General features: G+C 65.6%; 51 protein-coding genes (2 of these 51 running past the window's edge). 32 read left to right on the top strand and 19 right to left on the bottom strand.

Going from position 1 to position 57,238, the window contains the following annotated elements; all coding sequences use genetic code 11:
- Positions 1 to 1,804, bottom strand: the 5' portion of a protein-coding gene (pdxA, locus tag ACIPY3_RS07720; protein ID WP_400332135.1) for a 4-hydroxythreonine-4-phosphate dehydrogenase PdxA. The gene continues 527 nt to the left of window position 1, outside the view; the window shows 1,804 of its 2,331 coding nt (coding positions 1-1,804); the start codon lies at positions 1,802 to 1,804; its stop codon lies off the left edge, out of view.
- 217 nt (positions 1,805 to 2,021) lie between these two features.
- On the opposite strand from pdxA, the gene ACIPY3_RS07725 reads away from it, so the two are divergent.
- From ACIPY3_RS07725 to ACIPY3_RS07770, 10 genes are all read left to right on the top strand, one after another.
- Positions 2,022 to 3,596, top strand: coding sequence for an ABC transporter substrate-binding protein (locus ACIPY3_RS07725; RefSeq protein WP_400332137.1), 1,575 nt, complete (start codon positions 2,022 to 2,024; stop codon positions 3,594 to 3,596).
- Positions 3,597 to 3,599: 3 nt separating this feature from the next.
- A complete protein-coding gene (locus ACIPY3_RS07730) occupies positions 3,600 to 4,535 on the top strand; it encodes an ABC transporter permease (protein WP_400332140.1) in 936 nt (311 codons plus the stop codon).
- On the top strand, positions 4,532 to 5,470 hold the full coding sequence (locus tag ACIPY3_RS07735) for an ABC transporter permease (RefSeq protein WP_400332143.1): 939 nt from the start codon (positions 4,532 to 4,534) through the stop codon (positions 5,468 to 5,470). Before ACIPY3_RS07730 ends, ACIPY3_RS07735 begins: the two co-directional genes overlap by 4 nt.
- 1 nt (position 5,471) lies before the next feature.
- Positions 5,472 to 6,419: an ABC transporter ATP-binding protein gene (locus ACIPY3_RS07740; protein ID WP_400332146.1), complete on the top strand. Its 948-nt coding sequence runs from the start codon at positions 5,472 to 5,474 to the stop codon at positions 6,417 to 6,419.
- Positions 6,412 to 7,242 carry an ATP-binding cassette domain-containing protein gene (locus tag ACIPY3_RS07745; RefSeq protein WP_400332149.1) on the top strand — a complete coding sequence of 277 codons (831 nt, stop codon included), beginning with the start codon at positions 6,412 to 6,414 and terminating at the stop codon, positions 7,240 to 7,242. Before ACIPY3_RS07740 ends, ACIPY3_RS07745 begins: the two co-directional genes overlap by 8 nt.
- A 33-nt stretch (positions 7,243 to 7,275) precedes the next feature.
- Entirely contained in the window at positions 7,276 to 8,265 is a 990-nt protein-coding gene (locus ACIPY3_RS07750) for an aldo/keto reductase (RefSeq protein ID WP_400332152.1), read from the top strand.
- A 47-nt stretch (positions 8,266 to 8,312) separates the two neighbouring features.
- The gene (locus ACIPY3_RS07755; protein ID WP_400332154.1) at positions 8,313 to 9,089 is read left to right on the top strand and encodes an HpcH/HpaI aldolase/citrate lyase family protein; all 777 of its coding nucleotides are present in this window, start codon (positions 8,313 to 8,315) and stop codon (positions 9,087 to 9,089) included.
- Positions 9,090 to 9,149: 60 nt separating this feature from the next.
- Positions 9,150 to 10,325, top strand: coding sequence for an exo-alpha-sialidase (locus ACIPY3_RS07760; RefSeq protein WP_400332616.1), 1,176 nt, complete (start codon positions 9,150 to 9,152; stop codon positions 10,323 to 10,325).
- On the top strand, positions 10,322 to 10,999 hold the full coding sequence (locus tag ACIPY3_RS07765) for an SDR family NAD(P)-dependent oxidoreductase (protein WP_400332157.1): 678 nt from the start codon (positions 10,322 to 10,324) through the stop codon (positions 10,997 to 10,999). The genes ACIPY3_RS07760 and ACIPY3_RS07765 overlap by 4 nt, the downstream gene beginning before the upstream one ends.
- An 82-nt stretch (positions 11,000 to 11,081) precedes the next feature.
- On the top strand, positions 11,082 to 11,852 hold the full coding sequence (locus ACIPY3_RS07770; RefSeq protein WP_400332160.1) for a DeoR/GlpR family DNA-binding transcription regulator: 771 nt from the start codon (positions 11,082 to 11,084) through the stop codon (positions 11,850 to 11,852).
- A 15-nt stretch (positions 11,853 to 11,867) separates the two neighbouring features.
- Here ACIPY3_RS07770 and ACIPY3_RS07775 read toward each other — a convergent pair whose 3' ends face one another.
- From ACIPY3_RS07775 to ACIPY3_RS07800, 6 genes are all read right to left on the bottom strand, one after another.
- A complete protein-coding gene (locus tag ACIPY3_RS07775; protein WP_400332163.1) occupies positions 11,868 to 13,244 on the bottom strand; it encodes a DUF3100 domain-containing protein in 1,377 nt (458 codons plus the stop codon).
- Positions 13,241 to 14,467: an amidohydrolase gene (locus ACIPY3_RS07780; RefSeq protein WP_400332166.1), complete on the bottom strand. Its 1,227-nt coding sequence runs from the start codon at positions 14,465 to 14,467 to the stop codon at positions 13,241 to 13,243. The genes ACIPY3_RS07775 and ACIPY3_RS07780 overlap by 4 nt, the downstream gene beginning before the upstream one ends.
- A gap of 27 nt (positions 14,468 to 14,494) precedes the next feature.
- Complete coding sequence (locus ACIPY3_RS07785; RefSeq protein WP_400332169.1) at positions 14,495 to 16,042, bottom strand: aldehyde dehydrogenase family protein; 1,548 nt, start codon at positions 16,040 to 16,042, stop codon at positions 14,495 to 14,497.
- Positions 16,043 to 16,081: 39 nt separating this feature from the next.
- Positions 16,082 to 16,987 carry an NAD(P)-dependent oxidoreductase gene (locus ACIPY3_RS07790; protein ID WP_400332171.1) on the bottom strand — a complete coding sequence of 302 codons (906 nt, stop codon included), beginning with the start codon at positions 16,985 to 16,987 and terminating at the stop codon, positions 16,082 to 16,084.
- Between the two features lie 46 nt (positions 16,988 to 17,033).
- Complete coding sequence (locus ACIPY3_RS07795) at positions 17,034 to 17,909, bottom strand: MurR/RpiR family transcriptional regulator (RefSeq protein WP_400332617.1); 876 nt, start codon at positions 17,907 to 17,909, stop codon at positions 17,034 to 17,036.
- Between the two features lie 212 nt (positions 17,910 to 18,121).
- On the bottom strand, positions 18,122 to 20,035 hold the full coding sequence (locus ACIPY3_RS07800) for an FAD-binding monooxygenase (protein ID WP_400332174.1): 1,914 nt from the start codon (positions 20,033 to 20,035) through the stop codon (positions 18,122 to 18,124).
- A gap of 160 nt (positions 20,036 to 20,195) precedes the next feature.
- On the opposite strand from ACIPY3_RS07800, the gene ACIPY3_RS07805 reads away from it, so the two are divergent.
- The 6 genes from ACIPY3_RS07805 (at position 20,196) to hrpB (ending at position 27,635) form a co-directional block, all read left to right on the top strand.
- Positions 20,196 to 21,152, top strand: coding sequence for a 5'-3' exonuclease H3TH domain-containing protein (locus ACIPY3_RS07805; protein WP_400332177.1), 957 nt, complete (start codon positions 20,196 to 20,198; stop codon positions 21,150 to 21,152).
- 166 nt (positions 21,153 to 21,318) lie between these two features.
- Positions 21,319 to 21,870, top strand: a complete 552-nt coding sequence (locus ACIPY3_RS07810; RefSeq protein ID WP_400332180.1) for a hypothetical protein — start codon at positions 21,319 to 21,321, stop codon at positions 21,868 to 21,870.
- 187 nt (positions 21,871 to 22,057) lie between these two features.
- A complete protein-coding gene (locus ACIPY3_RS07815) occupies positions 22,058 to 22,477 on the top strand; it encodes a YciI family protein (protein ID WP_400332183.1) in 420 nt (139 codons plus the stop codon).
- 33 nt (positions 22,478 to 22,510) lie between these two features.
- Positions 22,511 to 23,761, top strand: a complete 1,251-nt coding sequence (locus tag ACIPY3_RS07820; protein ID WP_400332186.1) for an RNA polymerase sigma factor — start codon at positions 22,511 to 22,513, stop codon at positions 23,759 to 23,761.
- Between the two features lie 112 nt (positions 23,762 to 23,873).
- Positions 23,874 to 24,917, top strand: coding sequence for an NAD(P)-dependent alcohol dehydrogenase (locus tag ACIPY3_RS07825; RefSeq protein WP_400332189.1), 1,044 nt, complete (start codon positions 23,874 to 23,876; stop codon positions 24,915 to 24,917).
- Positions 24,918 to 24,980: 63 nt separating this feature from the next.
- Positions 24,981 to 27,635, top strand: a complete 2,655-nt coding sequence (hrpB, locus tag ACIPY3_RS07830; RefSeq protein WP_400332192.1) for an ATP-dependent helicase HrpB — start codon at positions 24,981 to 24,983, stop codon at positions 27,633 to 27,635.
- Positions 27,636 to 27,638: 3 nt separating this feature from the next.
- Here hrpB and ACIPY3_RS07835 read toward each other — a convergent pair whose 3' ends face one another.
- Together ACIPY3_RS07835 and ACIPY3_RS07840 are read right to left on the bottom strand one after the other, a co-directional pair.
- Entirely contained in the window at positions 27,639 to 29,276 is a 1,638-nt protein-coding gene (locus ACIPY3_RS07835; protein WP_400332195.1) for an amidohydrolase, read from the bottom strand.
- Positions 29,266 to 30,723 (bottom strand): APC family permease, encoded by a 1,458-nt coding sequence (locus ACIPY3_RS07840; RefSeq protein ID WP_400332198.1) that lies wholly within the window; start codon positions 30,721 to 30,723, stop codon positions 29,266 to 29,268. The genes ACIPY3_RS07835 and ACIPY3_RS07840 overlap by 11 nt, the downstream gene beginning before the upstream one ends.
- Before the next feature lie 162 nt (positions 30,724 to 30,885).
- Between ACIPY3_RS07840 and ACIPY3_RS07845 the strand changes: the two genes are divergently transcribed.
- From ACIPY3_RS07845 to ACIPY3_RS07855, 3 genes are all read left to right on the top strand, one after another.
- A complete protein-coding gene (locus tag ACIPY3_RS07845; protein ID WP_400332201.1) occupies positions 30,886 to 31,503 on the top strand; it encodes a TetR/AcrR family transcriptional regulator C-terminal domain-containing protein in 618 nt (205 codons plus the stop codon).
- Positions 31,504 to 31,532: 29 nt separating this feature from the next.
- Positions 31,533 to 32,300: a M50 family metallopeptidase gene (locus tag ACIPY3_RS07850; protein WP_400332204.1), complete on the top strand. Its 768-nt coding sequence runs from the start codon at positions 31,533 to 31,535 to the stop codon at positions 32,298 to 32,300.
- A 124-nt stretch (positions 32,301 to 32,424) separates the two neighbouring features.
- On the top strand, positions 32,425 to 34,515 hold the full coding sequence (locus tag ACIPY3_RS07855; RefSeq protein WP_400332618.1) for an elongation factor G-like protein EF-G2: 2,091 nt from the start codon (positions 32,425 to 32,427) through the stop codon (positions 34,513 to 34,515).
- Here ACIPY3_RS07855 and ACIPY3_RS07860 read toward each other — a convergent pair.
- The gene (locus tag ACIPY3_RS07860) at positions 34,454 to 35,188 is read right to left on the bottom strand and encodes an alpha/beta family hydrolase (RefSeq protein WP_400332206.1); all 735 of its coding nucleotides are present in this window, start codon (positions 35,186 to 35,188) and stop codon (positions 34,454 to 34,456) included. The two genes, ACIPY3_RS07855 and ACIPY3_RS07860, sit on opposite strands and share 62 nt — an antisense overlap.
- Positions 35,189 to 35,290: 102 nt before the next feature.
- Here ACIPY3_RS07860 and ligD point away from each other — a divergent pair, with 102 nt between their 5' ends.
- Positions 35,291 to 36,328: a non-homologous end-joining DNA ligase gene (gene ligD / locus ACIPY3_RS07865; RefSeq protein WP_400332208.1), complete on the top strand. Its 1,038-nt coding sequence runs from the start codon at positions 35,291 to 35,293 to the stop codon at positions 36,326 to 36,328.
- Position 36,329: 1 nt separating this feature from the next.
- The gene (locus ACIPY3_RS07870; protein WP_400332210.1) at positions 36,330 to 37,514 is read left to right on the top strand and encodes a serine hydrolase domain-containing protein; all 1,185 of its coding nucleotides are present in this window, start codon (positions 36,330 to 36,332) and stop codon (positions 37,512 to 37,514) included.
- 13 nt (positions 37,515 to 37,527) lie between these two features.
- Here the strand turns inward: ACIPY3_RS07870 and ACIPY3_RS07875 are convergent, their stop codons facing one another.
- From ACIPY3_RS07875 to ACIPY3_RS07895, 5 genes are all read right to left on the bottom strand, one after another.
- Complete coding sequence (locus ACIPY3_RS07875; protein WP_397321741.1) at positions 37,528 to 38,148, bottom strand: L-threonylcarbamoyladenylate synthase; 621 nt, start codon at positions 38,146 to 38,148, stop codon at positions 37,528 to 37,530.
- A 20-nt stretch (positions 38,149 to 38,168) separates the two neighbouring features.
- A complete protein-coding gene (locus tag ACIPY3_RS07880; RefSeq protein ID WP_400332214.1) occupies positions 38,169 to 39,032 on the bottom strand; it encodes an ABC transporter permease in 864 nt (287 codons plus the stop codon).
- Positions 39,016 to 39,984, bottom strand: a complete 969-nt coding sequence (locus ACIPY3_RS07885; RefSeq protein WP_400332619.1) for an ABC transporter ATP-binding protein — start codon at positions 39,982 to 39,984, stop codon at positions 39,016 to 39,018. The genes ACIPY3_RS07880 and ACIPY3_RS07885 overlap by 17 nt, the downstream gene beginning before the upstream one ends.
- Positions 39,985 to 39,988: 4 nt before the next feature.
- Positions 39,989 to 41,101 (bottom strand): outer membrane lipoprotein carrier protein LolA, encoded by a 1,113-nt coding sequence (locus ACIPY3_RS07890; protein WP_400332217.1) that lies wholly within the window; start codon positions 41,099 to 41,101, stop codon positions 39,989 to 39,991.
- A gap of 169 nt (positions 41,102 to 41,270) precedes the next feature.
- Entirely contained in the window at positions 41,271 to 42,176 is a 906-nt protein-coding gene (locus ACIPY3_RS07895; protein WP_400332219.1) for an N-acetylglucosamine kinase, read from the bottom strand.
- 151 nt (positions 42,177 to 42,327) lie between these two features.
- Between ACIPY3_RS07895 and ACIPY3_RS07900 the strand changes: the two genes are divergently transcribed.
- Positions 42,328 to 43,059 (top strand): GntR family transcriptional regulator, encoded by a 732-nt coding sequence (locus ACIPY3_RS07900; RefSeq protein ID WP_400332222.1) that lies wholly within the window; start codon positions 42,328 to 42,330, stop codon positions 43,057 to 43,059.
- A gap of 21 nt (positions 43,060 to 43,080) precedes the next feature.
- Here the strand turns inward: ACIPY3_RS07900 and ACIPY3_RS07905 are convergent, their stop codons facing one another.
- The 3 genes from ACIPY3_RS07905 to kynA are packed head-to-tail and all read right to left on the bottom strand — an operon-like array spanning position 43,081 to position 46,086.
- Complete coding sequence (locus ACIPY3_RS07905) at positions 43,081 to 43,932, bottom strand: PaaX family transcriptional regulator C-terminal domain-containing protein (protein WP_400332225.1); 852 nt, start codon at positions 43,930 to 43,932, stop codon at positions 43,081 to 43,083.
- Positions 43,929 to 45,167, bottom strand: coding sequence for a kynureninase (gene kynU / locus ACIPY3_RS07910; RefSeq protein WP_400332228.1), 1,239 nt, complete (start codon positions 45,165 to 45,167; stop codon positions 43,929 to 43,931). Before kynU ends, ACIPY3_RS07905 begins: the two co-directional genes overlap by 4 nt.
- Positions 45,168 to 45,201: 34 nt before the next feature.
- Positions 45,202 to 46,086 carry a tryptophan 2,3-dioxygenase gene (gene kynA / locus ACIPY3_RS07915; RefSeq protein WP_400332231.1) on the bottom strand — a complete coding sequence of 295 codons (885 nt, stop codon included), beginning with the start codon at positions 46,084 to 46,086 and terminating at the stop codon, positions 45,202 to 45,204.
- A gap of 110 nt (positions 46,087 to 46,196) precedes the next feature.
- Here kynA and ACIPY3_RS07920 point away from each other — a divergent pair, with 110 nt between their 5' ends.
- The 6 genes from ACIPY3_RS07920 (at position 46,197) to ACIPY3_RS07945 (ending at position 50,914) form a co-directional block, all read left to right on the top strand.
- Positions 46,197 to 46,706 (top strand): HAD domain-containing protein, encoded by a 510-nt coding sequence (locus ACIPY3_RS07920; RefSeq protein ID WP_400332234.1) that lies wholly within the window; start codon positions 46,197 to 46,199, stop codon positions 46,704 to 46,706.
- 175 nt (positions 46,707 to 46,881) lie between these two features.
- Entirely contained in the window at positions 46,882 to 48,069 is a 1,188-nt protein-coding gene (locus tag ACIPY3_RS07925; RefSeq protein WP_400332237.1) for an anion permease, read from the top strand.
- Positions 48,066 to 48,287 (top strand): hypothetical protein, encoded by a 222-nt coding sequence (locus ACIPY3_RS07930; protein ID WP_397321752.1) that lies wholly within the window; start codon positions 48,066 to 48,068, stop codon positions 48,285 to 48,287. The genes ACIPY3_RS07925 and ACIPY3_RS07930 overlap by 4 nt, the downstream gene beginning before the upstream one ends.
- Before the next feature lie 102 nt (positions 48,288 to 48,389).
- Positions 48,390 to 49,376: a hypothetical protein gene (locus ACIPY3_RS07935; protein WP_400332242.1), complete on the top strand. Its 987-nt coding sequence runs from the start codon at positions 48,390 to 48,392 to the stop codon at positions 49,374 to 49,376.
- Positions 49,373 to 50,314 carry a hypothetical protein gene (locus ACIPY3_RS07940; RefSeq protein WP_400332245.1) on the top strand — a complete coding sequence of 314 codons (942 nt, stop codon included), beginning with the start codon at positions 49,373 to 49,375 and terminating at the stop codon, positions 50,312 to 50,314. Before ACIPY3_RS07935 ends, ACIPY3_RS07940 begins: the two co-directional genes overlap by 4 nt.
- Positions 50,315 to 50,362: 48 nt before the next feature.
- The gene (locus ACIPY3_RS07945; RefSeq protein ID WP_400332248.1) at positions 50,363 to 50,914 is read left to right on the top strand and encodes a dihydrofolate reductase family protein; all 552 of its coding nucleotides are present in this window, start codon (positions 50,363 to 50,365) and stop codon (positions 50,912 to 50,914) included.
- Here the strand turns inward: ACIPY3_RS07945 and ACIPY3_RS07950 are convergent.
- Positions 50,911 to 51,411 (bottom strand): hotdog fold thioesterase, encoded by a 501-nt coding sequence (locus ACIPY3_RS07950; protein WP_400332251.1) that lies wholly within the window; start codon positions 51,409 to 51,411, stop codon positions 50,911 to 50,913. The genes ACIPY3_RS07945 and ACIPY3_RS07950 overlap by 4 nt on opposite strands.
- A gap of 160 nt (positions 51,412 to 51,571) precedes the next feature.
- Between ACIPY3_RS07950 and polA the strand changes: the two genes are divergently transcribed.
- The 4 genes from polA to rpsA all read left to right on the top strand — a co-directional run.
- Entirely contained in the window at positions 51,572 to 54,214 is a 2,643-nt protein-coding gene (gene polA, locus ACIPY3_RS07955) for a DNA polymerase I (RefSeq protein WP_400332620.1), read from the top strand.
- A gap of 76 nt (positions 54,215 to 54,290) precedes the next feature.
- Complete coding sequence (locus ACIPY3_RS07960; RefSeq protein WP_400332254.1) at positions 54,291 to 55,598, top strand: GNAT family N-acetyltransferase; 1,308 nt, start codon at positions 54,291 to 54,293, stop codon at positions 55,596 to 55,598.
- 52 nt (positions 55,599 to 55,650) lie between these two features.
- On the top strand, positions 55,651 to 56,673 hold the full coding sequence (locus ACIPY3_RS07965) for a polysaccharide deacetylase family protein (protein ID WP_400332256.1): 1,023 nt from the start codon (positions 55,651 to 55,653) through the stop codon (positions 56,671 to 56,673).
- 193 nt (positions 56,674 to 56,866) lie between these two features.
- On the top strand, positions 56,867 to 57,238 hold the beginning of the coding sequence (gene rpsA / locus ACIPY3_RS07970) for a 30S ribosomal protein S1 (protein ID WP_397321759.1). 1,104 nt of this gene lie beyond the right edge of the window; only the first 372 of its 1,476 coding nucleotides appear in the window; it begins with the start codon at positions 56,867 to 56,869; its stop codon lies beyond the right edge, outside the window.

The following is a 57,238-nucleotide window of genomic DNA, read 5'->3' on the forward strand; positions in this document are numbered from 1 at the left end:
CCTTGGGGGTGGAGAGCATCATTGACACCTCGTCGATTCCCATGAAGTGCGCAAGAAGTTCCGTATGTCCCGGGTACACATGGCCGGCCATGTGCAATGCGGCCTTATTGAGGGGAGCGGTGCAGATACCCTGCACCTGCCCGTCCATCCCCAGTTCGCATGCGATCCGGATGTAGTGGTAGGCGGCGTTGCCCGCTTCGGCTGATTCCTTGCCCCACTCGAGGTCGGGAGAGAGGAGCTTGGGGTCAATGACATTGATGCGGCCCGGTTCGAAGACGGCGTCCGGAACAGACGTGATTTCCACAATGTCCGCAGCTGCACCCAAGGCTTGTGCCCCGAGGCGGAGCCGGTACGCGTCGCCGATGACAACCGGCCGGCAGTCGTCGTAGGCATTTTCGGCCAGGAGGGCCCCGACGGTGACTTCGGGGCCTACGCCTGCGCCGTCACCCATGGTGACGGCGATAAATGGCCGGTTGTCGTGGTGGGCAGAGGTTGAAGTCATGGTTGCTCCGTCGTTCGAGGGGGAATGGTTGTCTGCGGGCGGCTGGGGAGACGAGCCGCTCCTGAGGTTCCGGATACTGAGGTACAGCTGCGACAGGACATCCTTGGTGCCGAAGCTGCCGGGTTTGGTAGCGACCAGCCGGCCATCGTCGGCCACACTGATGACGGCGCCGTGCTGCACTGAAGCGAGGGGCTGGAGCGAAGCGATATCCAGGGCATCAAGCACCTCCCGCGCCGTCTCGCCCCCGGTCAGGATGAGGTCGGGTGCAGGATCGTCATGGGCGTTGTCCGCGACGACGCCGGCCAGCGCCTCCACGATGTTCCGGGCATCACGGGGATCCACGACGGAAGAGTCCACGGTGACCACCACGTTGGGCGCTTCGGCGGACCCCTCCACCAACGGCTGGGCGGCTCCAGTGTGGAGTTGCCGGGGCTGGAGGCGAACGGTGCGGAATCCGTTGCGTTCCAGGCCGTCCAGTTGCATCCGGGCCGCCGGGGAGGCGCTCCCGACGGCGGCAATCACCCGCCGCCGTCGTGTGTCCACAAGCAGCTCGCGGAGCTCTGGTTGCGCGTTTCGCGCAACTATGGTCTTCATGCTGGCGGCCAATGCCTCGGCCAAGCCGCCGGTGCCCGCCAACGCGATGGTTCCTCCGTTGTCGTCCTGCAGGGCCATGAAGGCGTCTGCGACCGCCGTGAGGTCGGAAGCCGTTTCGCCGTCGGCTATCACGATCCGGGGAGCGTGGCCGGACAGCAAGCCCGCAAGCCGCGCGGGTAAATGGGCGGAGCGGACGGTGTCAAGGGACAAACGTGCGGGCTGGGCTGCGAGCGGCTCCCAGAGTTCCCCTACGGCCGCAGGTGCTGGGCCGGATTCTGCACGCCAGGCGTCAGTGGCGGCAAGGGGAATACCTGCCACGAAGGGTTTTCCGTCCTTGACGGTCCTGTGCAGTTGCGGCAGCGCACCCGCGAGTACCACGTGGTAGCCCAGTGCGTTAAGCGCAGAGATTTCGGCGGCGATGTTGCCCCGCCAAAGCGAATCCGTCTTCTTGAAGACCACTGTCCGGGTGTCGCGGCGGGCCGAATCCAGGGCCTGTGCCACCGCAGCCCGGGCGTCGGTTGGGGAGGCTCCCCGGGTATGCGTGTCGAGTACCAGGACCTCGGGGGAGCCCATGGAAAGGGGCGCTGTCCGGCCAGCTCCGCCCAAGGCGATGCCGGTTGTGAATCCTTGCGCGGCAAATGCTTGTCCCGCCTCTGCTGCGCCCGAGTAGTCGTCCGCCTGGATGATGAGGCGCGGGGGTGTGTCCACGTGTCCTCCTTCCTGACCTTGCTGTGGGAACCGGCCAGCGGGTTCGCTGGCCGGTCGCGTCGCCTGCAGATGAGGCGGTCCGTGGGACCATCATGGCATGATTGCGCGAAATGCGCCATGGCTGTTGCGTATTTCGCGCAGAGGTGGCAGAGTGATCCATGCAACACGGCGCAGCCAATCCGGCCGGCCGTCTCCCCAACCAACCGAGAGGTCAACGATGACCGTTCTTCCTCAAGGAACCGAGATCTCACGGCGCCGCCTCCTGCAGTTCGGCGCAGCCGCCGGATTTCTCCTGGGCACCGGCACCGTCGCAGGGTGCGCAGGCCCCACCGGACTTCCAGGACCAAGCACCCTGACGCTGGCCCTCAACCGTTCACTGGTCAGCCTCGACAACAAGCTCAACCAGTTCGATGCCGCAGTGACGGTGCAGCGTGCAGTACGTCAAGGCCTCACGGCAATCGGTCCCGAGACCAAGCCCGTGCTTGTCCTGGCCGAACGTTTTGAGATGACCTCACCCACTCAATGGACCGTTCGCCTCCGCGAAGGCATCAAGTACTCGGACGGCACCCCCGTTGACATCAACGACGTTGCCACAGCGCTCAAAATGTACCAGCAGGTCCAAGGTTCCTTCGTGGCGGGCTTCTTTCCGGAATTCCCCACGGTTGTGCCCGTGGATGACCGGACCTTCACCATGGAGTCGAAGAATCCGATCCCCATCCTGGACTCCCTGATGAGCATGATCCTGATCAGCCCGGCCGCCAGGAACAAGCCGGAAGAACTGCAGGACGGCGTGGGTACCGGCCCCTACATGGTGACCAAATTCAACCGCGGCGCCGGCACGTACAGCCTCCGGAGGAACGAAAATTACTGGGGTCCGGCTCCCGAGGTGGAAAACGTTGAAGTGCGGTTCCTCCCTGAGGAATCCAGCCGAGTGATCGCCCTGCGCAGCGGCGAGGTGGATATTATCGACTCCATTACCCCGAACTCACGCGAGCAGCTCGCGGGGCTCCCGGGCGTCGTGCTGGCAGAAGCTTCGAGCCTGCGCCTGAACCAGATCTTCTACAACTTCCGCAAGCCCGCGGGCCACCCCCTGGCGGATGTCCGCGTAAGGGAGGCCCTCAGCTGGGCCATTGATGGTGAAGCCCTGGTCAAGGACGTGCTGGTGGACTCTGTGAGCCAAGCCGAAGGCGTTGTCCCGTCCAGCCTCACCGGATACGCCAAAACCGGGACGTACACCTACGATCCCGCCAAGGCGAAGTCCACCCTGGAGCAATTGGGAGTCAGCAACCTCGAGCTGAAGATCATCTGGGAGACCGGCGAGTTCGCCTCCGACACCTCCGTGATGGAGGCCCTTGTGGAGATGTTTGGAGCCATCGGCGTCAAGACCCAATTGCAGCAGTTCGAACCCGGTGGCAACATCCTCGCCTGGCGCCAAGGCAAGCAGGGGGACTGGGACCTGCTCGGGAACGGCTTCAGCAGTCCCACGGGACTGGCCATCACCATGATGCAGGGAATGTACGCAGGTACTGCCGAAAAGGAGAAGACCCGCGATACCTACCAGGGCTATGTTGTCCCGGACGTGCAGAAGAAGATCCAGGCAGCCTCGTCCGAGGTGGATTCCACCCTGCGGCAGGAACGGCTGGCCGCCGCACAACAGGCCATCTGGGATACCTGGCCGTGTGCGTGGGCGTTCGTGCCGAAATCCGTCCTGGCCCACCAGAAGCGCGTAGACGGGCTCTCCTTGGCCCCCACCAACTCCTACCCCCTCGTCGATGTCCGGCTGGAGGCCTAAGCCATGACGAAGTACATCCTCAAACGGGCCGGCCAGGGACTCCTGACCGTGTTCCTGACGGTCTCCACCGTCTTTATCCTGATCCGCATGGCGCCGGGAGATCCCGCCGTGTCCTATGCCGGGCCGCTGGCAACAACCGAGGAGCTGGCGCGGGTCCGCGAGCAGTTCGGCCTGGACCGTCCCCTGCTTGAGCAGTACTGGATCTTCCTGCAGCAGCTGTTCACCGGCAACCTCGGAACGTCCTATTCGTTCCAGGCCCCGGCCATGCAGGTTGTGGCCGAAAGGATGCCCTATACCCTGACCCTGGCGACATCCGCTATTTTGTTGACCGCCGTCGTCGCCATTCCGCTGGGCGTCTGGATGTCCCGCCGCCCGGATACCAACCGCGAGCTCGGCGTCAACGTCCTCACCATCGCCGGGCAGTCGATGCCGGACTTCTGGACAGGCATCATGCTCCTTACGGGATTCGCTGTCCTGGTTCCTCTGTTCCCGGCCTCCGGTTTCGCCACCTGGGGCGGGCTGGTTCTTCCCACGGTGACCATCGCGATCCTCCAGATCGCCTTGATCTCGCGCATGGTCCGCCGCGAAATGACCACCAACTTCGCCGCACCCTACCTGACGGTGGCCCGCTCCCGTGGCGTCCGGAACTCCCTCCTGACGTGGCGCTACGCCATGGGCAACTCGGCCATTCCCGTCTTCACCGCGTTGGGTACCCGCTTCGCGGCGATGCTCAACGGCGTGGTGGTAGTGGAAGTAGTCTTCGCCTGGCCGGGAGTCGGCTCCCTGATTGTCCGGGCCCTTGAAACCCGTGACTACCCCCTCATCCAGGCGACCGTCCTGATCACGGCTTTGCTGGCAGTGGCGGTCCAATTGGTCATCGACCTGGCCTACCCCCTCCTGGATCCCCGTGTTCGTCTTGGAAAGGCGGCAGCAGCATGAGCACCAGTCCTACCGCAACCACCCCGGCCGAAGTCCCGGCCGGACAGCCGGAGCGCAGGCCTTCCCCCAGCGCGGTCACCAAGGCGATGATCGCCAAGGCTGGTGCCACGCGCCGCAGGAACGCCGCCAAATGGAAGATCCGCATCGGTGCCGTGTGCACCTTGATCGTCATCATCCCCATCCTGCTGGCACAGGTACTTCCCCTCCCGGACGCCAACCACCAGGACTTGTCCGCCCGGCGCCTGGCGCCCTTGGTGGATGGCCACCTGTTCGGCACAGACCAACTCGGCCGCGACCTGCTGTCCCGCGTCCTCCACGGTGGCCAGGTCTCGCTGACCATCGGAGTCCTCGCCGTGGTGGTGTCCGGTGCCATCGGCATCATCCTTGGCGCCGCCGCGGGTTACTTTGGCGGCTGGGTGGACACTGTGGTTTCGCGCATCCTGGAAGCACAGATGTCGTTGCCCCTGCTCATGATGCTGCTGCTGGTGGTGGCGCTCTTCGGCCCCTCCATCCCGGTGATCACGTTCGTGATCGCCATCGCCCAATGGCCTGAAGTCGCCAGGCTCACCCGGTCCATGGTGTTGGTGGAACGGGAGAAACCCTACGTTTCCGCAGCCCGCATCCTGGGACTGCACCGCATCCAGATCCTGATCCAGCACATCATTCCCAACGTCATCAAGCAGGCCACGCTGGTTGTCCTGCTGCTCCTGGCCCAGGCGGTATTGCTGGAAAGCGCCCTCAGCTTCCTCGGCGCCGGTCCGCAGCGTCCCTTCGCCACCTGGGGTCGCATCATTTCCGATGGACAGGACTACATCACAACCTCCTGGTGGATGGTCACATTGCCCGGCCTGGTGATCGTATTGATGGTGGTAGGCGTCAACCTCCTTGGTGACGGCCTCCGCGACCGTCCGCGCCGCAAGAAGAAGGGTGCCTGAGATGAACACGCAAACCCGCACCGAACCCGCCCTGCTGGATGTCCGGAACTTCCAGGTTGAATTGATCACCGAAGCCGGGATCATCCGCGCCGTGGACGATGTCAGCTTCAGCATCCACAGGGGCGAGACCGTCACCATCATTGGCGAGTCCGGTTCCGGCAAATCAACGACGGCGATGGGCATCCTCCAGTTGCTGCCCCCTGACCTCGCCGTACTCTCCGGAACGGTAAAGATCGAAGACGTAGACGTGGTGGCCAACCCGAAAGCCATCAACAAGGTCCGGGGAAAGACGCTTGCCCTCATTCCACAAGACCCCATGACTGCCTTGAGTCCGGTCCACTCGATTGGCAGCCAACTCTTCGAAGCCATCCGCATCGCCGGTGCCGCATCGGCCAAGGACAAGGATGCTGTCCGGGCCCGTGCCATCCGCTTGCTGCAGCAGGTCCACATCCCGTTGCCCGAACAGCAACTGAAAAAGTACCCGCACCAACTCTCCGGTGGCATGCTGCAGCGCGTGCTGATCGCCATCGCCCTGGCCAGCGAACCGCAACTCCTGGTTGCCGACGAACCAACCTCAGCCCTGGACGTGACGGTCCAGGCAGGCATCCTGGACCTGCTCCTGGAACTGCAGGAGCAGCGGGGCATCGGCATCCTCATGATCACCCACGACCTTGGAGTGGCCCGCCTCATCTCCGACCGGATCCACGTCATGAAGAACGGGACCTTTGTGGAGTCCGGGGAAGTCCAGCAAATCGTTGACAGCCCGGCCACGGAGTACACCCGCAGCCTGCTGGCCGCTGTTCCGGTACTGGGCGCGTGGGACGAAACCCCGGATGAAACCCCGGATGAAACCCAACCCCGGACGGCCCGCACGGAGGCACCCACGCCAGGTTCCGCCGTCGTGCCTCCACCCACCACGCTCACCCGGACAGGAGTCCGCCATGACTGAACCGTTCCTCTCCGTAGAAAACCTCGTGGTGGATTACCACGTGCCCGGCGGAACGTTCCGGGCCGTGGACGATGTTTCCTTCTCGGTGGACAAGGGCAAGACCATCGCCGTGGTGGGGGAGTCCGGTTGCGGCAAATCCACCATTGCCAAGGCGCTCATGCGGCTGGTAACCCCCACCAGCGGCAGGATCAACCTGGACGGCACGGACCTCGCCTCCCTGAGCGAGTCGAAACTGCGCCCCCTCCGCTCGAAGTTCCAAATGGTCTTCCAGGATCCCTACGGCTCCCTGGACCCGCACCTGACCGCCCAGGAGATCGTGGCGGAACCGCTGAAACTCCAGGGCATCAGGTCCAAAGCCGAACGCCACAAGGCAGCAGCCACACTCATCGACCAAGTGGGGCTGCCCGCCGCATCGCTGCAGAAACACCCGGCAGAATTCTCCGGTGGCCAGCGGCAGCGCATCGGAATCGCCCGTGCCCTGGCCTCCAAGCCGGAACTCCTGGTCTGCGACGAAGCCACCAGCGCGCTCGATGTCTCCGTACAGGCCCAGGTGCTCAGGCTGCTGAAATCCATCCAGGAAGAAACCGGCATCACCTACGTCTTCATCTCCCACAACCTGGGCGTGGTGCAGGAGATCAGCGATACCGTCATGGTGATGCGGCGTGGCCAACTGGTGGAAGCCGGCCCCACCGCATCAGTGCTGACCAGTCCTGCGGAAGACTACACACGGCGGTTGCGCCGCGCCGCCCTGGACCCGTCCGGCATGCACGGACTCAAGCCCCGCCACATCGTGTCCTCCCTGGCCCTCAAAGCCAGCGCCTGAAACCAACCATCCAAACCCGAGGAACCACAGCACATGAGCAACCAGCACACAGGGACAAGCATCGAAGGCCTGGGCCTGCCGATTTCCAAGCTTGTCCTGGGAACCATGACCTTCGGCGACACAGCGGACGAAGCCACCGCAGGGCGCATGGTGGATGAAGCGCTCGCCGCCGGGATCACCACCATCGACACCGCGAACGCCTACGTGGGAGGCGCCACCGAGGAGATGCTCTCCCGACTCCTCAAGGACCGCAGGGAACAAGTGCTCCTCGCGTCCAAGGCCGGCATGCCGCACGCAGACCACGGTGACGCTTCTCCCTTGTCCGCCAAAGGCCTGCGCACCAGCGTCGAAGGCAGCCTGCGCCGGCTCGGCGTGGACAGCATCGACCTGTTCTACCTCCACCAGCCGGACCGCGCGGCGACGCTCCAGGAAACCTTGGGGACCGTGGCCGAACTGGTTGCCGAGGGCAAGATCGGTGCCCTGGGCGTCTCAAACTTCGCGGCCTGGCAGATCGCGGACGTGATCCATGTTGCCCGGGAAGTCGGCGCCCCGCGGCCCGTCGTTGCCCAACAGCTGTACAACCTGGTGGCCCGCCGCCTGGAAGAGGAGTACCTCGAATTCGCGGCCACGCGTGACGTGCACACCATGGTGTACAACCCCCTGGGCGGCGGCCTGCTGACCGGTCGGCACAGCTTCGACTCGAAACCTTCAGAGGGCCGCTTCGGTGACTCCAAGCTCGCGGCCATGTACACCCAGCGCTACTGGGACAAGCAACTGTTCGACGCCGTGGCAGCGCTCGCAGGGATTGCCTCCGACGCCGGCATTGGACTTCCGGAGCTTTCCCTGCGGTGGCTTGCCTACCGTGACCGCGTCGGTTCAATGTTGCTGGGCGGTTCCAAAGTACAGCAGCTGGTATCCAACATCGCCGCAGTGGCCAAGGGGCCGCTCGACGCCGACACGGTGGCCGCGTGCGACACGGTGGGGGCCGGGCTCCGCGGACCCATGCCGGCCTACAACCGCTGACACACACTCCTGACCACGCAACCCACGACGAACCAAAGGTAGAGAACATGACTTCGGAACTGGCCCTCGAATTCGCCCGGAAGATCCGGGCCCGTGAACAGGCCGTTGGATACTGGGCAGTCCTGGACGCCCCGGTGGCCACGGAACGCATCGGCCGGCTCGGCTACGACTACGTTGCGCTGGACGCCCAGCATGGCCTGCTCGGATACTCGGGCGTCCTGAACGGGCTCATGGCCATCGACGCCGGGCACACCGCCGTCGGAATGGTCCGGGTGGAAGACAACAACCTGACGGCGATCGGCAAAGCCCTGGACGCCGGAGCCGTCGGCGTCATTGTTCCGCTGGTCAACACCGAAGCCGACGCAGCCGCAGCCGTGGCTGCAGCCAAGTATCCGCCGATGGGCGGCCGTTCTTACGGCCCCATGCGCTCCGCGTTGCGGATCGGTCCGGTCCCGGCCGACGCCAACGCCGCCACGCTTGTCTTCGCGATGATCGAAACCCCGGACGGGCTGGCGAACGTCAAGGAAATCTGCGCCACTCCCGGCCTAGACGGCATCTACGTTGGCCCATCGGACCTGGCCATCGCCGTGGGTGGCGCCTTCCCGGGCGACCCCGCCGTGGAAGCGGAGTTCAACGCGGCCCTCGAGACCATTGCGGACGCTGCGGCTTCCGCAGGCATCGCGGCGGGCATCCACACGCCTGCCGGAACCGTGGCGGCAGAGCGCCTCAAGCAGGGATACACCTTCACCACGGTGGCCTCCGATTTGACGCACCTGGAACAGATCGCCAAGTCCCACCTCGACGCCGCAAAAGCCAAGGACTGAACCGTGCAGACCACCACCGATTACAGCACCATCACCCCGGACGGACTCGTGAAGGAGGCCATGGATGCGGAGTTTGCCTACCTGCCCGCGCCCACGGTCCAGAGCCACGCCGCCAACCTGCTGACACTGCCCGACGGACGCCTCGCCTGCGTCTGGTTCGGAGGTACCCAGGAAGGTGTCCCGGACATTTCCATCTGGTTCGCCACCCTGGACCCCGGCGGCCGGCAGTGGTCAGCGCCGGAGCAGCTCTCGAACGACTCCAGCCGTTCGGAGCAGAACCCCATCCTCTTCAACGCTCCCAACGGTGAGCTGTGGCTCCTGTACACCGCCCAAAAGGCGGGCAACCAGGACACAGCCGAGGTCCGGCGTCGTACGTCAACGGACAGTGGCCGCACCTGGGGCGCAGTGGAAACCCTCTTCGCCGCCAATCAAACGGGCGGTGTCTTCGTCCGGCAACTGCCGGTGGCCTTGCCGTCCGGGCGCCTCATCATCCCGATTTTCCGCTGCATCACCACACCCGGCGAGAAATGGGTGGGCAACAGCGACGACAGCGCCGTGATGATCTCCGACGACGCCGGAACCACGTGGTCCGAACAGGTGCTGCCCGGAAGCCTCGGCTGCGTCCACATGAACATCCAGGTTCTCCAGGACGGCAGCCTGCTGGCGCTCTTCAGGAGCCGCTGGGCCGACGCCATCCATGAGTCCCGTTCCACCGACGATGGCAGTTCGTGGAGCGAGCCCGTCCCCACGGAGCTGCCCAACAACAACTCCTCCATCCAGTTCACGGCCTTGGCGGATGGTCGCCTGGCGCTGGTCTACAACCACAGCCGCGCCGAAGAGGGCACCGAACGCCGGCTCTCCCTCTATGACGAAATCGACGACGACGGACTGGCCGAGGAACAGGGACAGCTGGCTCCCGTGGAACCCACCACGGAGGCAGGCGACGAGCGGAAGGCCTTCTGGGGAACTCCGCGATCGCCCATGACCCTCGCGATCTCCGAGGACGGCGGACGCAGCTGGCCAATCCGGCGGAACCTGGACGTCGGAGACGGCTATTGCTTGTCCAACAACTCCCGCGACGGCCTGAACCGGGAGTACTCCTATCCTTCCATCCACCAGGGACCGGATGGCGCCGTTAACATCGCGTACACGTATTTCCGCCAGGCCATCAAGTTTGTCCGGGTTGGCCCGGAGTGGGCCTACCAGGGCACGTCCACCCCGGGCGGCCAGGAATGACGCAACAACACGCGTTGGTCACCGGGACGAGTTCCGGCATCGGCAAGGCGATCGCAGCCAAGCTGCTGGCGGATGGCTGGCGGGTGACGGGGCTGAGCCGTGGCGAGTCAGCGCTCGGGGAAGGTTTCAGCTGGGTGCAGGCCGACCTGGCGCAGCCTGAATCGCTCGTTGCGGCCGTCAGCCCGCTTGGACCCTTCGATGCCTTGGTCCATGCCGCAGGGTTCCAGCGGACCGCGCGCCTCGGCGAGCTGGACGCCGCGGCCCTGGCCGGCATGTTCACGGTCCACGTCGCTGCTGCCGAGGTCCTCGCCAACGCGGTGGTGCCGGAGATGCCCGACGGCGGCCGGGTCCTGTTGGTGGGCAGCCGGACCTCCACCGGCGCACCGGGCAAGAGCCAGTACGCCGCGACGAAGGCCGCCCTGATGGGTTTGGGAAGATCGTGGGCGCAGGAACTGGCTCCGCGGGGGATCACCGTCAACGTGCTCTCTCCCGGACCCACCGACACCCCGATGCTGGCCGATCCCGGCAGGTCCGCCACGCCGCCCATCATGCCCGCGCTTGGTTCCTTGGTGGACCCGGAGGACGTCGCGGCACTTGCGGCGTTCCTGTTGGGGCCGCACGGCAAATCCATCACGGGGCAGAACTACGTCATCTGCGGAGGCGCATCGCTGTAGGACCGGTCCCTTCCCGGCGAACGGGACGCCGTGCCCCTACGATGTGACAAGCAGCCATGCACAGGCCAAAGGAGAGCCCACCATGACCACCGCCCGGACCAGGCGCGAGGAGATCTACCACCTCGCCGTTACCACTGGGCTTGCTTCCGTCGAGGAGCTTTCCAAGCATTTCAACGTCACGCCATCCACCATCCGGCGCGATCTTGCGCAGCTGCACACAGAGGGCAAACTGGCCCGCACCTATGGCGGGGCGCTTCCCTTGGGCGCCCACCCCGAGCCGTCACTGCGGCAACGCACGGGCGAAGCGTATGAACAGAAACACGCCATTGCGGCGTGGGCCGCCGGCCAGGTACGGACCGGCGAGAGCGTCCTGCTCGACGGCGGATCCACGGTGGGTGCCTTGGCACACGCACTGCGCGGCTCAGAGGCACTGACCATCACCACCCCCGGCGTGAATACCCTGCAGGAACTGCAGGACGCGCCGGGGGTGGTGGTCAACTGCCTCGGAGGCAGGTTCCGCGAAGTCAGCCAAACGTTTGTGGGTCCCCTTGCCGAGGCAGCACTGGAGCGGATGACTTTCGACAGGGTGTTCCTCGGTGCCGATGCCGTGACCGCAGACGACGGCTTGTGCGAGGCCGACCACGAGCAAACCCGGCTCAAGGAACTGATGGCGCGCCGCGGCGAAGCCGTCTACGTCCTTGCTGATTCGTCCAAGCTTGGCAAGCGTCCGTTCCATTCCTGGGTCCGGTTGCCGCTGCCGTGGACGCTCGTTACGGATGCCGGCGCCTCGGAGGAGCAGCTGGCGCTGTTCCGGACCGCGGGAGTGAAGGTTGAGGTTGCACGCTTGGCGTAAAGTGCTCTCTTCGGGCTAGTGCCAGAGCCCCAGGGCGAATTCGGCGATGACGGCAGACAGCAGGAAAGACGCCGTGATGGCCACGAGGCCCACCGGGATGATCTTCCAACCGATGTTGCGCAGCAGTGGGATGTCCTTGCCGAGGGAAAGGCCGGCCAAGGTCAGCATCACAGTGGCGATGGACAGGAAGTCCACGGTCTTGACGGCCTCATTCAGCACGCCGGCACCGAAGAACCAGGGGCTGGAAATGTAGGCACCGATGGTGGTGATGAACACGATCGCCGAGATCTTGCGCGTGATCTTCGCGAGCAGGAGGCTCACCAGGACCAGAGCCAGCATGATGCCGTAACCGGCGAGGATGGACAGGCTCAGGCCCTTGGCCGCAACAGCCGCGGTTCCGACACCCAGGACGGTCAGGACAGAGAGTGAAAGCCACAGTGGCAGCTGCATGTGTGCCGAGGATTTCGCGACTTCCTCACGGAAGCGACGGTTCTCTTCCGCCTGGGCATCATCGTGGTCACTGACGACGGCGCTTCCCGCCTTGGGTGCGTCCGCCACGCCTGCTGCCACTTTGTGCCCGTCCTTGTTCCGGGTCAGGAACTTGTAGAACTTGTCTGCCAGCGGAAGCGCGATGAAGATTCCCACGTACACGCCGAGGACCGTAGTGATGAGGTTCGAGACGGCGGCCATGCCCAGGATGGCATCCTGGTCCCCGGGGTAGGCGGCCACGATGCTGGCCGCCGAAGCCGCCATCATGGACCCGGAGCCAACGCCGGCACCCATGGCAAGGGCCAGCGGATCGAAGATCTTCCAGTTGGAGACAAGCGAGGTCAGCAGCGTGATGAACACGGCGCCGAACAGAGTGCCGAAGACGTACATCGCCAGAACCCCGCGGTACTGGTCCGAGTCGGGGCCGTACTTTTCGGAGACCATGGCGAAGGAAGGCTCGCGGTCCAGGGAAAAGGTCGCACCTACCGTGGCCTTGCCCATGCGGAGCAGCACGGCAAGGGGGAGTGCCAGGACGATGGTCCCCAGGAGGTGTCCGACTTCCTGCAGCAACAGTGCCGGTCCCGCCTTGATCAGGCTGGGCAGGCTGGGACCGATGTTGAAGGCCAGGCGTGCCACCAGCAGAAGGACGGCCACACCCACCAGGGCAGAGGCGACGCGCTGAAGGTCAAGGCCAAGGGGCTTGAATTTCTGGATGGAGACGAGGAGGCCCAAAATCAGGCCCCACACCATGGGGAAGATGATGATTGCGCCAATGCCGAGATCGATCTTGGCCTGGCCGATGAATTGAACAGCAAGGGCGATGACAAACGCCAGCGCGGCAATGGGGAGGGTCAGCCGCATACCGGCTTTGTCCGTCCGCGCAGTTTCGATGCGGGTGCTCATGATGTTGCTTCCTGAATCAGGGCTCCGCCGCGGTAGGCCGCGTTGGCGAAGCGTTCTCTTTGTTGGGGATGGGTTGCGGCTCCGGCCACGGTCCAGGCAAGTGCCACGGCCGCCTCGAACATGACGTCGTAGGCCTCAGGGGTGTTGGCCAAGGCAGCGAAACCGTGCGAGTGGATGGGTACGTTGGCGCCAGGGATGCTGAGCCACGGGTGGAGCGAGGGGATGACTTGGGAGATGTTGCCCATGTCGGTTGATCCGCCGCCCATTCCGGCGGACGGTGAGGTGTCCTTGCCAAAGGCGTCCATGGCTTCGGTCCAGTAGGCGGCAAGGTCGTCGTCCTGGATCAACGGTTCGTACAGTGGTTCCGCGGCGCTGATCTCCAGGGTTGTCCCGGTGGCGAGGGCTGCCCCTTCGAAGCAATGCTTGACGCGTTCCAGGAGTGCTTCATATTCCGGCAGGGTGAACGCCCTGCATTCGAAGGGAACCACCGCGTGGTCCGGGATGATGTTGGTGACATGGCCGGCCTCAGCCACGTAGCAGGCGATCCGGTGATCCCCGGGGACCTGCTGGCGAAGCAGCCCGATGGCCACTTGGCTGAGCACAGCCGCGTCCCCGGCGTTGACGCCAAGGTGCGGGGCCGCGGCGGCATGCGCTGCCTTGCCGGTGAAGACCGCCTCATACCTTCCTACGGCCTGTGCGGTGGTCCCGGCAGGGTTGTAGGTCACGCCGTCCTGTACAGGGTGCACCATGAGTGCCAGTCCCACTCCGTCAAAGGCGCCCCGCTCCAGCATCAGGGCTTTTCCGCCGCCGTGTTCCTCGGCGGGTGTACCTATGGCCTTCAACGTGATGCCCAGCTCGTCCACGTGGGGGAGGAGGGCGAGTGCTGCGGCTACCGATGCCCCTGCAATGAGGTTGTGCCCGCAGGCGTGTCCTACCGACGGCAGCGCGTCGTATTCCACACACAGGGCTACCGTCAGATCGCCGCTGCCGGCAGTGGCCGTGAAGGCTGTGGGAAGGCCGGCTGTACCGGTTGCCACCTCGAAGCCGGCTTCAGCCAGGACAGCCGTGATGGATGCGGCGGCCCGGACTTCTTCGAAGGAAAGTTCGGGATTGGCGTGCAAGTCCTGCGACAACGACTGGACCTGGGGGCGCCAGGCGTCCACTCCGTCCCTCAGTGCCCTGCGCAGGGCCTCCATCGCCGGTTTCGTTCCGGTCGGTTCCATGGTTCTTCCTTTCCTCAACCGGCCGTTTTAGTACGACAGGGACGGGAACGGGGAGCCCGCGGCCCGCGTGGGCACCCAGATCGCTTTTGTCTGCGTGTATTCGTCCAGGACGCCGGGACCGGACGAGCGGCCATGGCCCGAATCGCCGAAACCACCGAAGGGAACGGCTACGTGGATGGTCTTGTACGCGTTGATCCAGAAGGTTCCCGCCTTCACTTCGCGGGCCACATGGTGCGCCCGGGAAACGTCCGAGGTCCAGACGGCCCCTGCCAGGCCGAAGTTGGTGTTGTTGGCCCTCGCGATCGCCTCCTCCTCAGTGTCGAAGGCGTCCGCGCCGACTACCGGACCGAACACCTCGGTTGTTTCGAGCCGGTTCGACGGCGTCACGCCGTCCAGCAGCGTGGGCATGACCCAGTGGCCGCCTGCCAGGGCAGAGCCAGCCAGGGAATCCGGTAGGTTTCCGCTGGTGACCCGGCGTCCGCCGTCGTTCATTCCTGCTTCGATCAGCGAGGTGACGGTGGCGAACTGCTGGGGAGTGATGATCGGACCAACCTCGGTACTGGCGTCCAGGGGGTCTCCGACACGAAGGCGGGCAGCGCGGTCGGCCACCAACTCGACGAAGCGGGCGTGGACGGTGCGTTCCACCAGGAGCCGCGAACCGGCGACGCACGATTGGCCCGCGCCGGAGAAGATGGCGGAGATGGCACCGTCAGCGGCACGTTCCAGGTCCGCGTCGGCAAAGACGATGTTGGCGTTCTTGCCACCCAGTTCCAGCAACGCGGGGATACCTGCTCCGGCAGCGGCGACGGCGACGCGGCGGCCCGTGGGTACCGAGCCGATAAAGCTGACCTTGCCGACCCGCGGGTCCGTGGTCAGGGCCGATCCCACCGTCTGTCCCAACCCGGTTGCCACGTTGAAGACGCCATCCGGGAGCCCGGCTTGATGGGCCAATTGCGCCAGGCGAACGGTTGAAGCCGGAGTGAATTCGCTGGGCTTGATGATCACGGAGTTACCCGCTGCGAGGGGCGCTGCGGAGTTCCATCCGGCCGTGAAGAGCGGAGCGTTCCACGGAGTGATGGCTACCACGACGCCCCACGGCACGCGTTCGGTGTAGGTGTGCCAGTTGCCGGGAACCGGGATGGTCTGGCCGGTGAGTTTGTCCGCCCAACCCGCGTAGTAGCCGAACATTTCTGCGACTTTGGCGGATTCTGCGCGGGCGTCGCGGATGGGCTTGCCGGTGGTGGCCGACTCGAGGATGGCGAGCTCTTCGGCGTGCTGTTCGACGACACGGCCCACGTTGCGGAGGATGGCTGCCCGTTCGAATCCGTTCAGCTTTCCCCAGGCTGCGGCGCCACGGACGGAACTGGCCAGCAATGCGTCGGCACCTTCCTTTCCGGGGTCGGCGTAGCTGGCGAAGGGCTCGCCGGTTGCGGCGGACGTCAGGGTGATGTCTGCGCCTGAGCCGGTCACGACGGCGCCGTCGACGAAGGCACCGAGGCCGGAGGGGAAGGCGGCGTCGAGGACTGCCCGGGCCGTGGCCGTGGAAGATGCGGAGGGGACTGTGGTGATGCTCAAAATCGTTCCTTCTGGTGCGCGGGGGATGTTCTGGGCTGGCTAGGCGGCGTCACCGGATGCAGGGGCTCCTGCAGGAGTGACTGCCGGGGCTACGGTCCGGGCGATTTCGGTGAAGTCCGCTGCCGGACCCAGGAGCGCCAAGGCCTCCTGCCATTGGCCCGCGGCCGCTGCGAGGAGTTCCGGCTGTTCGCCGATTTCGCGGGCCACGTCAATGGCCAGGGCCGCGTCGCGGGCCATCAGGCCAAGGGAGAAACCGGAGTCATGGGTGCCGCTCAGGACCCAGTTGGGGTACATGTTTGCCGAGACCTTGCTGCCGCCCGAAGCGTTGCTGATGCTCTCAGCTGCCACTGCGGGGTCGATGCCGTACGCCTTGGCCACTCCCAAGGCCTCACCCACGGAGACCAGGTTGGCCGCGGCGAGGACATTGTTGAGGAGCTTGACCACGTTGCCGCTGCCGGGTCCGCCGATGTGGGCAAAGTTCCCTCCGGTCAGCGCCTGGAGGACCGGTTCGGCACTGGCGAGGGCAGCTTCCGTTCCACCTGCAAAGGCGCTCAAGGTCCCTGTGGCTGCGCCGGCCCGACCGCCGGACACGGGGGCGTCCACGAAAGCGGCATCCTTGGATGCGGCCAGTTCCGCCATTGCCTTGCTGGTGCCGGGTTCGGAGGTGGTGGTGTCCACGATGGCCACCACTCCGGGCGTCGCCAGCAGCGTCGGCACGGTGGCCTCGACGATCGTGGCCGAGGGGAGGGACAGGACCGCATACGGGGTCCCGGCCAGGTCTTCGAGGCTGGCCGTAGTGGTGATTCCACCCTCGGCGGCGGTGGCGCGGGCACCTTCGGAGGGGTCGAATCCGATGACATCCCACCCTGCGGTGTGCAGGGTCGAGGCCATGGCTCCGCCCATTGAGCCGAGGCCGATCACGGCGACGCGGCGGTTGGTGTTCATGAAGTACTCCTTGGGTCTTGAGGGTGTAGCGAGGGGGAGGCAGTTCCTAGTCGAGGTAGACGTCCAGGTCTTTCCACAACTGCTGGGTTCGGCGGATGGCGGCACGGCTTCGTTCGGGATGTGCCGCTTCCATGCCGGCAAGGAGCCCGTAGACCATGGAGTTGGCCGCGGTGACGGACTGGAAAAAGGAGATGCCTTCCGAAGCGACGATCAGGAGGTGGTCGGCTGCTGCGGCGAGGCGGCCGCGGCGCATGTCGCTGATGCCGACGACGGTGGCTCCCGCCTCCTTGGCGGCCTCAGCCGTGAGGATGATCTGTTTGACCGAACGCCACATGTTGATGACCACCAGGACGTCGCCGGGTCCAAGGTTGTTGGCTGCCGAGGCGAAGTGCACACCGGCCCGATTCTCCAAGGTGATGGGGTAGCCCATGGTTGAGCCAAGGTGGGCCATGACGCTGGCCGGTCCGGCGAACGAACCGAGGCCGATGACGGTGATGGATTTCGCTGTTGCCAAGGCAGCGATGGCGGCTTCGACGTCGTCCGGGGTATTGGAATCAAGGGTGAGCCGCAGGTTCTCGATGTCGTGGTTTAGGGCGTCATGCAGGGGGCTGCGGTGTTCGCCGTGTTCATTGAGGGTGTCTTCGGTGGAGATCATCACCAAGTACCTGGAGCGCAATTCACGCTGCAGGTCCGGCCAGCCGCGGTAGCCAAGGCGTTGGGCCGTGCGGACCACCGTGGAGTTGTTCACGTCCGAGCGTTGGGCGATTTCGGCGATGTCCGCGTAAGAGGACAACTGCGGGTTGCGGGCGATGACTTCCACTACCCGGGCCTGTGACTTGGAAAGCGTGATGTTGGGAAGGGCGTCCCCCAGCCACGCATAGTCCGTGGATTCCCAGGTGCTTACGCCCGCGTTGCCCACCACGGTTTCGAGCCGCTCGCTCTTCACGGCCATCCTCCTGTAACGTACATCACTCTGCAATCTGCATTGCAATAAAGATACTCTGCAATTTTGATTGCCGCTAGTGGATACCGTTTCCGCGAGGTAAAACTTTCCGGCCGTTCAGGCAAGGCCCGTTAAAGCACGGTTGCCGGGAGCCTTGCATGGCTCCCGGCAACCTCGTCATGGCGTTTCGGTCAGGCGTTGCTGAGTTGCTTGGTGTTTGTGGGTGTGGTGTGGAGGCCCGCGAAGAAGGCTCCGAGTTCGGTGGTTGCGGTCAGCGGCAGAACATTGGCGACGTACTGGTCGGGCCTGACGACCACCACGACGCCGTCTCGGCTGAGGCCACGCTGTTCGTAGATATCGTTGGCGGGGTCGGTGCCGAAGACCTTTTCGAGGTAGGTCAGTTTGAAGGGGCCGACGGGGGATTTGAACACGGCGGGGACGGCGTTGATGTCCACGCCGGTGTGGTCTTGCTGGTAGATGACTTTGACGTCGAACCAGGCGTCGCGGTCAAGGCTCGACGGCGTCGCGGCCAGCGGGGAGTCGGGTGCGGTGTCGAGCCACTGGGCCAGGTCCGCCACGGCTCCCGGGGCGCCGGCGGCTTCGGTGTCGGCGAAGACGTAGATCCGCCAGCGGCCGTCGGCTTTGGCGTGGTGGCCCAGGTGCATGGGGTTCGTGTCGCAGACCCGCTGCACCGGGGCGGACTTGAAGCGTTTGCCGATGGGGAATCCGGTGGCGAGGTCCTGGTGCGTGGGTTCGGCGACGAGCATGGAGGGCGCGTACTGGGTCATGAACCCGGCCGGGAACTCCGCGGTGCTGGTGTAGAAGGTTTCCAGTTCGGTGGGGTCCTTGAAGTCCTCGGGTTTCTTGGCCATGAGGGTGGACCATTCCTTGTCGAAGTCGATCAGGTTCTTCGCCACCACCTGCCGTTCGGCCGAGTAGGTATCCAGCAACGATTCGGGGGACCGGCCCTCCAGGACGTGGCCGAGTTTCCAGCCGATGTTGAACCCGTCCTGCATGGACACGTTCATGCCCTGCCCGGCCTTGGCCGAGTGCGTGTGGCACGCGTCCCCGGTGATGAACACCCGCGGAGTGCGCGTACCGCGCTCCTCCGGCAGGACGTCGTCGAACCTGTCCGTGAGCCGGTGGCCTACTTCGTAGACGCTGTGCCAGGCCACGTTCCGCACATCCAGGGTGTAGGGGTGCAGGATGGCGTTGGCCTTGGCGATGATCTGCTCAATCGTGGTCTTGCGCACCGCACCATGATCATCGGCCGCGACCTCGCCCAGGTCCACGTACATGCGGAACAAATGCCCGCCCTCACGCGGAATCAGCAGGATGCTTCCACCGGTGCCGGACTGGATGGCGCATTTGGTCCGGATGTCCGGGAAGTCCGTCACCGCCAACACGTCCATCACACCCCAGGCATGGTTGGCCTGGTCCCCGGCGAGGTGGCAGCCGATCGATTCGCGGACCTTGCTCCGGGCGCCATCGGCACCCACCACGTACTTGGCCCGCACCACACGTTCCTGGCCCTCGTCCGGTCCGGCGGTGTGCAGGAGAGTCACGGTGACCGGGTACTCGCCCTCACCGGTGACCTGCAACCCCACTAACTCATACCCGTAATCCGGGCGAATCCGGGCCGGGGAGTTCGCTGCGAACTCCGCGAAGTAGTCCAGCACCCGGGCCTGGTTGACGATCAAGTGCGGGAACTCGCTGATCCCGGCGGGGTCGTCCACGGCCCGCGCGGCCCGCACGATCTTCGAGTGATCGGCCGGGTCCGGCTTCCAGAACGCCATCTCCGTGATCCGGTACGCCTCGGCAATGATCCGCTCGGCAAAACCGAAAGCCTGGAACGTCTCCACGCTCCGGGCCTGGATCCCATCAGCCTGCCCGATCGCCAAGCGACCCGGACGCCGCTCCACAATCCGGGTGGTGACGTCCGGGAACTGAGCCAATTGCGCCGCCGTCAACATCCCGGCAGGCCCGGTGCCCACAATCAGGACGTCAACCTCATCCGGAAGCACCTCCGGACGGTCCAAGCCAACCCCGGCCGCGGGCTCCACCCGCGGGTCACCGGATACATAACCGTGATGATGAAACTGCACGGGCTTTCCTCACTTCTTCGTGGGCACAAACGCCTCGGATAGGTAGCGTGTTCGATAATAGAATTAGATGTTCTATTATCGCTCACACAATGGTAATCCGGCTCACAGGGACGTTCAAGTCCCCACAGCAAGCGCGTTGGGTCCCCAAACGGTCGGAGGCATGTCAGGATCAGGTATGCCTCGCCTCATGTTGCTGGATACCGCCTCGTTGTACTTCCGTGCCTTCTACGGCATGCCGGACACGATCCGCCGTTCAGACGGGACATCCGTCAATGCCGTCAGGGGGCTGATGGACATGATTGCCCGGCTCACCGTGGACTACGGCGCTACCCACCTGGTTGCCTGCTGGGACAACAATTGGCGTCCGTCGTGGCGGGTCGCCCTCATCCCCAGCTACAAGGCCCACCGGGTTGCGCGGCAGGTGGAGGGCGGGCCGGACATCGAGGAAGTCCCGGACGCCCTGGAGGCCCAGATTCCCCTGATCCGGCACGTCCTGTCACTGGCAGGGATTGCCGTCGTCGGCGTGGACGACCATGAGGCTGATGACGTCATCGGCAGCTACGCAAGCCAGGCAACGCTTCCCGTGGACGTCGTGACAGGGGACAGGGACCTGTTCCAGTTGGTCGATGACCAGCGGGATGTCCGGGTCATCTACACCGCCCGCGGAATGCGGAACCTCGACGTGCTGACCGAGGTGGACGTGGTGGGAAAGTACCGTGTCCTGCCCCAGCAGTATGCGGACTTCGCGACGCTCCGTGGCGACTCCTCGGATGGCCTGCCGGGGGTGGCCGGCATAGGGGAGAAGACCGCAGCCTCGCTCCTGGCAACGCACGGCACGCTGGACGGCCTCCTCGAAGCGGCAGGGCGCCCCGACGGCGGGTTGTCGGCCGGGGTGAAAGCCAAGCTGTCCGCCGCCGCGGACTATTTGGCCGTGGCGCCCACCGTGGTCAAGGTGGCCCGCGACCTCGACGTTCCAGCACTCGATGAAGCGGGCGCGGCCCTTCGGCCCGTGACCGGTAAGGCGAGGGAGGAACTGGAAGGCCTGGCTTCGGACTGGAACCTCGGTGGCGCCGTCAAGCGCTTGCGGGACTCCCTCGACGCAGCGGGCCGAGGGTGATTCACAGCTTTGCGGGCTGCTTTCACAGCTAATCAACAGCTTCGCGACAGGGCGGACTGGGTTCCATGCAGGATGCTGGGAAAAGGACGGCGCAACCTGCTGTCCGCATGTCACCAGCCGTACTACGGTGCAGCAACTGTTCCGGCTGCCGAATCAGGAGAGGCGTATGTCAAAAACCAAGAAGATCACGCTGGGCGTAACCGCCGGAGCGCTGGCTCTGGGTGCCGGCCTGGGAGTCACGAGCGTTGCCTCGGCCACCAGCACCCCGACGCCCAGTGCCACCTCGTCCACTGACGGGTCCACGCAGGGCAACGGCCCGGGACGCCATGGCGGCCACGGTCGTGACGGTGCCCAGCTCGCATTCAAGCTCGCCACCAAGCTGGGCGTTGACGAAGCCAAGGTCACCGAGGCGTTGAAGGCGTTCCGTGATGCCAACAAGCCCACTACTCCGCCCAGCGAAGGTACCGAAGGCACGAAGCCGGACCGCACGGCGCGGGAAGCGGCCCTGGCCAAGTCCTTGGCCCAGGCCCTGGGAATCGATGAGTCCAAGGTGACGACGGCGCTTGAGGAAATCCGTTCCGAGGCGAAGGCCGACCGGTCGGCAGAGCTCAAGTCCCGCCTGGACAAGGCTGTTTCCGACGGCAAACTGACGCAGGCTGAAGCGGACGCCGTCACCAAGGCAGTCAACGCGGGAGTCATTGGGGGCGGCGGCCGGTAGTTTTCGGCCCGCGCCCGAAAACCGACAACAGATACACCACATGAGGGCAGGATCCGCCGGGCCACCGGAAGGATCCTGCCCCTCTTTTGAGAAATATTGGTTTCCGTGTCGATTCTTCCTCGATCCGTTCGACCTATCAGTGAGAAGGTCGGAAAGCGACCTTCCACAACCGAGGAGATTGAGTGCAATGGCCAAGTACATGCTGATCATGCGGGCAACCGATGAGTCGATGGAGAAACTCCAGACCGCCGACTTCAACGAAATGCTCGAGGTCATGGGCAAGTTCAACGACGAGCTCATCCGCGCCGGGGTGCTCCTGGCGGCGGAAGGACTCGACGACCCCGCGGAGGGCGTGGTGGTGGACTTCACCGGCGAGACTCCCGTGGTGACCGACGGCCCTTACGGGGAGACCAAGGAATTGTTCGCCGGCTACTACATCCTTGACGTGGCGTCCAAGCAGGAAGCGGTGGAATGGGCAAAGCGGGCGCCCATGACGGCGGGCACCAAAACCGAAATCCGCAGGGTCCCGGGGATTGACGAGTTTCCCCAGGACAACGAATGGATCCAGAAGGAACGTGCCTGGCGGGAACAGACCGGGCAACTCTGATCGCCGGGCCTGACTCTCCGGGCGATACCCGACGTGGGCAACACTGCGGCAAGGGCCGCCGTCGAAGCTGTATGGCGGAGTGAATCCGCCCGCATCGTCGGCGCCCTTGCCAGGTACACAGGCGACTTTCCGCTGGCTGAAGACCTCGCCCAGGAAGCAGTCGCCGAGGCACTGGTGTCATGGTCCGTCAATGGCGTCCCCACCGAACCGGTTGCCTGGCTGCTGACTGCCGGCCGGCGTCGTGCGATCGATGCTTTCCGCAGGCGCGCCGCCCGTGACGAAAAATATGCGGTGCTGGCCAGCGGGCTGTCGGAAGAGGACTCTTCAGTGGATGCGCTGTTCAACCCCGAAGCGGTCCAGGACGATGTCCTGGCGCTGATGTTTATCTCCTGCCATCCCGTCCTGTCCAAGGAGTCCAGGATCGCCTTGACCCTGCGTGTGGTGGCCGGCATGGGCACGGATCAGATCGCGAAAGCGTTCCTGGTGCCTGTGCCCACCATCCAGGCCCGCATTACCCGGGCCAAGAAGACGCTTGCCGCTGCCCACATTCCGTTCGCCGTGCCGGAAGAGCACGAACTCCCCGAGCGGCTGGGTTCCGTGCTGCAGGTGGTGTACCTCATTTTCTCGGAAGGGTCCTTCGCCAGTGCCGGCGATGACTGGATGCGCAAGGATCTGGCCGGGGAAGCCCGCCGGCTGGCCCGCATTCTCGTGCGGCTTTCGCCCGAGCCTGAGGCCTTCAGCCTGTTGGCCCTGATGGAATTGACCGCAGCCAGGTTCCCGGCACGGCTGGACGCTGCCGGTCGCCCGGTCCTCCTTGAAGACCAGGACCGACGGCGGTGGGACCAGTCCGCCATTCGGCGCGGCCGGGCGGCACTTGCCACCGCGGTTGCCGCCGGACGCGGGCTGGGCGCGTATGGACTGCAGGCGTCGATTGCGGAGTGCCATGCTGTCGCTGCCAGCGTCGCCGATACCGACTGGGCCCGCATCGTAATCCTTTACGAGGCGCTTGGCAGGCTGACCCCCTCGCCGATCGTCGAACTGAACCGGGCCGTGGCCGTCGCCATGGCCCAGGGACCCGCGGCGGGCCTGGACGTCCTGGATGGGCTGGCGGACGACGGCGGGCTGCAGGGCTCCCATGTGTTGCCGGCGGTTCGCGGGGAGCTGTTAACGCGTATGGGCAGGACAGCCGAGGCCCGGGAAGCGCTCCTGCTGGCGCATGGCCGTTGTTCCAACGCTGCCGAACGGTTCGTGCTCGCGCGGAAAATCGAGGAACTGGGCGCTTGATCGGGCGGCGCCATGGGTAGGACTCCCAATCCCAGGCTCAACAGACACTCCCTCCCGTCGAAAAAAGCAGCTTTGATGGAATCATCCACACATCATGATCAACAGGAGAAACATGCCTTCCGCTACCGCATACGCAGCCCCTTCGGCCACGGGCGATCTGGTCCTGACCACCATTGAGCGCCGCGAGGTGGGACCGCGCGACGTCCATATCGATATCAAGTTCGCGGGCATCTGCCACTCAGACATCCACACGGTCCGCGGCGAGTGGGGTCCACAGCAATACCCGCTGGCGCCGGGCCACGAGATCGCCGGCATCGTCACCAAGGTGGGCGCCGGGGTGACCAAGCACAAAGTGGGCGACCGGGTTGGCGTGGGCTGCATGGTCAATTCCTGCAAGGAATGCGCCAACTGTGAGGCCGGGGAAGAACAGTACTGCCTGAACGGCAACGTGGGCACCTACGGTTCGGTGGACCGCGACGGCACCATCACCCAGGGTGGCTACTCCAGCGATGTGGTGGTTAACGAGGACTTCGTGGTCACCATCCCCGAGGGCCTCGAGCTCGACGCCGCAGCGCCGTTGCTCTGCGCTGGAATCACCACGTACTCGCCGCTTCGCCACTGGGGTGCTGGCCCCGGCAAAAAGGTGGCGGTGGTAGGACTGGGCGGCCTGGGCCACATGGCCGTCAAGCTGGCACACGCGATGGGCGCCGAGGTGACTGTTCTTTCGCAGTCGCTGAAGAAGATGGAAGACGGGCTCAAGCTGGGCGCAGACCAGTACTTCGCCACGAGCGATCCCACCACGTTCGAACAGCTCGCCGGCACGTTCGATCTCATCATCAACACGGTGAGCGCTTCCATCGACATCAGTGCCTACCTCCAGTTGCTCGCCCTCGATGGCACCCTGGTCAACGTGGGTGCGCCGGCCGAGCCGCTGCCCGTCAATGCGTTCGCACTGATCGGGGGCCGCCGGTCCTTCGCGGGTTCCGCCATCGGAGGCATCCGCGAAACCCAGGAGATGCTCAACTTCTGCGCCGAACACCACCTCGGGGCCGAAATCGAGGTCATCCCCGCGGAGAAGATCAACGAAGCCTACGAGCGGGTCCTGGCATCCGACGTCCGCTACCGTTTCGTCATCGACGCCGCCACCATCGCCTAGGCGTCAAGCCCGGCCCCGGGTGGGCTGTGTGGCGGGGCAGTGCGTCCAAGGGAAAATGGTTCGGTGACTTTCAACCTGGACACCATCGGCAACGGCCTGGTCTTCGCCGATTCCCTGGACAAGCTGGCCTCGGCCCTCAAGGCCAAACCCGGCGGCACGGCCGTGGTGCAGGCGCCGCCCGGTACGGGTAAAACGACCCTGGTGCCGCCCTTGCTGGTCAATCTGCTGCACCGTGAAGGCCACCTCCGGCCCCGCGTGGTGGTTACGCAGCCCCGGCGCGTCGCTGCCCGTTCCGCGGCGCGCCGCCTCGCTGCCCTGGACAGCCTCGCGCCCGTGAAGGGCGGGACGAGTGGCGGTAGTCCCGGAGGCCGCGTGGGCTACACCGTCCGCGGTGAATCGCGGACGGGCAAGGACACGTTGGTGGAGTTCGTCACGCCGGGTATCCTGCTGCGGCGGCTGCTGTCGGACCCGGCCCTTGAAGGCACCCACGCGGTAATCCTGGACGAAGTCCATGAACGTGGACTCGAAACGGACCTCTTGCTCGGCATGCTGGCCGAAGTCCGCCAGGTACGCGAAGACCTGCTGCTGGTGGCCATGTCCGCCACCTTGGACGCGCCGCGCTTCGCTGCCCTCCTCGGGGAAGCGGACCCCGACGGCGGATCACCGGCACCGGTGGTTGACTGTCCTTCCGCGCTGCACCCCTTGAGCGTCGAATGGGTTCCGGGGCCTTCCCTTCGACTGGATGGCCGCGGTGTGGCCCGGAGCTTCCTGGACCACGTTGCGGACACCGCGGCGCAGGCCCACCAGCGGATGCTCCACGACGATCCGCAGGTTGACGCGCTCGTTTTCCTGCCCGGTGTCCGCGAAGTGGCCCACGTTGCCGCCCGCCTGCGCAATCGCGCGGACCATGGCACGGAGGTCCTTGAATTGCACGGCCAGGCATCGCCACAGGAACAGGATCGGGCAGTGTCCGGCCGGAGTCCAGGCGGACCCGCGCGGATCATTGTGTCCACGGCCCTTGCCGAATCGTCGCTGACCGTCCCCGGCGTCCGCTTGGTCATCGACTCGGGCTTGTCGCGGGAACCACGCAGGGACGCGGGCCGGGGAATGTCAGGGCTGGTCACGGTTTCCTGCTCGCGGGCTTCGGCCGGGCAAAGGGCCGGGCGTGCCGCACGCCAAGGCCCGGGAACGGTGGTCCGCTGCTACAACCAGCAAGCCTTTGCCGCAGCCCCGGAACACCAGACCCCGGAAATTGCCGTCGCAGACCTGACCGGAGCCGCGCTGCTCCTGGCCTGCTGGGGTGCTCCGCGCGGACGGGGACTGGCCCTCCCCGATGCGCCGCCGACGGTGTCCATGGACGATGCCGTGGAGGTCCTCCGTGAGCTCGGGGCGGTCACCGCGGAAGGCATGGCCACGGGCCTTGGCAGGACCCTGGCAGGGATCCCGGCGGATCCGCGCCTCGCCCGGGCACTGCTGGATGGGGCAGCCGTGGTCGGTCCGCGGACAGCGGCGGAAACAGTGGCCCTCGTCTCCGGCGACCAGCGCGCGCCGGGCGCCGACCTCACGCGCCTGCTTTCCGGGCTCGGCTCCGGTTCAGGTCCGGCCGGCAAGCGGTTCGCCGAGGAGGCCAAGCGCTTCGAAGCGATCGCGCGGAAGGGCGGTACCGCCGTCGTTCATTCCACACCGCACCGCAGCCCGACGCGGGACGAAGAGCCGGGGTTCGTCGTGGCGCTGGCGTTCCCGGACCGCATCGCGCGCCGCGTGGCGGGGGACGGGCCGGCGAGTTACCTTCTCACCTCCGGCACGCGCGCCGGACTCCCGGGAGGAAGCCCACTCGCGGGGCACGAGTGGCTCGCCGTGGCTGAGGTCTCCCGGGCGCACGGGCGGGATGCCGCCGGTACGGGGGCCGTCATCAGGTCTGCGGCCCCGCTTGCCGCGGACCTGGCGCTCTCGGCGGCCCCGGACCTGCTGGAAGAGGAAGTCCGCGCACGCTTTGACGGGGGCAAAGTCTCCGCACGGCTGGAACGGCGCCTCGGTGCCATCGTGCTATCGTCCACACCGGTCCGGCCGGGCCCGGAAGCCAGCCGCGCTGCCGTGGGCGAGGCCCTCGCCAAGCGCGGGCTGTCCATGATCGGGTGGTCGGATGCCGCCGATGCGTTCAGGCGCCGCCTGGCCCTCCTCCGCAACGTGCTCGGCGAACCGTGGCCGGACGTCGGCGAAGCGGCACTCCTCTCCCGCCTTGACGAGTGGCTCGGCCCCGAGTTGGAGGCCCTCGCCAACGGCAAACCGGCCACGGCACTGGACCTTTCCGAGCCGCTGCGCCGGCTCCTCCCGTGGCCCGAGGCTGTCCACCTGGACAACCTCGTTCCCGAGCGCCTGCAGGTTCCGAGCGGCTCCCGGGTGCGGATCGACTACCCTGACGTTTACGGCCACCCTGGGGAGGACCACGACGTCGGACGCCCGGTTGTGGCGGTCAAGCTGCAGGAATGCTTTGGCTGGGACAGGACGCCGCGGCTGGTGGACGGCAGGGTGCCGGTCCTCTTCCATCTGCTGTCACCGGCGGGCCGTCCGTTGGCGGTGACGGACGACCTCGCGTCGTTCTGGTCCGGCCCGTACGCCCAGGTCCGGGCCGAGATGCGGGGACGCTATCCCAAGCATCCCTGGCCCGAGGATCCATGGACAGCCCGGGCGACGGCCAGGACCAAGAACCGGATGTAGCCCCTACAACCTGTCCAGCATGAACTGGACCTCGCCCTCAACAAACGTGCCCAGGACGGCGCTTGCCGCAAGTTCGTCGGGCGCCGTGGTGAGGGGATCGAGGTCGAATACCGTGAAGTCGGCCCGCTTGCCCGCGTCGATGGAGCCTGAGACGTCCCAGAGCCCGGCAGCCTTGGCGGCATGGGAGGTGTATCCCTCCAAAGCCTGCAGGGCCGTGAGCGCCTGGGCCGGAGCGATCGGTTCCTGCTCGGGGTGCCCGGAACGCCTGCGCAATTGGGCATCCGCCAGGATGGGCAGGGGTTCGTAGGGAGCAATGGGCCAGTCCGAGCCGATGCCCAGGACGATGCCCGCGTCCCGGAGGTCCCGGCAGCGCCAGGCGCGGTCCGCGCGCTCCGGGCCGAGCCGGGTGGACCAGTTGTCGCTGTGGTCGGCGAGCGAATAGTGGGTGCAGTGCGTGGGCTGCATGCTGGCCACCACTCCGGCGTCCTTGAACCGCTCCACGAGTGCGTCGGGGACCGTCTCGATGTGCTCAATCCTGTGCACCGTGTGCTGGTAGCGGGACCGGACAGACCGGGGGAGCGACCCGAAGGCGTTGAGCACATGCTCCACTCCGGCATCACCGATGGCGTGCGTGGCGGTCGGAATTCCGCGGGCCGCAAAGTAGTGGACCGCCGCGGCATATTCTTCCGGCCGCGGCCAGAAGGGCGCCGTGGATTGGCCGTAAAGGTCCGGCTCGTCAAGCCATGCTGTTCCATTGTCGATGGTGCCGTCCACGAAGAGTTTGATGGCTTCGATGGACCAGCGTTGCCCTCCTGTGCCGATGAAGGCGGCCAACTGCCCCCACTCCGCTTCTCCCGAGCCGGGCATGCACCAGGGTGCGGTCCGGAGCCGCAGCGGCAGCCCGCCGTCGGCCTCCAAGGCATTCAGGAGGGCGGTTGTTTCTTCCCCGTGGTCCATGACATGTCCGCCGGTCAGGCCCGAACGCGCGAAATCCTGCAGCAAGCGGCCCAGCCGCACCTTCCGTTCCGCAAAGGATTCCCGGGGAATGTACTGCTGCACGAGTTCCATGGCGGCTGCTTCGAGGAGCAACCCGGTGGGAGTGCCATCGGCATCGCAGACGACTTCGGCCGCTTGCGTGAAGCCGCGGCGACCGTCGATGCCGGCAATCTCCAAGGCACGGCTGTTGGCAAGTGCTGAGTGACCGTCGAACAAGCGGATCATCGCGGGACGGCCACCTGCGACGTCGTCGATCACCGAGCGGTGCAGCGGTTCTGTTCCAAAAGCGTTCGGGTTCAGCCCCCACCCGCGCAACCAGCCGCCGTCGTTGGTCCGTTCCGACTCCGCCTTCAGCATCGCGCGGACATCTTCCAGGCCCACCGCTGCGGAAAGGTCGACGCCGATGGTCAGGTCCAGCCCGAACACCGGGTGGATATGGCAGTCCACCAAACCCGGGGTCAGGGTGGCCTCGCCAAGGTCCACCACCTCGGTGCCGGACCGTCGCCAGTCGTGCGCATCGGCTCGGCTCCCGACGGCGGCTATCACGCCGCCATTGACGGCTACGGCTTGGACGGGCTGCTTCCCGTCGGCACCCTTGCTGAGGGTGTGGACGGTATCTGCCAGGACGATCAGGTCAGGAGTCATGGGTTTCAAAGCTTCCAATGCGGTTGAAGACGTGTGGGCGGGCAGTGCGCAGGCGGCGTGCGATCAGCAGGCCGGCCAGGAAAACAACGGGGGAGACCAGCAGGAGGATGGTGTTGGTCAGGGCGTCGGCGAACGTAAGGAGTTCGATGTTGACGGCAATGAGCACCACAACGCCGAAGAGAAGGATTGCGGACGCCACGCTCACCGGAACCAGCAGCCGGTTGGTGACAGCTGCGGGGGTGCGGCGGAGGTAGATGAAACAGGCCACGGAAACCAGTCCCTGGAGCGCCACGATTCCGAAGATGCCGGGGGTGTTCACCCAGATCAGCAACTGCTTGTAGGGGTCGGCCCCGGCAAGGGCGCACACGGCAATCACGACGGCGGCAAGCACGGTCTGGATCTGCCCGGCGCGGTGCGGGGATTTGTACGTGGGGTGGGTCTTGCCAAGGAAGGCCGGGAGGACGCCGTCTTTGGCGAGCATGTAGACGTAACGGTTGATGGCGTTATGGAACGCCAGTTGCGATGCGTAGACGCTCGTGACGATCAGGACGTACATCACCACTTCCGCCCAAGGCCCCACGTAGTGGTTGATGGTGGCAAAGAACATCCCGTCGGCCAGTTCGCCCGCTGCCGCCACCACGTCGCCGTCGCCGAAGGCTTGGACCACCGTCCAGACGATGAAGGCGTAGAAGACAGACATGAAGCCCACCGCAATGTAGGTGGCGCGGGGTACGGACTTGTCGGGATTCCGGGCCTCGCGGCGGTAGAGCACCGTGGATTCAAAGCCCATGAATGCGGCGAAGCAGATGGCCAGGATCGCGAGGACGCCGGGCGTGAAGGCGTTCCCGGGTTCGAACGATGCCCCGCTGATGCCGTGCGCCCCACCGGAGGCCAGGATGCCCGCGCCCATGATGGCCAGGATGGCTGTTTCAGCGACGAGCAGGACACCAAGGACCTTCGCTCCGACATCGATGCCGCGGTAACCGAGGAACCATACGGCGCCGATCGCCACGAGGGCCACGGCGGGCCAGGGCACGTCCAGGCCGAAGAGCGTCCGGAGCATGGCCTGCGTCTGCACGGCGAACAGTCCATAGACGCCGATCTGGAGGCAGTTGTAGGACACAATCGCCAGGATGGCGGAGGCCAGCCCCACAGTCTTTCCCATGGCCAAGGTGATGTAGGTGTAAAAGCCGCCGGCGGCCTTGACGTGTTTGGTCATGGCCATGAAGGCGACGGCGAACACGAGCAGGACCGCGCCGGCGATGAGGTAGCCCATGGGGGCGCCAATGCCCCCGATGCCGATGGCTACCGGGGCCACGCCGGCCATGACGGTCAGTGGTGCCGCTGCGGAGATGACGAGGAAGGCGATGCCTCCCGTTCCGATGGCATTGCGTTTGAGCCCATTGGCAGCCTCGGCTGCGGGCGGGCGGGTTTCGGTGTCAGACATGGGGGTCCTCGAGGGGGCTGGAAGCTGGGAAGTGGTGGGAATCGAGGCGTTAGCGAAAGCCTTTCGTTTTATCGTAGGGCTTTGTGATCCGCCGCACAATACTTTCCTGCAAAGTCATGGGAGTTGTGGCTAGAGTCGTAGCAACAACCGATTGGAGTACCCATGCCACGCCCGCCTGTCCCACTCATATCCATCGACGCCTTGGTGACGGCCGCTTTGGAACTGGTGGACGAAGCCGGCGATTTCAGCTTGCCCAAGCTGGCCAGGAAAATTGGAGTCAGCCAATCGTCCATCTACAACCACGTCAGCGGCCGCGACGAAATCCTCGAGCTCATGCGCGGACGGATCATCTCCGAGAGCCCCTACCAGCTTCATGAGGGCCAGGGGTGGGAAGAATCGCTCCGGGCCATCGTGCGCAGCTACCGGGACGCGTTCGCCAGGCACCCCCGGCTGGCACCGCTCATGGTCCTTCAAACGGTGCAGGATCCACAGGTGCTGGCCCTGTACGAAAATCTGGCGATTGCCCTCGAAGAGGCCGGTTTCCTCGGGCAGGACGTGGTGTCCGCCATCTCCACCATCGACAGCTTCGCGCTGGGCTTTGCCCTGGACCTGGCAGCGCCGGAGGTGGTCTGGGCTCCGCCCGTGGACGGATACCCGGCGTTGTCCGGTGCCCTGGCGCAGGCTGGCCCGTCCGTGGAACGTGGTGAAGCGGCTTTCGACTTCGGCCTGGAGATCCTCATGGCCGGCCTGCGCTCCCGTCTCAAACAGGCGTTGGTCTGACTCCCAGATTTCTTGCGTACCATTCGACGGTGACCCTCACCGCCTTCGATCCCGCTTCCATGCCCGAAACCTGGTGGGCAGCCGTCGTCCGCGGCTTCACCGACGTCCACACCACTGCCGTGCCCCTGCCCGCGCTCCTGGCCATCGTTGCCGGCGCCACGCTGCTGAGCATCCCCAGGGTAACGTGGCGGTGGTTCGGCCTGTACGTCACGTTCGTGCACGAACTCGGCCACGCCTACGCGGCCCTCATGACCGGTCGTTTCGTGCACAGCCTGCGGATCGGCCTGGACCATTCCGGCCGCCTCGTCAGCAGCGGGCGGAGTGCCTTCGGTGCGGCGTGGTCCGGGTTCTGGGGATATCCGGCCCCGGCGGTGGTGGGCCTTGCCCTGATCGCCGCCTTCTCCGCCGGACGGTCTGGTGCCGCCATGTCCATCGGCGCCCTCATCCTCTTGGTTTCACTGGTCTTCCTGCGGAACCTGACGGGGATACTGGTAGCAGTGGTCAGTGCTGCCACGGCCCAGTCACTGATCATCTTCGCTTCACCCGAGGCCGTGAACTACGTGGTGCTGGCGCTGGGTATTGCGCTCACGGTGGGTGGCGTCCGTGACCTGCTGAAGCTCGCCGGGGTGCACACCAGGCGCAGGGAGCGTATCCAAGCCTCGGACGCCTGGATCCTGGGTCGCACGACGGGCGTCCCCAGCTTCGTCTGGATGACGGGCTTCACGCTGGTCATCACCGGATGTGCCGCTGTTTCCGCAGGGCTGCTCTGGGGAATGCTGGGGATAGTGGCGAGATAGCGCCTCGAATCTGCGCCGCTGCCTCTTGCCCTGTGGTTGCTTGAGGGTGTCCAATCCTTGTACACGTTCGAACCACGCCATGCGTTCGGACTCCGAGCCTGGATACGAACACCGGGAGGCGCCCATGTCCGCGAAGGGCACGCGCGAGACAGCCAAGGCCACGGGATCAAGCGCCGCGGAACCCCGACGAAGCGAGAATGGTGCAGCACTGACCGCCAGGAACCCGGCCCGGATCAGGAACGTCGCCCTGGTGGGACATTCGGGAGCAGGCAAATCGATGCTGGTGGAAGCCCTTCTCGCAGCCACCGGTGCGATCTCCCGGATGGGTTCCATCACCGAAGGAACCACGGTCAGCGATTCGGATCCCTCAGCTGTTCATCAGCAACGTTCCGTCTCCTTGTCCGTGGCGCCGATCCTGGTGGGCGACATCAAGGTCAACCTGATCGACACCCCGGGCTACACCGACTTCACCGGCGAGTTGCGCGCCGGTCTCCGGGCCGCGGACGCGGCCCTTTTTGTTGTCTCGGCCATCGACGGAATAGACGGCGCCACCATCGCCCTATGGGGCGAGTGCGAGCGGGTCCGTCTGCCGCGGGCCGTGGTTGTCAGCAAGCTGGACCATCCGCGCGCAGACTTCAGTGCCGCCGTCGCGCGCTGCCAGGAAGCCTTCGGCGAGTCGGTGCTGCCGCTGTACCTTCCGGACGCTGACGGGGTGGCAGGAGTCCTGCACGGCGGCGGCCAGGCCGATGACGCCGTGCTCGAGGACGCGCGCGGGCCCTTGATCGAGGGCATCATTGCGGAGAGCGAAGACGAGACACTCATGGACCGGTACCTCGGCGGCGAGGAATTGCCGCTGGGGGACTTGATCGAGGACCTGGAAAAGGCTGTTTCCCGGGGCAGTTTCTTCCCGGTCATGCCAACGTCGGCCGAAACGGGCCGGGGGCTGCCGGAACTGATGGCGCTCCTCACCGACGCGCTGCCGTCGCCCTTGGAACGTCCCGCCCCGCCGGCCATGCAGCTCGACGGGTCTTCCCTCAAGGACCTTGCCTGCGACCCGGACGGGCCGTTGGCTGCCGAGGTGGTGCGCACAACAGTGGATCCCTTCCTCGGCCGGGTGTGCCTGGTCCGGGTGTTTTCGGGAACGTTGAGGGAAGACTCTTCCATCCATATCGGCGGAAGGGGCCTTGCGGACAGAGGCCATGAGGACCACGACTCCGACGAACGGGTAACGCATCTGTACTCGCCGGTGGGGTCCAGCCTGAAGCCCGTCCGGGAATGCGTTGCCGGGGATATTTGCGCCATCAGCAAGCTCGCCGGCGCAGAAACCGGGGATACCGTGTCGGATAAGGAAGCACCGCTGCTTCTCGAGACCTGGCACATTCCCGAGCCCTTGATGCCTGTAGCCGTGGAAGGGGCGTCCCGCAGCGACGAGGACGCCCTTGCCAAGAGCATCGGCAAGGTGGCAGCTGCGGATCCCACACTGCGGGTGGAACGCAACCAGGACACCCATCAGTTGGTCCTCTGGTGCATGGGGGAGGCGCACGCCGAGGTGGTCCTGGACCGCCTGCGTGGACAGGGAGTCAAGCTCCAGACTGTGGAGGTGATCACGCCCTTGCGGGAGACGTTTGCCGGCAAGGCCGCCGGTCATGGCCGGCACGTGAAACAGTCCGGCGGGCACGGCCAGTTCGCCATTTGCGACATCGAGGTTGAACCCCTGGGGCGCGGCGAGGGCTTCCAGTTTGTCGACAGGATTGTGGGTGGCGTCATTCCCGGAACCTTCGTGGCGTCAGTCGAGAAGGGCGTGCGCGCCCAGATGCTCAAGGGCGTCGCTGAGGGCTTCCCCGTGGTGGACATCAAAGTGACGCTGGTGGGCGGAAAGACCCACAGCGTGGATTCCTCGGATGCAGCCTTCCAATCGGCCGGGGCTTTGGCCCTTCGCGAAGCGGCTGCGGCGGCAAAGATCCAACTCCTGGAACCCGTGTCCCGGGTGGTTATCAGCGTTCCTGACGAATATGTCGGAACGGTGATGAGCGACCTTTCAGGCAGAAGGGGGCGTGTGACCGGCACCGACAGTGGTGGCGGCGAAGGCGCCGAAGTCAGTGCCGAAGTGCCGGACCAGGAACTCCTGCGTTACGCCATCGAACTCCGGGCCCTCACTGCGGGTACTGGGCGGTTCCGCCGGGAGTACCTGCGCCACGAGCCCCTGGCGAAGTAGCCCCTGCCGGGCGCTCGGTGCGCATGAAGCCCGCCACGGCCGGTGCCAGCGATGCGCCGACTTCCGCTGCCGTGCGTTTGACGCCTTTGACGCCGAAGGAGTGGTCCCCGCCTTCCACCCATTGAAGGGTGGCCGTTGGCCCGATGCGGGACACCACGGACTCGAGCAGTTCGGGTGTTGCGAACGTGTCCCTGGTGCCCTGCAGGAAAAGCATGGGCGTGGTGATCCCGTACAGGTGCTCGTCCCGGAGCTTTTCGGGTTTGCCCGGAGCATGCAATGGATAGCCGAGGTACACGAGGCCTTGGACGTCCATGCCCTCGGCCACGGCCATGGATGCCATGCGTCCGCCGAACGATTTCCCCGCCGCCCAGAGCGGCATACCGTGGGAGACTTCGACGGCTTTGGCCACCACGGCCCGCCACGTGGCGATGGCAAGCGGTGGACGGTCGGGGAACCGGCGTCCTGCGGCCCGGTAGGGGAAGTTGAAGCGGAGCGTCGCAACACCCTCTGCCGCCATGGCCTCGCAGAAACCCTGCAGGAACGGGTGCTCCATGCCCGCCCCGGCGCCGTGGGCCACCACCAGGGTGGCGGACGGGTCTTCCGGACTGAGGTGGATGCCCGGGACATCGCTGTCGTCCACGGAAATGGTCAGGGCGGTTTCGGTGTTTGGCATGCATCCATCATGGAGCAGGTTTACGTGGGGACGCGCACCAATTTCGCCCAAAACGATCCCCACCTGCTGACGGGCAGGGTCCCCGCACGGTAGCTTGTGGCCATGGCGAGTGAATCCACCACCCTGACCGTGCCTGGCCCCGACGGCCCCCGCGAGGTCCGTATCTCCAGTCCAAGCCGTGTCATCTGGCCCGAAGCAGGGCTGACCAAGCTGGACCTGGCAAGCTACCTCTCGGACGTGGGGGAAGCCTTCGTGGCTGCCAATGGAAACCGGCCGGTCAGCCTGCAGCGCTATTCAGGCAACATCGAAGGAGACATGTTCTTTTCGAAGAACCCTCCCAAGGGTGCCCCGGACTACATCCGCTCGGTCATGGTCACCTATCCCAGTGCCCGATCCCATCCGCAACTGGTGATTGACGAGCCGGCCGCCGCCGTGTGGGCGGCCCAGATGAACACCGTGGTCTTCCACCCCTGGGCTTCGCGGGCCAACGATCCCGACAATCCTGACCAGCTGAGGATCGATCTCGACCCTCAGCCAGGCACGGATTTCGCCGATGCCATCCCGGCAGCCCAGGAGCTGCGCTCCGTCCTGGACGAGGCCGGCCTGACGGCCTTCATCAAGACCTCCGGCAACCGGGGCCTGCACGTTTATGCGCCGATCCATCCCAAGCACGAATTCCTGGACGTCCGGCACGCCGTCATTGCCGCAGGCCGCGAATTGGAGCGCAGGATGCCCCGCCACGTCACCACGGCGTGGTGGAAGGAGGAACGCGGTTCCCGGATCTTCGTGGACTTCAACCAAGCCAACCGGGACAGGACCATTGCCGGCGCCTACAGTCCCCGCGCCGTGGCCCAGGCCCAGGTCTCCTGCCCGCTGGCGTGGGACGAACTGGAGAATGCCGACCCCGCAAAGTACACCATCCAGACCGTCCCGGACCGGCTCAGGACCACCGGCGATCCGTGGGCGACCATGCATGAAAAGCCCGGCAAGATCGATGTCCTGCTGCAGTGGTGGGAACGCGACGTGAAGAACGGGCAAGGCGAGATGCCGTTCCCGCCGGAATTTCCCAAGATGCCCGGCGAGCCCATGAGGGTCCAGCCGAGCCGCGCACGCAAGCCGGAGGAGCAACCGGAGAAGTGACATGAAGCGGGCGTCTGCACCCGGGGCCGCCGGATTCTGCTGCGGCCTGTTGCTCGCCGCCTGCCTGGCGTCTTCGTGCACTGATCCACCGGGGCCGCTCCCGCCGCCGTCAACAGCGCCGTCAACAGCGCCGTCACCGGCGCCGGTGACGGGCACGACGTCGGCCCCTCCTTTCGCCCGGACCACGCCGCCGGTTCCCACTTCGCCAATACCGTCGGCGTCCGCGGATGCCACCAACTCCATGGTGTTCCTGGAGCTCCAAGCCTCACTGGAAGTGTTCAGCAGGGAACTGATCAGCCAGGGGGCTCCGGCGGTGCTTATGGAAGCACGCTCCGGCCTGCAAAGCTGGACGTCTGCGGCAGGGGTCCGCAGCCTCGAAAGTGGACTGCCGGTGGATGCGAGCGATCCGATCGTGGTGGGCGGGGTGCTCCGGAGCATGCTTGCCGTGTCCGTCCTTAAGTTGGTGGAGGAAGGCAAAGCCGCCCTCGACGTCCCCGTCAGCGCCTACCTGCCGGACTTGACCGGTGGGGTGGCCGGGGGCAGCGACGGTCCCGTGGGAGACCTTTCCCTCCGCTACCTGTTGGCCGACTCGTCGGGCCGCGATTCGAGCCGATGGGCGGACACGGTGCTCATTCGTGTGGTGGAGCGGCTCAGGGGAGCTGCCCTCATCGACGTGCTCCGCCGCGAGGTGTGGGGCCTCCTTGGGCTGCGATCCATGGCCCTGCTGGACGACGCCGGGGCCATTCCCAACCTCGTCCACGGGTATGCCTCCACCGATGGCGGGATCGTGGACATCACAGAGACCCCACCAACGGCAGGCCAGTCGCCGCCGCGGCTGGTGTCCTCAGCGGCGGACGTGAATACCTTCCAAGCGGCCCTCCTTGGCGGACGCCTGCTGGCGCCGTCCAGCCTGCTGCTGATGAAGGGCATGGTGTCGGCCGACTATGGGCTGGGACTGGACCAATGGGATGACAGGTGCACCAATGGAAACTACTACGGCCATGCCGGCGACCTTCCCGGCTTCGGAACCATCACCATGAGCAGTGCGAACGGAAACCGCCAACTCACCATCGCTGTCGCCACTCCGCCGGAGCCGGTCACCGCCCAGCCCTCAGCCATCGTCCTTGAACTGACCAACCTCGCGCAGGTAGTCCTCAACTCAAGCTGCCGTTTCCGCTTTGGCTAGTGGCGGCGTCGTCCTATTCGAAGCGGGAAGGATCCCCGGTGCCGCGGCGGACCACCTCGGCCACGCCGCTGGAGAAGTCAATCACCGTGGTGGGTTCGGAGCCGGTGTCTCCTGAGTCGATGACGGCATCCACCTCATTGTCCAGGCGCTCCTTGATCTCCCAGCCCTGGGTCAACGGTTCTTCCTCGTCAGGCAGCAGGAGCGTGCTGGACAGGAGCGGCTCGCCCAGCTCGGCGAGGATCGCCTGGACCACCTTATGGTCCGGAATACGCACGCCAACAGTCTTCTTCTTCGGGTGGAGCAAGCGCTTGGGCACTTCCCGGGTAGCGGGAAGGATGAACGTGTAGCTGCCGGGGGTCACGGCCTTGATGGCGCGGAAGACGTCGTTGTCCAGCATCACGAACTGGCCCAGCTGGGCAAAATCCTTGCAGACCAACGTGAAATGGTGCTTGTCGTCCAGGTGTCGGATCGCCCTGATCCGGTCCAGGGCTTCGCGGTTCCCGATCTGTGCACCCAACGCGTAGCAGGAATCGGTGGGGTAGGCGATCAGCCCGCCGTCCTGCAGCATGTTCACCACTTGGCCGATGGCCCGGGGTTGGGGATCTACGGGGTGCACGTCAAAGAATCTGGCCATGGGACGAGCCTACGCCAAAGCTAGGAAAGGACGTCCTTGGCGGAGAACTTCGCGTACGCCAGGGCACCGCACACTGCCACATAGCCGGCTTGGAGGAGCGCGTTGTCAGCAAAGGATCCCCACGCCATGGGCTGCCGCAGCAGGTCGGCAAACCCGAGCCAATGGTGGCTGAACAACCACGGATGGAGCCACTCGAGCTGGGGGAGGTTGTCCAATACCTGCGAGACGACAGCCAGGACGATCGTGGCAGCCATGGCACCTACCGGCACGTCCGTGAACGTGGAGATCAGCAGTCCGATCGCGGACAGGCCCAGCAGTGAGACGGTGATGTAAGCGGCGATCAGCAACGACCTCACCACGGATTCGCCCACGCTGATGGTGTCGCCGGACAACAGCGTCACAGGGCCGATCGGAAAAAGCACGACGCCGGCCAGCGCACCGGCAGCAGCGACGGTTGCCGTGGCGGCGATACAGAAAGCGACGGCCCCGGCGTACTTGACCAGGAGGAGCCGTATCCGGCCGGCCGGCGCCAGCAGCAGGTACCTCAGGGTGCCAAGGTTGGCTTCGCCCGCAATGGTGTCTCCGGCTACCACGCCAACGGTCAGCGGGAGGAACAACGGGACGCAGACCACCAAGGCCGTCACTGCCACGAACAGGCCGTTTTGGCTCACCCGGTCAAGGAACAAGGGGCCACGGCCGGGCGGCACTTGCCGCGAGGAGAGCTTGACTGCCACGGCAATCAGGATGGGCACGCCGGCAAGCGCCAACAGCATCGCCCACGTCCGGAGCCTGCGGAAAAGGACAGCCAGTTCGGAGCCCAGGAGGCGCCAGCCCACGCCTGGGCGGACAGTTGGCCCGGATACAGCGTCAGCCGACAACGTCAAACCCCTCTCCCGTGAGTGACACGTACCGTTCCTCCAGGCTGGCGTTCTCCACGGAGAATCCACGCACGCGGACCCCGTCGCCAACCAAGGCAGCGACGATCGCCTCGGGTGCCATGCCGTCGAGGCCGCCGCCCAGCACGGTGCCGGGCGTTGGTGCCGGGCCTGGAACCAGCCCCAGCCGGGCCAGGACCCGGGTGGCATGTCCGACGTCGTGCGTTGTCACCAGGACGGCAGATTGCCCCGTGGAGCGCAGTTCGTCCAAGGTACCCTGGGCCACGAGCCGGCCGGCGCTCATGATGCCCACATGGGTGCACATGTGTTCCACCTCGGCCAACAGGTGGCTGGACACGAAAACCGTGGTGCCACCTGCTGCCAGGGAACGTACCAGGTTGCGGACTTCGCGGGTGCCTTGGGGATCCAGGCCGTTGGTGGGTTCGTCCAGGACCAGGAGCTTTCGAGGCCGGAGCATGGCGTTGGCCAGTCCAAGGCGTTGCTTCATGCCCAGCGAGTAAGCCCGCACCTTCTTTCCCGCGGCGTGCCCCAGGCCCACCCGTTCCAGGGCATCATCCACGCGCTGGCGTCGTGTTGCGGCCGGAGCGTGCCTGTCCGCGGCATCAAGCCTCAGCAGGTTTCCTGCGCCGGTCAGGAACGGATAGAAGCCTGGTCCTTCCACCAACGCGCCAACATCCGGCAACACCTCTGGGAGGCTCCGGGGCATATCCCGCCCCAGGACCTTGATGGTGCCCGCGTCAGCCGAAACCAGGCCCAGGAGCATGCGGATGGTGGTGGTCTTTCCTGATCCGTTCGGGCCCAGGAAACCGAAGACGGAACCGCGGGGTACGGCCAGGTCAATGCCGTCCACGGCAGCGCGGTGGCCGAAGCGTTTGGCTAATCCCCGCGTCTCCAGGGCGAGGTCAGTGCCGGCCGCGCCGGGCGATTCCGTGGCACGCAGCCCCTCAACCGGCGGCAGCGGCTGACTCAAGTCGGTCCAAGGGAACCATGCCCGCAAGCACGCGGCCGTCGTCGAGAATCAGCACGCTGGCCAGCGAGGTGGTCAACGCCCGTCCACCGGAAACCGGCTGGAGCAGTTGGGTGAGCTGGGGGTTGCTTGTGAGCCCAGGGGGTGCGGAACCCGCCGGCAAGGTTGCTATGGCGTCCCAAACCTTGCCGGTCACCGCCGGACGGGCATGGGAGGACGGGTTCGCTGGAGTTGTGCCGGGGGCTGGAACCGTTTTTTCGGGTGCTGGAACGGCAGGTACCGGGAGAGCGGGCTTGGCGGGGAATGCCTTCTCTGTCACGCTCGCCCCGGGCGGTGGTGTGAAGGTGAACAACGACGCATCCGGGGTGGCCAGGTTCAGGTCCGTATAAGCGATGGAATAGGCGGGTTCCGCCTGTCCTTTGGCTCGCACGGTGACGCCAAGCGGGAGGCCTGTTTCAGCATCGACGCTGAGGGACACCGATTCCACCAGGGTTCCGTCGCTGCGGGGAGTCAGCGTCAGGCTGTAGGCGCTTCGACCGGCAACAGTTGCCGATTGGCCCACAGTTACCTGCGTGGTGGAGTCAATGGCCGCCAGGAAGCGGGTGGCGAGGGCCTCAGGGGTAGCGGCCTGGGGCCTGGGAATCTCCGAAGGCGTGCTTCCCGTGCCGGGCCGTGGCGGCAAGGCCGTATGCACCACGCTGTTGTCGGTCGAGTTGTAGTACCAGGCATCGGTTGCGTTGACCACAACGTCGCGTTCGGCCAACTGGTCCAGGATCTGTAGGCGTGCCTTGCCGGGCGCATCGAGATAGACGCGGGCCGTGTGCGTACCTGTCAGGAACTCCAGGGGTGAGCCGGCGCCGGGTCCGCCACTGGTGCCGGAAAGATCCGGTAAACCAAGGTTTGCTTCCTGCGACACCGTCCCGGACAACGACCGCACCGTGCTGTTGGCGATCATGGCCATCAGGTCCTGGGCCGTCTTGGGCGGCAGGGAGGGAGCCGCGCCCGCCTGGATGGAACCCACCAGAATCCCGGCAATCAGCACAAGCGGCACCAAGAGGGCGGGCAGCCACCGTTGTTTAATCCGTGCCATTGCTACCGACCACCGTCCGTGTGAGGCATGTTTCCAGACTACTCCGGTTGACTGCCCGCATCACGGGTGGGTCGGTAGCTGGAAACGGATGGTCTTCGCCAGGGCTGCAACCTGCTGGCGGCCGTGGTCATGGTTCCTGTCGGTTGTTGGGAGGGCAGACCCCAGTGGTTCAGGCCCGAAGGAGTTCGCTTGCAAGCCGCACGGCACCGCGTACCGGAGACTCGGAAAGGATGCGCACGGCTGTGGGATCCTCGAGGGCCACTTTCCGGGCCACGGCGCCGGCAAGCTGTTGTTGGTTGACCAGCAAACCTCCGGCCATCACCAAGGGCAGGTCGAGGCCGAGTTCGCCCAGCACCTGGCGCGCCATGGTGGCGAGCGAGTGTGCTGCCTCCGCCTGGATGCGCAGGGCAGCCGGATCGCCGTCCACTGCCAGTTCCAGGACGAGCGGAGCGAGGCTTGCCCAGTGGTCGGGCTCGGGTTTCGCGTAGAAGAAGTCCATCAACTGCAAGGCATCACCGCTGGCTGTGGCTGCCAGGAGTGCCTGCACCAAAGTTCCTGGTTCCAGCCCCGCGTAGTGCTCGCGGAGAGCCTCCCTGACGGCGTCCCGGACCACGGAGTAGCCGCCGCCCTCGTCGCCCAGCAAGTAGCCGAAGCCGCCGCTGCGGGCCTCCCGGCCTTCGCGGCTCCGTCCCCAGGCCACCGAGCCCGTTCCGGCAACCAGCACCACACCCGCGTCGAGGCCAGCGGCGGCGAGGATGATGCGGGTGTCATGGACTACGTCGATCCTGGCTCCCGGAAAGTGCTCGGCCAGGAGCCCCGAAAGCACCGCGCGGCTGGCGGGGGTATCGGCGCCGGCCGCTCCCGCGCACACGGCCCGGACGTCGCCGCCCGTGGCTCCCGCGATCCGGCGCAGGACGGCGTCCACCCCCTGGTGTCCAACGGACGAGAGGTTGGCGCTTGACTCGGTGATTTCCGGAAGGTTGACGCCATCGCCGTTGCCGGCATGGTCCAATTCGGCACGCAGGGCGTGAGTCCGGGATCCGCCGATGTGCAGGCCGAGGACGGCGGGGCTCATGCGCCTGCCGCCTGGAACACGGGGGCATCGAGGGAACTCGGGACTTCGAGGGAATGAGGGCGGTGCGTGGCGAACTTCATGGGATGATCCTTCCGCTTCAGGCCAACTCGGACTAGATTGGCATAGACCAATATTTGTGTCTACACGTAGGATGTCCAATATGGCGACAGATGTCGTGCCCGGTGCTCCGAAGTACTACGTGCTCAAGACCGAGGTCCTTGCACTCATCTCGGGACTCCAGCCAGGCACCCTCATCCCCACCGAACGCGCACTCGCCGAGACCTATAAGACCTCGCGCACCACCGTCCGGCAGGCCATCAGCGAACTGGTGGCCGAAGGCAAGCTTGGCCGTGTCCAGGGGCATGGAACGTTCGTGGCGCCTCCGAAAATGACGCATGTCCGCCAATTGACGTCGTTTTCGGACGATGCCCGCAGCCAAGGGCTCCGCCCCGACTCGAAGCTCCTGGCGCTGGCGGTAGTGAGAGCCGACGCCGACGTGGCGGCCCACCTGGGGCTGGACCACGGAGACCCCGTGACACGCCTGGAACGCATCAGGCTTATCGATGGTGAGCCGCTGGCCCACGAAGTTGCCTGCCTTCCCGGGAAGCTGCCCCGGTTCAAGGGCAACCTGTCCAAAGCGGGTTCGCTCTACGCAGCCCTGGCCGATGTGTACGGCATCCGGATTTCCGACGTCGAGGACACCGTGGAGACTGCCCTCGCCGGGCCCGGCGACGTGCAATTGCTCGGCATTGAAATGGGTGCGCCCCTGCTGGTGGTCCACCGCCTGGGCCGGGACGCCGCAGGCCGTCCGGTGGAGTGGACGCGCAGTGCCTTCAGGGGGGACCGCTTCCGGTTTGTGTCGCGGGTGAAATCCGGCAGCTGATGCACGCCGTCGGCCGTGACGTCAGGAGACCGTGGCGCCCAGCGTGTTCCGGACGAACGCCGCACTGGGAGCTGAGAGCGTTTCCACCATCCGGCCGAAGAGTGCTGCGGCCTCGGCTCCGGGCCAGTCCGTTGGCAGCAAGTCGGCGGGCAGTCCCGGGTCGAGGTACGGAATGATCCGCCACCGGTCGATGCTCCGGACGTAGGTGGCAAACGCGGCGGCGCCGCCGTCGAGGTCCTGGCCCCTGGCTCCTGTGCCTGCAGGGCGGTGGTGGTGGAGGAAATCCCGGTGCAGGCCGGCGATCGCGTCCAGGTCCCACCACTTGGCGGCGGCATCCGGCAGGCTACCGCCCACCATCGGGGAGCCGGTGACGAACAGCGTGGCCATGTCCCGCAAGCCAAGGTCGGCCAGGATTTCCTCCACCTCGTCCCGCAACGAATCGGGACAGATCCACAGGCCCGCGGCGACGGTTCCACAGCCGATCCAATGGAGTCTGCGGCGCAACTGGTGGCGTTTTTCCCGTTCGGTTTCCGGGATCGAAAAGGAGACGAGGCACCATGGATCGCCGGGCTCCATGGAGCGGGGTGTGAAGATCCGGCGGTCGCCGCGGGCCAGCATGGTTGCTGCGCCCCCGGTCAAGGTGAAGCCGGGATTGCCGTCGCGCGTTTCCAGGCGGACCACTTCCTTCTTCCGCAGCCGCCCCAGAGCGGTCCGGGTGACGGTCCCGGACGTCCCCAGGGCGTCCATCAGGAGCACGAGGTCCTTGGTGGACATCCATCCGCCGGCCTCACGCAGGTAGAGCCCGATCACGGTGCGCAGCAACGACGTCGTACTCCCTGGTCGGGAGTCCATGTCGTCGAGGACGGCGCTCACTGGAGTTCGGTGAGGACGTCGCGGATGGCCTGGACGCCGAGTTCGACTTCGGCGTAGCTGGTGCTGAGCGGGGACAGGCCGATGCGGAGGCCGTGTGGGGGACGGAAGTCCGGGATGACCCCGCGTTCCCACAGCCGGGCGGTGACATCGGCGAAGAGGGGGTGGTCCACCGTAATGTGCGATCCCCGTTCGGCCGGGTTACGGGGGCTGACGATTTCCGCGCCGAGGGGGACCAGGAACTCTTCGGCCAGTTCGATGGCGTACTCGGTGAGTTTGATGGATTTCTCCCGGACGGCGTCCATGCCGACGGAGGCGATCAGTTCCACCATGTCCTTGAGTGGTTGCATGGCCAGGACGGGTGGGGTTCCGGTGATGAAGCGGCGGATGCCCTTGGCTGGTTCGTAGGCGTCGGTCATGCCGAAGGGGTTGGCCGCGCCCATCCACCCCCAGATGGGCTGTTGGAGGAGGTCTTGGCGGGCGGTGTTGACGTAGGCGAAGGCGGGGGAGCCGGGACCGCCGTTGAGGTACTTGTAGGTGCAGCCGACTGCGAGGTCCACGTTCCAGGCGTCCAGTTCCAAGGGTACGGAGCCAACGGAGTGGCAGAGGTCCCAGAGCATGAGCGCACCGGCCTGCTGCACTTTCGCCGTGATGGCTTTGGCGTCGGCCAGGAACCCTGAGCGGTAGGCGACATGGCTGAGGACCACGACGGCGGTCCGCTCACCCAGGAGTCCGTCGAGCTCAGCGGCGCGGACGCCGCTGGCCGGGTTGGGTGCGATCCATGTGATGGTGGCGCCGCGTTCGGCGGCGATGCCTTCGATGATGAAACGGTCGGTGGGGAAGTTGTCCCGGTCGATGATGATCTCGTTCCGGCCGGGCTGCGCATCTACGGCGGCGCGGATCAGTTTGTAGAGCATCACCGATGTCGAATCGCCCACGGTCACTTGGCCGGGGGCGGCGCCGAGGGTGACTTCGCCGATCCGGTCCCCGACGCGGGTGGGTTCGTCCATCCACTGTTCGTCCCAGCCGCGGATCAGGCGGCTGCCCCAGGCGTCGTGAACGAAGGACTGCAGGGAGGCGGCAGTGGCTTTGAGCGGCCGCCCCAGGGAGTTCCCGTCCAAGTACGAGGTGAGCTGGCCGGCGTCGGGGGTGTAGAAGGCCTCACGCTGGGTGGCGAGGGGATCGGCGGCGTCCAGTTCTGCGGACGTTGGCCGCTGTGTTTGTTGTGCGGTGCTCAATGGTTGCTCCTGCGGGCGGGGTGGGGGAAGGAATTCAGTTGCCGATCTCGGTGCGGACGGCGTAGAGCTCGGGGAAGAAGGTCAGGTCCAGGGCGCGCTTGAGGAAATCGACGCCGGAGGAGCCACCGGTTCCTACTTTGAAGCCGATGGTGCGCTGGACCGTGCGGAGGTGGCGGAAGCGCCAGGCCTGGAAGTTGTCTTCGACGTCCACCAGGTCCTCGCAGGCCTCGTACAGGCCCCACGGGGTGTCATCGGATTCGTAGATCTTCTGGAAGACCGGGACAAGATCCGAGCGGTAGGACCAGGGTTCGCTGGTGTCCCGGTCCAGGATGTCCGCGGGAATCTCGTAGCCGGCGCGGGCCAGGACGCGGAGGAAGGCGTCGTAGAGCGTGTGCTCGTCCAAGAGCCTGCCCAGGAGGGCGTGTGCTTCGGGGTCGCTTTCGAAGACCCGGAGCATGCCCCGGTTCTTGTTGCCGAGGAGGAACTCCACCCCGCGGTACTGGTAGGACTGGAAGCCGGAGGAACTGCCCAGGAAACCCCGGAACTGGGCGTATTCACGGGGCGTGAGCGTGCCGAGCACGGACCATTGCTCGGTCATGGTCCGCTGGATGGCCTTCACCCGGGCGATGCACTTCAAAGCCTTGCCAAGCTGGTCCTGATCAAACAGGCGGCGGGCTTCCAGCAGTTCGTGGAGCACCAGCTTGAGCCACAACTCACTGGTCTGGTGCTGGATGATGAACAACAACTCATCATGATGCTCCGGCTGGCTCAACGGATGCTGCGAACTCAACAACCGGTCCAGGTCCAAATAACCGCCATAAGACATCGCATGCCGGAAATCCGTCCGCACCGACTCCTCGATAGGGCGGACGCTTCGGTGCGAGTGGGCGTCCGGCAACTCTGCCGCAGGCTTTTCCATGAAGCAAGAATATCATTCACATGACGCACGTCAAGGAAGTGATTTTGGCGGTTTTTCCGTCCGGAAAGCGTGCCGTACGCTGAACGTGAACCTTTGGGGAAGGGAGAACGATGCCGATGTCCATCGTGCCGGTGTCCATCTATCTGGATGTCGACGGCGTGGTGAATCCGTTCAGTCCGTTGGGCGTCACGGACTGGGGCGGCGAGTGGCACATCGCCGATGCCGGCATTCTCGACGTCGCCTACGCGCCTGAGCTGGTTGCCGAACTCAACCTCATCGCCCAACACCCGGCAGCGCGCTTTGTGTGGCTCACCACGTGGGAGCGGCTCGCTCCGGAGTTCCTGTGCCCGGCGATCGGCCTCAATGGCCGGGAGTGGCCCGTTCTGTCCAGTGAGGGATGGGACGCGGGTCCCGAATGGTGGAAATTGACGGCCCTCCAGAAGGATCTCGCCACTGCCGGGGCCGACCGCTTCATTTGGCTCGATGACCAGCTCGGGCAGGAGGCGGAAGCGCAGTCCTGGGCCGACTACCAGCAGGACCGTGTGCTGTGTATCTCACCTGATCCCCGGCGAGGGCTTTCCCGGCGCGACCTGGCGGCGGTCAGGGATTTTCTCGGCTGAGCATGCCCGGGATTCGTTTGTCCCCTCGGGGGCTGGCACGTAGGATTCTTAAGGTTTCAAGCCCGCCACGATATTTCTGCATGTCCAGCCTGTGAACAGTTGCTGAACTATGCTGTGCTTGGCAGGTACGGGGAAGTGAAACTGCTGAACGTCGACTCTGCAGATTGGGCAACAGGTGGAAATCACCTTCATGGTCGCGCTGGTAATAGCGTTGGCCCTTTTCTTTGACTTCACCAACGGGTTTCACGACACAGCCAATGCGATGGCCACGCCTATCGCCACGGGGGCCATCAAGCCCAAGACCGCGGTAGCCTTGGCGGCCGTCCTCAACCTGGTGGGCGCCTTCCTCTCAACGGAGGTAGCCAAGACCATTTCCGGCGGCCTCATCCGGGAAGGGTCCGATGGCATCCACATCACCCCGGACATCATCTTCGCCGGGCTTATGGGCGCTGTCCTGTGGAACATGGTCACGTGGCTTAAAGGCCTCCCGTCCAGTTCCTCCCACGCACTCTTCGGTGGCCTCATAGGAGCTGCCGTGGTGGGCATAGGCCTGCATTCGATCAACTTCGAGACCGTGCTCCTCAAAGTTATCCTTCCGGCCGTTTTCGCTCCGTTGATCGCCGGTGGAGTGGCTTATATCTGTACCCGCCTCGCCTATGCGCTGACCTCGCGCCACAATCCCGAGACGGGAGACAAGCTCACCCAAAAGCGCGGTGGTTTCAGGACGGGCCAGATCTTCACCTCCAGCCTCGTCGCCTTGGCGCATGGAACCAACGACGCCCAGAAGACCATGGGCATCATTACCTTGGTCCTGATCGCAGCCGGCACGCAGGCGCCCGGCTCCGGGCCGCAGTTCTGGGTGATCGCAGCCTGTGCCTTCGCAATCGCCATCGGAACCTATGCAGGTGGCTGGCGCATCATCCGCACCATGGGTTCCGGCCTTACCGAGGTCAAGCCCGCCCAGGGCTTCTCGGCTGAGACGAGCACGGCGTCGGCGATCCTTGCCTCCTCGCACCTTGGCTTCGCCCTCTCCACCACGCAGGTTGCTTCCGGATCCGTCATTGGTTCAGGACTCGGCCGCAAGGGCACCTCGGTTCGGTGGGGCACTGCCGGGAAGATTGCCCTGGGTTGGCTCTTCACCCTTCCGGCCGCTGCCATTGTCGGCGCGCTCACCGCCCTGCTGGTCAACATCGGTGTGGCAGGTGTGGTCATCGCGGCGGTCGCAGGGACGGCCGCGATCCTGTTCATGTTTGTCGCCTCCCGGAAATCCCACGTGGGCCACCACAACGCCGTGGAAGTCGAAGAGGCAGGCCACGCTGTCCGCTTCCGGAAGAAGAAGAAAGCCAAGGGTGCTCAGCGATGAAATGGTTGGAACTGCTTGAAGTAGCCGGTGTCACGCTCGTGGCGGCCGTGACCCTCGTGGTGTTGTATTCCCTGGGTGTGCGCTTGACAGCCATTGCCGGTGACGCCCAGCAAAAATCGCCCGCCCTGGTCAGGTCCCTCGCCTATGTCTGCTTCGGTGTCTGCGGCCTGGCCGTACTGTTCGGGATTTACCTGATCGTGCCCTACTTCGGAAAGTAGCGGGAGAGCGCGGCCGCTCTGGCAGTAAAGTCCATTCGGGAGAATAATCAGCAGTGAACTTACATCACTGCATGATGGTGATCCGGCAGATGTGGGGCTGTCATGAAGAGCCAATCCCTAAGCCACGTCATCGGACTGGCCCTGGTCCCGGTCCTGATGCTGGGACTCACTGCGTGCCTGCCGCCCGCCGGCAATCCTGACAGTCCGTCTCCCAACCCGGCGCCTTCGGCAACCACCGCTTCCGCCGCCGCCCAGCCCACCGCCGTCGGACCTACCGCCCAACAGCCCGTGGGACCCGCCGGCCCGGCAGCCCCCCAAGCTGAAGCGCCCGTGGTCCGCTGGGTCCCGGTGGGACCCGTTGGCCCCAACGACCCCACATCCGGCCAGCGCTACCTCCTCCTGCAGCAGTTGCAGTGCGATGCCCTCGCCCTCAACGTCGACGGCGACCAGGAGGCGGCCGTGTGGCAGGCCGCGGCTGCTGTCTGCAAGGCGCTCCAGACCGGCAGCCAGCAGGACTGGGCGAAAGCGTCCACTGCGGTAGCCGCGACGCCGCGCATCCCGCAAACCCAGTGCCTCGAGTCGACGGTGGCAGCCACATCGGCTGCGGTGCTTGCCCAACACCGGGTCAGTCCCTCGCTCACCCTGCAGCCGACGGCGGCTCCCGGCCAAGCTTGTCCACGCCACCTCAGTGGCCTCACGGTGGTTGACCAAAATTTGGTGCCGGTGCCGGGGCTGCAACGCGCAGCGGGGCCGCGCGCAGGCGGCACCATCGTTCGCCTGGACGGGTACTACGTGCGCGTGGGCGAGGTCCGTTTCGACGGCAGTCCGGCGCAGCAGGACCCGGTGGTCAAATACGACGGCGACTACCAGACGATGTACATCCAGATGCCGCCGGCAGCACCCGGCAGCGATACCGTCAAGGTTTCCATCACTGACACGGTGGACATCACCGGCACGGTGACCTTCTTCTATGAGGACGCGACCAACGCCCAGCCGGATCCCACGGCAAGCCCGGGCCCCCCGGCGGTCAGTTCCAGTCCCTCACCCGGCAGCCCTTCCGCGACGCCGTCACCGACGGCAACGCCATGAGCGCAGGCGCAGTGCCGGACGCCGCCCGGGAAGCGGATCCGCAACCAGAGCCAACAGCCACCACCGAAACAGCGGACCTCAACCTGGTCAATACCCGCTGGCAGCGCACTTTGGACGTGCTGTCCGTGATCGGCCCACCCCTGACGGTAGCCACGGCCCTCCTGGTCTACTTTGGCTGGGCGCGCACCGACGCGCAGGCCAAGGCCATGGGCCTGGACGTGAGCCTGTTTGGCTACACGGTCCAGGATTTCATCCTGCGGAGCATCCAGTCGCTGTTCCAACCCCTCGCATGGCTCGTGGTGCTGGGCTTGCTGTGGCTGATGCTGGACCGCGCGGTCTCCCGGCTTTTGGGCGCAGCCCGGCACAGGGTTCTGCTCCATCGGACAGCCATGGTGGTGGTGGTCCTCGGATTCGCGTATGCCGCGGTGATGTGGGTGGTGGTGGTTGCCCAGCCAGACCGCACGCTGCTCTACGTTCCCTTCCTGATCGCTGCCGGGCTGGTGGTGGGTGCCTGGGGCCTCAGCGTCCGGCGCCGTTCGGCACCGCCAGCCAGGAACCTCAGGTTGACGCCGAAGGCACTGGAGCGGTCGCTGGTTTTCGTGTTGGTGACGTTGCTGCTGTTTTGGGGCACATCGGACTATGCACAGGCGTTGGGCCGCGGTGCCGCCGTGGACTACCAGCAACGGTCCAGCCTCCTGCCAACGGCTGTGGTGTACAGCAAGGAACGGCTCGCCGTCACCGCTCCCAATGTGCGCGAGGAATCGGCAGGAACCGATGCTGCTCCGCTGTACCGGTACTCGGGGCTGCGGCTGCTGGTAGTGAGCGGCGGGCGGATCTTCCTGCTCAACGACGGCTGGACGCTGGCTCAAGGCCGCGTGGTGGTGCTGCGCGATGACGGCAGCGTCCGGGTGGAGTACGGAAACGCCGGATCCAACTGAAGTGCTCCACTGGCTGCTCCAGGCCGGCGGATTGGCTAGTCTGGGGCCATGCCACTCTTCCAGTACTACGTCGCGTCCACCATCGACGGCTTCATCGCCTCACCCGAGGACGATCTCGGATGGCTGCTCCAGTTCGACCAGGTGGAAGGCGTCAGCGGAAGCTACGAGTCTTTCTTCGCAGGAGTGGGAGCGATTGCGATGGGCGGCGAAACGTACCGCTGGCTCATGGAGCATGAGGGTGGGAAATGGCCCTACCCGGACCATCCGTGCTGGGTGTTCACGCACCACGAATACCTTGCGCCATCGGGCGCCAACGTGACGTTTGTCCGGGGCGACGTCCGCGAATTCGCTCCGGACCTGTTGGCCGATGCCGGGGACAAGAACGTTTGGCTTGTCGGTGGCGGCGACCTCGTGGCACAGTTCGCCAATGCGGGACTGCTGCACGAGATGATCGTCACCATCATTCCCGTGGTACTTGGCGCGGGGAAGCGGCTCTTGCCGTTGAAGGGCCCGACGGCGCCGCTTGAGTTGGTCTCGTCGCGCATCCTCGGTGGCGCGGCGGCCGAGCTCCATTACCGCTTGCCCCGGAAGGGGGCTTAGTCCGCCGGGGCGCCGCCGGGACCGTCGGTTCGTTGCGGACGGTTGTCCCGGATCATGTTGGTGATCCGGGCGGTGGACAGCCGGCGGCCCTTCTCGTCGGTGATGACTATTTCGTGGGTAGCCAGGGTCCCGCCGAGATGGATGGCGGTGCACGTGCCCGTCACGGTGCCGGCGGCAATGGACCGGTGGTGCGTGGCGCCCACTTCGATTCCCACGGCATGGCGGTCCTGCCCGGCGTGCAGGGACGCGGCAAAGGACCCAAGGGTTTCCGCGAGGACTACATGCGCCCCGCCATGCAGGATGCCGGCCACTTGCGTGTTTCCCTCCACGGGCATCGTGGCAACGGTGCGCTCGGCGCTGAGCTCTGTGAAGCGGATACCCATTTTGACTACCAGGGCGCCCACGCCGTGGGCGGAAAGCCAACCATGGAATTCCTCGGGGATGCCTGCCTGGTTCAGTTCGTCGACAAACCGGTTCGGCGTGAAATTGTCCATCATGCCAACTAGGCTGGCACCTGTGAGTGAAACAACCAAACCGGACCAGGTTCCAACGGCCCAGGCTGCTGCCGTCGCAACGGCACCAGCACCCTCTTCCGCAGCAACACCTTCCATCACAGGGGAGGAGCGGCCCCGGCTGCTGGTCCTGGACGGCCACTCCATGGCGTTCCGCGCCTTCTACGCGCTTCCCGCGGAGAATTTCTCTACCGCCCGTGGCCAGTTCACCAACGCCGTGCACGGCTTCACGTCCATGCTGATCAACTTGATCAAGGACCAGAAGCCCACCCACGTAGCCGTGGCCTTCGACGTCTCGGACGACACCACCTTCCGCAAGGCCGAGTACAGCGAATACAAGGGTGGCAGGAATGCCACGCCGGCCGAGTTCGCGGGACAGATCGGCCTGATTGCGCGGGTGATGGAAGCGTGGGGCATCAAGACCATCGCGTTGCCCGGCTATGAAGCCGACGACATCCTGGCCACCTTGGCATCCCAGGGCGACGCCGAAGGGTTCGAGGTCCTGCTGGTCTCGGGAGACCGGGACTCCTTCCAGCTCATCAATGACAACGTGTTTGTCCTCTACCCCAAGCAGGGCGTCAGCAACATTCCCAAGCTTGACGCGGCAGCCATCGAGGAGAAGTACTTCGTCAAGCCCGCTTTCTATTCGGACCTTGCAGCGCTGGTCGGCGAGACAGCGGACAACCTGCCGGGCGTTCCGGGCGTCGGTCCCAAGACGGCCGCCAAATGGATCAACCTTTATGGCGGACTTGAAGGCATCCTCGAGAACCTGGACTCCATTGGCGGCAAGGTGGGTGGGGCGCTCAAGGAAAACGTCGAGAACGTCAAGCGCAACCGGCGCCTCAACCAACTGCTGACGGACCTGGAACTCCCGGTCTCGCTGGCCGACCTCCACGAACCCCGTCCGGACCGCCAGGCGGTGGAGGACCTCTTCGAAGAACTTGAGTTCCGCACCCTCCGCACCCGGCTGTTCGACCTCTACGGCGATGACACCGCCGGCGCAGCCCCGGACACCATCGACGCCCCGGAACACGCCGTGTTGTCCGATGCTGCCGGCCTGGAAGCATTCTTCGCCGCCGGCTCGGGCATGCGCTCTGCGGTTTCCGTGCAGTTCGTTCCCGGGCGCATCGGCGAAGACGCTTCAGCCATTGCCGTGGTCCGGAACAACGGAGCCGCGTTCATCGAACTCAGCGGGCTGGATGCTGCCGCGGAAGCCGTCCTGGCCACCTGGCTCAAGGATCCCGAGGAAGCCAAGATCCTCCACGAGTTCAAGTCCGCCCTCAAGGCCCTGCACAACCGTGGCCTGGGCCTGGAAGGCGTGGTGGATGACACTTCCATCTCCGGTTACCTCATCCAACCTGACCGGCGCAGCTACGATCTCGCCGAACTCGCCCAAGTGCATCTCAAGATCACCATTGGTGCGGCCGCGGCTCCCTCGGGCCAGCTGGAACTGGACCTTGCCGGGGACAGCGACCAGGCCGCCGCCGCGGCGCTGGTCCAGCAGGCCGCCGTCGTGCATGCCCTCAGCAAGCACTTCGAGAAGGAGCTTGCCGAGCGAAAGGCAGATGCCCTGCTGACCACGTTGGAACTCCCCGTGGCCCGTGTCCTGGCGCACATGGAACTGACCGGCATCTACGTCTCCATGGACCGGATGAACGAGCAGCTCGCCGACCTGACCAAGGTGATCGAGAATGCCCAGGAGCAGGCGTTCGCCGCGATCGGCCACGAGGTCAACCTCGGATCCCCGAAGCAGCTGCAGACTGTCCTGTTCGAGGAACTCGGCCTGCCCAAGACCAAGAAGATCAAGTCCGGCTACACCACGGACGCAGCCTCCTTGAAGGCCCTGCTGGAGAAGACCGGCCACGAGTTCCTCGTCCAGCTCATGGCCCACCGCGAATCGTCCAAGCTGGCCCAGATGGTGGAGACACTCAAGAAGTCCGTTGCGGAGGACGAGCGGATCCACACCACGTACGCCCAGAACATCGCCGCGACCGGACGTATTTCCTCCAACAACCCCAACCTCCAGAACATCCCCGTCCGAAGCGAGGAAGGCCGCCGGGTCCGTGGCATTTTCGTGGTGAGCGAAGGCTACGAATGCCTCTTGTCTGCGGACTACTCGCAGATCGAAATGCGCATCATGGCCCACCTTTCCGGGGACGAGGCACTGATCCAGGCGTACCGGGACGGCGAGGACCTGCACCGTTTTGTGGGCTCCAGGATCTTCAATGTGGCCCCCGAGGACGTCACCAGTGCCATGCGCTCCAAGGTGAAGGCGATGTCCTATGGCCTGGCTTATGGCCTGACGTCCTTCGGCTTGTCCAAGCAGCTGGAAATCTCGGTGGATGAAGCCCGTACGCTCATGAAGGACTATTTCGACCGCTTCGGCGGCGTGCGCGACTACCTCCGCGGCGTTGTGGACCAGGCCCGTGTTGACGGCTACACGGCCACCATCGAAGGTCGCCGCCGCTACCTGCCGGACCTGACCAGCACCAACCGCCAGGCACGCGAAGCTGCCGAGCGCATCGCGTTGAACTCGCCCATCCAGGGTTCGGCTGCGGACATCATCAAGCGGGCCATGCTCGGCGTGGCGGCCGAATTGGCAGGTCAGGGCCTGAAGTCCCGACTCCTGCTGCAGGTACACGACGAACTCGTCCTGGAAGTGGCCCCCGGCGAACGCGAGGCCGTGGAGAAGCTCGTGGCGGAGCAGATGGGTGCCGCCGCGGAGTTGTCCGTTCCCCTCGACGTCCAGATTGGCGTCGGTTCGAGCTGGCACGAGGCCGGACACTAGGACTTCCAAACGTCCGCAGGAGGGCGCGCCGCCGCGATGGTGGCGCGCCTTCCTGCTGCTGGCTAGGCTCGGGATCGTGGCTGATCCCAATGAAACGAACCAAGCAAAGTACACCGTCCACCGATTCCCCGCCGCCGGCCAGGACAACCCTGGTTACGCCCGCAGCGCGGCATGGGTCCACGCAGTCTCCCACGGCTTCCACCAGCACCGTCGGAACGAGGAGTTCGTCGCCAAGACGCTCGCCAGCTACGCCGTCGACCAGCGCGAGCTGACCGGAGTGTACGTCGAAGGCGACGTACCCCAACACTCCGTGGGTGCCGACGTTCCGGTGGCCACGTATGGCACCATGCGCAAGCCCCTCAACATCGGCTTCGGCCGGCAACTCGAGTCCAACCTTGTCACCGCAGTCACCGTCCGCGGCACCCACCGGCGCCAAGGCATCCTGCGCGGCATGATCACCGCCGACCTCGAGGGGGCCAAGGATGACGGCCTGGCCATGGCCGCGCTGACGGCCTCCGAGGGCACCATCTATGGACGCTTCGGGTTTGGCGTGGCCACCTTCGAGCGGAGCATCAAGGTGGATACCGGTCCCCGGTTCCGTGTCCGCGGGCCAATGACGGGAACCGTGGAAGTGGCAGATCCGGCAGTCCTGCTGGACATCGCACCGCAGATTTTCGAGCGCGTCCAGCGCGCCACCCCGGGGTCCATTGGACGCCAGGAGTATTACCGGCTCCTGGCATCGGGTTCGATCGGCCATGATGGGCAACCGGACCTTGCCGTACGCAGCGCACTGCACTACGACTCCACGGGAACCGTTGACGGCTACGTCTCCTACCGTTTCAAAGGGTGGGACGCCAAGCCCTTCACCATGGAGGTTGTTGACCTCGTGGCCGGCAACGATGCCGCGTACCTCGACCTGTGGCGCTTCCTGGGCAGCATCGACCTGATCGACGTGGTCACCTGGAATGAGGCCCCGGTGGATGATCCCCTGGCCTGGGCGCTGGAGGATCCACGCTGCATCGAGTCCTCCGATGTCCGGGACATGCTGTGGCTCAGGATCCTCGATGTGCCCGCGGCTTTGGCCGCCCGGCACTATCCCGTCACAAGCAAACTGGTCCTGCAGGTTTCGGATACCCTCGGCTTGGCTGGCGGCACGTGGGAAATCGCGTCCGACTCCGGTTCCGCCACAGTGCGGGACGTTGCCGGCACGGACCCGGACCTCAGCCTCGATGTCTCTGACCTGGCGTCGATCTACCTCGGCTCCGTGTCGCCCGTGACCCTCGCCGCTGCCGGCCGGATCCAGGTCCACGCACCCGGGGCAGCTTTTGCGGCCCAGCAGTTGTTTGCCGTTGAACGGCCGGCGCACTGCCTCACGCATTTCTAGTTCCATCCACAGCTCAACAACTGCATAGCACGCAACAAGAAGAGGGACATCCATGGGGGATTCCAAGCGGCGGCCGCTGGCCGGCCGGCGATCAGTGCTGCTTGGAATGGCGGGCCTCGCGTCCGCCGCCCTGGCCGCATGTTCCACCGACGGCGGGAGCGACGCGCCATCTGCGGGGCCCGCCCCCGGCAGTGCCGGTCCGGCCACTCCGCCGCCGTCCATTGCCGAACTGTCCAAGGAGGAAGAAGCAGCGGCCTTGGCGGTACGGAACCACGGTCAACAAGCTGGAGGCGTCGACGCCGGCGGCGGTGAAACCACCGGCGGCGTGGACGCCGGAAGGGGAGCACCGGCGTCGAACGCTGTGTCTGCGCCGCCCGGCAGGGAGCAAATCCTGGCCGAATTCAGTGCCTTGCGCCCCAAGGAGTGGGGACTGCACGTGACAGGTGTGGTGGACAATTCACCTGGCCGCCACGTGGCCCTGACGTTCGATGCCTGTGGCGGTCCCGGCGGGGCCGGCTGCGACCACAAGTTGCTGGCGACCCTCCGCAGCCTCAAGGTGCCGGCCACGTTGTTCGTCAACAGCCGCTGGCTGGCCGCGAACCCGTCGCTGGCTGCCGACCTCGCCGCCGAACCGTTGTTCGAGCTTGCCAACCACGGAACGCGGCACCTGCCGCTGTCCGTCAGCGGACGGGCGGCCTACGGCATCACGGGCACGGCCAGCGTGGCGGACGCCTATGACGAGTTGACCGGCAACCAAGCCGTGCTGCACTCGCTGACCGGCACCTGGCCCCGCTTCTTTCGTCCCGGTACGGCCTATTACGACGACGTCGCGGCGGCCATGACGCGCAGGCTCGGCATGCTGCCGGTCAACTTCAGCATCAATGGCGACGGCGGAGCGACCTTCCCGCCGGCAACGGTCGCCGCCGAGGTGGGCAAGGTGAAAGCGGGCGACATCGTGATCTCGCACTTCAACCGGCCGGCTTCCGGTACCGCCGAAGGCTACGCCAGGGTGTTGCCCCGGCTCCTGGACGGCGGAACCACCTTTGCCCAGTTGGGACAGGTCCTCCCGGCCTGAGGCTGCATGGAGTCCTTTTGACCCTGCTTTGCAGAATCGACTACAATAAACGGGCGTGTACTACGTGCGCGCATCCATTTTGTAATAATCCACAAATCAGGATGACCCGGCCCTTCGCCGTGTTCTGCCGTCCGGACCCGGGCGGCAGCGGTTTGCCTGACCGACATACTATCCACAACGGAGCCCCTACTACATGACCATCACCTCCACCGAGAAGCCCGGTACCCCCGTAGTCGCGATCAACGACATCGGTACCGCTGAGGACTTCCTCGCAGCTGTCGACGCCACCATCAAGTACTTCAACGACGGCGACCTCGTCGAAGGTACTGTCGTCAAGGTTGACCGCGACGAAGTCCTGCTCGACATCGGTTACAAGACCGAAGGTGTCATCCCTTCCCGCGAGCTTTCCATCAAGCACGACGTTGACCCCGGCGAAGTTGTCGCCGTTGGCGATCAGGTCGAAGCCCTGGTTCTCACCAAGGAAGACAAAGAAGGCCGTCTGATCCTCTCCAAGAAGCGTGCTCAGTACGAGCGTGCCTGGGGCGACATCGAGAAGGTCAAGGAA

This window comes from Paenarthrobacter sp. NPDC089714, from assembly GCF_044748905.1.
Taxonomy (GTDB): domain Bacteria; phylum Actinomycetota; class Actinomycetes; order Actinomycetales; family Micrococcaceae; genus Arthrobacter.

Bases quoted from the DNA above. Each gene is read 5' to 3' on its own strand.
- ACIPY3_RS07860 (WP_400332206.1), bottom strand. From the start codon at position 35,188: ATGCCAAACACCGAAACCGCCCTGACCATTTCCGTGGACGACAGCGAT.
- ACIPY3_RS07950 (WP_400332251.1), bottom strand. From the start codon at position 51,411: ATGATGGACAATTTCACGCCGAACCGGTTTGTCGACGAACTGAACCAG.
- ACIPY3_RS07920 (WP_400332234.1), top strand. From the start codon at position 46,197: ATGCCGATGTCCATCGTGCCGGTGTCCATCTATCTGGATGTCGACGGC.
- ACIPY3_RS07845 (WP_400332201.1), top strand. From the start codon at position 30,886: ATGCCACGCCCGCCTGTCCCACTCATATCCATCGACGCCTTGGTGACG.
- ACIPY3_RS07895 (WP_400332219.1), bottom strand. From the start codon at position 42,176: ATGAGCCCCGCCGTCCTCGGCCTGCACATCGGCGGATCCCGGACTCAC.
- ACIPY3_RS07730 (WP_400332140.1), top strand. From the start codon at position 3,600: ATGACGAAGTACATCCTCAAACGGGCCGGCCAGGGACTCCTGACCGTG.
- ACIPY3_RS07790 (WP_400332171.1), bottom strand. From the start codon at position 16,987: ATGAACACCAACCGCCGCGTCGCCGTGATCGGCCTCGGCTCAATGGGC.
- ACIPY3_RS07890 (WP_400332217.1), bottom strand. From the start codon at position 41,101: ATGGCACGGATTAAACAACGGTGGCTGCCCGCCCTCTTGGTGCCGCTT.
- ACIPY3_RS07775 (WP_400332163.1), bottom strand. From the start codon at position 13,244: ATGAGCACCCGCATCGAAACTGCGCGGACGGACAAAGCCGGTATGCGG.
- ACIPY3_RS07965 (WP_400332256.1), top strand. From the start codon at position 55,651: ATGGGGGATTCCAAGCGGCGGCCGCTGGCCGGCCGGCGATCAGTGCTG.
- ACIPY3_RS07855 (WP_400332618.1), top strand. From the start codon at position 32,425: ATGTCCGCGAAGGGCACGCGCGAGACAGCCAAGGCCACGGGATCAAGC.
- ACIPY3_RS07735 (WP_400332143.1), top strand. From the start codon at position 4,532: ATGAGCACCAGTCCTACCGCAACCACCCCGGCCGAAGTCCCGGCCGGA.
- ACIPY3_RS07740 (WP_400332146.1), top strand. From the start codon at position 5,472: ATGAACACGCAAACCCGCACCGAACCCGCCCTGCTGGATGTCCGGAAC.
- ACIPY3_RS07725 (WP_400332137.1), top strand. From the start codon at position 2,022: ATGACCGTTCTTCCTCAAGGAACCGAGATCTCACGGCGCCGCCTCCTG.
- ACIPY3_RS07805 (WP_400332177.1), top strand. From the start codon at position 20,196: ATGTCAGGATCAGGTATGCCTCGCCTCATGTTGCTGGATACCGCCTCG.
- ACIPY3_RS07935 (WP_400332242.1), top strand. From the start codon at position 48,390: ATGAAGAGCCAATCCCTAAGCCACGTCATCGGACTGGCCCTGGTCCCG.
- ACIPY3_RS07765 (WP_400332157.1), top strand. From the start codon at position 10,322: ATGACGCAACAACACGCGTTGGTCACCGGGACGAGTTCCGGCATCGGC.
- ACIPY3_RS07745 (WP_400332149.1), top strand. From the start codon at position 6,412: ATGACTGAACCGTTCCTCTCCGTAGAAAACCTCGTGGTGGATTACCAC.
- ACIPY3_RS07825 (WP_400332189.1), top strand. From the start codon at position 23,874: ATGCCTTCCGCTACCGCATACGCAGCCCCTTCGGCCACGGGCGATCTG.
- ACIPY3_RS07770 (WP_400332160.1), top strand. From the start codon at position 11,082: ATGACCACCGCCCGGACCAGGCGCGAGGAGATCTACCACCTCGCCGTT.
- ACIPY3_RS07815 (WP_400332183.1), top strand. From the start codon at position 22,058: ATGGCCAAGTACATGCTGATCATGCGGGCAACCGATGAGTCGATGGAG.
- ACIPY3_RS07840 (WP_400332198.1), bottom strand. From the start codon at position 30,723: ATGTCTGACACCGAAACCCGCCCGCCCGCAGCCGAGGCTGCCAATGGG.
- ACIPY3_RS07835 (WP_400332195.1), bottom strand. From the start codon at position 29,276: ATGACTCCTGACCTGATCGTCCTGGCAGATACCGTCCACACCCTCAGC.
- polA (WP_400332620.1), top strand. From the start codon at position 51,572: ATGGCGTTCCGCGCCTTCTACGCGCTTCCCGCGGAGAATTTCTCTACC.
- ACIPY3_RS07870 (WP_400332210.1), top strand. From the start codon at position 36,330: ATGAAGCGGGCGTCTGCACCCGGGGCCGCCGGATTCTGCTGCGGCCTG.
- ACIPY3_RS07875 (WP_397321741.1), bottom strand. From the start codon at position 38,148: ATGGCCAGATTCTTTGACGTGCACCCCGTAGATCCCCAACCCCGGGCC.
- ACIPY3_RS07930 (WP_397321752.1), top strand. From the start codon at position 48,066: ATGAAATGGTTGGAACTGCTTGAAGTAGCCGGTGTCACGCTCGTGGCG.
- ACIPY3_RS07755 (WP_400332154.1), top strand. From the start codon at position 8,313: ATGACTTCGGAACTGGCCCTCGAATTCGCCCGGAAGATCCGGGCCCGT.
- ACIPY3_RS07750 (WP_400332152.1), top strand. From the start codon at position 7,276: ATGAGCAACCAGCACACAGGGACAAGCATCGAAGGCCTGGGCCTGCCG.
- ACIPY3_RS07945 (WP_400332248.1), top strand. From the start codon at position 50,363: ATGCCACTCTTCCAGTACTACGTCGCGTCCACCATCGACGGCTTCATC.
- kynA (WP_400332231.1), bottom strand. From the start codon at position 46,086: ATGGAAAAGCCTGCGGCAGAGTTGCCGGACGCCCACTCGCACCGAAGC.
- ACIPY3_RS07940 (WP_400332245.1), top strand. From the start codon at position 49,373: ATGAGCGCAGGCGCAGTGCCGGACGCCGCCCGGGAAGCGGATCCGCAA.
- ACIPY3_RS07900 (WP_400332222.1), top strand. From the start codon at position 42,328: ATGTCCAATATGGCGACAGATGTCGTGCCCGGTGCTCCGAAGTACTAC.
- ACIPY3_RS07760 (WP_400332616.1), top strand. From the start codon at position 9,150: ATGGATGCGGAGTTTGCCTACCTGCCCGCGCCCACGGTCCAGAGCCAC.
- ACIPY3_RS07810 (WP_400332180.1), top strand. From the start codon at position 21,319: ATGTCAAAAACCAAGAAGATCACGCTGGGCGTAACCGCCGGAGCGCTG.
- ACIPY3_RS07780 (WP_400332166.1), bottom strand. From the start codon at position 14,467: ATGGAACCGACCGGAACGAAACCGGCGATGGAGGCCCTGCGCAGGGCA.
- ligD (WP_400332208.1), top strand. From the start codon at position 35,291: ATGGCGAGTGAATCCACCACCCTGACCGTGCCTGGCCCCGACGGCCCC.